Raw genomic sequence first — 43,839 nt, 5'->3', positions numbered from 1 at the left:
CCCGATGCGCCCGATAGCCGCGTGTGCAATGGGTAGTGGTAGAAGGCACACGCGTTAGTCAGGTCACACCGGAATCACCCGGCACTCCCCGCGCAATGGTTTACGGCTTATACGTGATCGCCTCGGCGAGCCCTGCGCTTTTGCCACCGTCATCCGCAGCACCTCGAGCTGCGAACTTGACACCAGCCTTTGGGGTGTCAGGACCACACGATTTCGCCGTCCGCTTCAGACGCCCTGGTCGGGAGCGCCATCCACGTCCACCGCATCCCCGTCCCGCATCGGTGACCTTGCGCAATGCCCCTCTGAGTGGGACGGGATGGCTATGGATATAACCCGGCTTTCATTTCTGAGAAACAGAATTATTTTTGATTCGAGGGCTTGACACGACTTCCGATAAACCGAAGTGATTTGCCCGTCGGGTCGTCACACACCGTCACATTTACCTCGTCGCACGGATCAGCCGATCTGGCGCGTCTTGCGGCAACCACGACAAAAACCCGTAATAGCCCGGAGATACTTTTGGGGATCAGCCGGTAAAACGACCGTCAGATCACAGGACAAGTGTATCGAACATGGCGGTCATCTCATTTCTACTGGCGCTCCTGCTCGGCGGCACCGCGTTCCTGTTCAAGCAGGCCGCTTCGCAGATTGCCGTCGGCACATCCTGGGCCGGCGAGGTCTGCTCGACCTCGCAGATGTTCTGTCACCATCCGGAATAACTCGCCTATGCCGGCTTCGGACTGATGACGGTCGCGATCGGGACCAAGCTCGGCGAGTTGGGGCGCTAGAGCGGCGCGCCCTCACGCCTTCTTCAGAAACTCCGTGCGCAGCACCAGGCCCTTGACCTTGTCGGTGCGGCCTTCGATCTCGTCGGCATTGTCGGTGAGGTGAATGCCCCTGATCATGGTGCCGCGCTTCAGCACCGTCGATGAGCCCTTCAACTTGAGGTCCTTGATCAGCGTGACGCTGTCGCCCTCGGCAAGCAGTGCGCCGTTTGAGTCGCGTACCTTGATGTCCATGTGGTGATGTCCCTGGTGCTTGAGATGGTGAGTGCTGTCTTTCTTCCTTCTCCCCTTGTGGGAGAAGGTGGCGCTGACGAAGTCAGCGCCGGATGAGGGGTATCTATCTGCGGAGACAGACCCCTCACCCGTCCGCGATGCTTCGCTTCGCGGCCACCCAAGAGCGAGCTTCGCTCGTCTCGGCTCCCACAAGGGGAGAGGGAAGGAAGAAAGGGGCCGTGCCCGATTCGTACTATCCCAGTTCGATCTCTTCGGTGATCTCGTGCGTCAGGCTGACGCCGCCGATGGTCAGCACCATCTTCGCCGGCAGCTTTTCATTGCCCTTGAGGCGGCCGGCCGCGACCGCTTCGCGCACCGCTTTCTCGATCTCGCGCTGCGAGGTGATGCCGACCTTCTTGAGAAAGCCGCGAAGGCTCGAGTTGAACTTGTCTTCGTTCATGATGGTCTCCCTGATTTACGGCCGTGTCGGATTGTTGAGCATGTATTCGCCGAGATTGCGCTGCCGCTTGTCGGCGCGCGAATTGGCGTTGGCGCGCTGGACGTCGCGGTCCTTGCGGCAATTGACATAGTCCGGCGAGCCGGCGGCATGGCTGCGGGCGCAGAACGCGTCGTCGTCCCCTGAGGTGTCGACCATGGTCGGCTGTCCGCGCTCGAGGCAGCCCGCGAGCAGGGGCGCGAGGAGCAGGAGTGCCAGAAGCGTTCGTGGGGAGTTAGGGCGCATTTTTCGATCCATTGTCCCATTTCGTCATTGCCGGGCTTGACCCGGCAATCCATCGAAAACAAGGCGTTTTTTGAAGAATGATGGATGCCCGGGTCAAGCCCGGGCATGACGAGTAGTGGTGTCATTCCGGGATGGTCCGAAGGACCAGACCCGGAATCTGAAGATTCCGGGTTCGCGCTGCGCGCGCCCCGGAATGACAGTGCTGCAATCACACCCTGCCCTTCAGCGCGCCCTCGATCTCCTCCAGCACCTTGGGATCCTCGATGGTGGCGGGCATCGACCATTGGTCGCCGTCGGCGATCTTCTTGATGGTGCCGCGCAGAATCTTGCCGGAGCGGGTCTTCGGCAGCCTTCCAACCGTGATCGCGAGCTTGAACGCCGCGACCGGGCCGAGCTTTTCACGGACCAGCGCCACGATTTCCTTTTCGATCTCGGCATGGCTGCGCGTCACGCCGGCCTTCAGCACCAGGAAGCCGCAGGGCACCTCGCCCTTGATGGCGTCCTTGATGCCGAGCACCGCGCATTCGGCGACGTCGGGATGCGCGGCGAGAATCTCCTCCATGCCGCCGGTCGAGAGCCGGTGGCCGGCGACGTTGATGATGTCGTCGGTGCGGCCCATCACGAAGACGTAGCCGTCTTCATCCATGTAGCCGGCGTCGGAGGTTTTGTAGTAGCCGGGGAATTCGTTGAAATAGGCTTCCTTGCAGCGCTCGTCCTGCTCCCACAGGGTCGGCAGGCAGCCCGGCGGCATCGGCAGCTTGATCACGATCGAGCCCATGGTGCCTGATGGCAACGGCTTCGAGGCTTCGTCGACCACCTCGACCTGATAGCCCGGCATCGGCACCGTCGGCGAGCCGTGCTTGACCGGCAGCATCCCGAGGCCGACCGGATTGCCGGCAATGCACCAGCCGGTTTCGGTCTGCCACCAGTGGTCGATGACAGGCACCTTCAACTGCTGCTCGGCCCATTCCACCGTCGGCGGATCGGCGCGCTCGCCGGCCAGAAACAGCGTGCGGAATTTCGAAAGGTCGTATTGCCGGATGAACTTGCCGTCCGGGTCCTCCTTCCTGATGGCGCGGAACGCGGTCGGCGCGGTGAACAACGCCACCGCCTTGTGCTCGCTGATGACGCGCCAGAACGCGCCGGCATCCGGCGTGCCGATCGGCTTGCCCTCATACCTGATCGAGGTCGCGCCATGCAGCAGCGGGCCGTAGATGATGTAGCTGTGGCCGACCACCCAGCCGATATCCGAGCCGCACCACCAGACCTCGCCCGGCTTGACGCCATAGAGGTTGAACATCGACCATTTCAGCGCGACCAGATGCCCGCCATTGTCGCGCACCACGCCCTTGGGTTTGCCCGTCGTGCCGGAGGTATAGAGAACATAGAGCGGATCGGTCGCCAGAACCGGCACGCATTCCGCGGACTTCTTCGCGGCGATGGCTTTGGCTCGCAGCTCGGCCCAGTCGTGATCGCGGCCGGCAACGAGATTGCATCCGTGCTGCGGCCGCTGCAGGATGATGCAGGTCTCAGGCTTCACGCTGGAGAGCTTTATCGCTTCGTCCAGCAGCGGCTTGTACTGCACGATGCGGCCGGGCTCGAGCCCGCAACTCGCCGAGAAGATCAGTTTCGGCTTGGCGTCCTCGATCCGGGTGGCGAGTTCTTTCGCGGCAAAGCCGCCGAACACCACGGAATGCACCGCGCCGATCCGCGCGCAGGCCAGCATTGCCACCATGGCTTCCGGCACCATCGGCATATAGAGGATGACGCGGTCGCCCTTGGTCACCCCGAAATCCTGCATGATGGCGGCCAGCGTCTTCACCTCATGCAGCATCTCGGCATAGGTGAATTTGGTGATGGCGCTCGTTCCCGAAGAACCTTTTTCCAAAGAACTTGCCAGCGGCGAATCGTGGATCAGCGCCAGCTGATCGGCGCGTCCGTCAGCGACATGGCGATCGAGCGCGTTGTAGCAGGTGTTGACCAAGGCGCCGGCGAACCAGCGGCCGTAAAGCCCCATGGCAGGGTCGAACACCTTCTTCGCCGGCTCGATCCAGTCGATCTCGCGCGCCGCCTCGCCCCAAAACCCCTCGGGATCCCGAAGCGAGCGGGCATGGGCCTCGTGGTAGCGGCTGGTGGTCTGGATGTTCATGGCGTCGCTCCCGTCTTCACGTCATGCCCGGGCTTGTCCCGGGCATCCACGTCTTTTCTGCCGTTCGGCCAGGCAGACGTGGATGGCCGGGACAAGCCCGGCCATGACAAGGATCAATTTCAACCGAATTTTCTTGGGCGCATTGTCACGGGATGACCCGACAATTCAAGGCGAAAACGCTGCGAGATTGCATTAACCGGCGCGCGTCGGGGCGACGGGCCTAGTATCCGTCGACCCCCACTATCTCCTGCAGCCGTTCCTTCATCGCCTTGCGCAGATCGTAACCCGGCTTTCCAAAGCTGGCATTGCGGCGGGCGATGAACTGGTCCTGCCTGCGCTGGAGGGCACGGACCGCGCGCGGGCCGACCTTGGCGGCGTCGCGCATCACCAGGGCATGCACGCCATCGATCTCGCGGTCGAGATCGGCCAGTTCCGGGCTGGCGCAGATTGCCTTCTCCACCGGACGTTTGGCGGTGGCGCAGTTGAAGCTCGGCTTGTTGGCGACCGCTATCAGCACGCCCAGGCGCTCCAGTTCCTGCGCCAGCGATCTGTAATTGGCTTTGGCTGCCGCATGGTCCGGGTTCAGCTTGATCGCGGAAGCGAAATCGGCCAGCGCGCGGCGCCGGTCGCCCTTCTTGCGCCAGAGTTCGCCCTTGAGATTGAAGATATCCGCAAGCCCCGGGTCGAGCCACAGCGCCGCGTCGTAATCGCTGATCGCGTTGTCGACCATGTCCTTGCGCTCATGAGCACCGCCGCGCGCGACCAGCGCCTTGATGCGGTCCGGCTTCAACGTTCGGGCGCTGTCGATCAGCACGCCGCAGGCGGCGATGATCCTGTCGGCGTCGTTGGCGGTCGCGGCCGCGACGCACGGCGCGGGATCCACGTCCGGATCGGTGGACGGCCTGGCCCCGGTGGCGAAGGCGCCCTGGAGCGACGCCGCCGCCAGCACAACAGCAACGGCCGCGTTGCGGATCAGGACGGCAGGACGAAGTCGCATCGATCTACCCGGCAAAGAGCCTTCAATATGGGAGAGAGCAGCGTCCGGCAAGTGCCGCGCAAACCGGACTGCGGGGGGATTGCGTTCCGGTCGGCATCCGGCTGCGCAGGCCCGCCGCGGCAATTTCTTTGAACCATTTTCCGATCCAGGAGACTCATCTATTCGCATTTTGGAGATTGAATTCCCCCATGACGACTTTAACCGGCGACCCGCGCACTCGTGTGAGCGCGACCTCCCACCCGCAATATTTCTACTTCTATATGGCGCTGTCCTGCGTCGCCGTCGCCTTTCTCGGCTTCGCACCGACCTATTTCGTGCCGATGGCCGCGGGAAAATTTCCGCCGGTGCCGGTGGTGCATTTTCACGGCCTGCTGTTCTTCGCCTGGACGCTGTATTTCGCGTTCCAGAGCTGGCTCGCCGCCTCCGGCCAGGTGATGCGGCACCGGACCATCGGCATGATCGGCGTGTCGCTGGCGACCGCGATGACGATCTCCGGCTTCCTGGTGGCGGTCAACGCGATGCAGCGCTCCGCCGCCATCGGCATGACCGGTGAAGGCATCGCGTTCGCGATCGTGCCGCTCAGCGGCGTGCTGTTTTTCGCCGTCGTGTTTACGCTGGCGATCGCCTATGTGAGGCGACGGGAGATCCACAAGCGCCTGATGCTGCTGGCCAGCATCTCGCTGCTCGACGCCGCAGTGGCGCGCTGGTTCATGACGTTCCTGGCGCCTCCGGGACCTCCCGGCCCGCCGCCGGTGCCGGTCACCATCCCGCCGGCTTTCGTCGCCTATCTGCTGCTGGTGGCCGCGATCGTCCACGACTGGCGCGCCAACGGGCGTCCGCATCCGGTCTATGTCTATGGCGGCGTCGCGCTGATCGCCGTGAAACTCCTGAACTGGCCGATCAGCACCACGGCGGCATGGCATTCGCTGGCGGGCGGAATCCTGGCGATGGCGCAGTAGCATCGTCGTCCCTGGAACGCAGGGACCCATAACCACAGGACGTCGTGGTTACGGGTGGTGTATCTGCCAGTTTTCTCAAACGAGACGCCACGGCGTATGGGTCCCTGCGTTCGCAGGGACGACGAGAGAGTTGTTGCCGCGCCTAATTCCCCGCCTTCACGGTAATCCCGCCATCGACGATCAATTCCAGACCGGTGACGTATTTCGATTCGTCGGAGGCGAGGAACAGCGCGGCGTTGGCGACGTCCCAGGCGTCGCCCATGTGCCCCATCGGCACCTGGGCGTCGCGCGCGCGCCACATCGCCTCGACGTCGCCGCCGGCATAGCTCGAGGCGAGGCCGGCGGAATGCTCGACCATCGGCGTCTTCATCAGGCCGGGCAGGATGGCGTTGACCCGGATATGCTTCGGGGCGAATTCGACCGCGGTGGTCTTGGTCATCTGGTTCATCGCGGCCTTGGAGGTGCCGTAGCTGACATAGGAAATGCCGAGATGGCGGATCGAGGCGATCGAGGAAATGTTGATGATCGAGCCGCCGCCCTGCTTCTCCATCACCGGGATGACATGCTTCATGGCGAGGAAGGCGCTTTTCAGGTTGACGTTGAAGACATGATCCCAGCTTGCCTCCGGCACGCTCACCACGCTGCCCATCTCGGCGATGCCGACATTGTTGTCGAGCACGTCGATGCGGCCAAAGGTTTTCAGGCAGGCCGCCACCATCGCCTCGACATCTTCCGATCGCGACGCGTCGGCGGTGAACGCCGCCGCCCTGCCGCCCTCTGACGTGATGATATCGACGGTCTCCTGCGCGGCCTTGCCGTTGCGGTCGACGCAGAACACCTGCGCGCCCTCGCGTGCAAAGGTCACCGCGGTCGCCTTGCCGTTGCCCCAGCCCGGCCCGATCGAACCGGCGCCGACCACCATCGCTGTCTTGCCCTTGAGCCGTTCCATCGACTTTCTCTCCCTTTTGTCAATCGTTGCGACCCTTGTAGCCCGGAAGGAGCCCGCGGGTCACGCCGTCGGCGTGCCCCGCGGCGTAATCCGGGAGGGCGCGAGAAGAGTCCGGAAATTCAGCCGGAAACCCTTGCAACGGTTGCCGAAAACCGGGATCAATGCGCCGCAATCGAGGGCGCGGCCAGGCAGGCCAGGCCGTGTTGAAAGCGTTTCGGGGGAAGCATGGCCGCAGACAAACCAACGCATGACAAGCCAGAACCGGGCAAATCATCGCCCAATGACGACGTCGTCGCCATTTCCGATGAGGCGCTGCAGCGGGCCGAGGCTTTCATCGAGGCCGATGAGGGCGCGGCCAACCGGCTGATGGGCTGGTGGGGACGGGTCTCGACCACCCTTGCCGTGACCATGAGCCTGTTCCATCTCTACGCGGCTTACGCGATCGTTCCGACCCAGGAACTGCGCTACACCCACGTCGCCTTCACCCTGGTTCTGAGCTTCCTGCTGTTTCCGCTGGCGACCCGGTTTCGCAACCGGGTGCGCTGGTGGGACGTGGTGCCCGGCCTGTTCGCGGTGGCGACCATCGTCTATGCGCTGTGGGGCGGCGAGGACTTTACCGACCGCGCCACCTCGCCCGAACGCATGGACGTCATCGTCGGCGTCGTGTTCATCATCCTGCTGCTGGAAGCGACCCGCCGCACCACCGGACTGATCATGCCGGTGGTCGCGGTGATGTTCATCGCCTATGCGATGCTCGGTCCGCATCTGCCGGCGCCGTGGACCCATCGCGGCTACGAATTGCCACGGCTGGTCGGCCACCTCTTCATCACGCTGGAAGGCATTTTCGGCGTCGCGGTCGACGTCTCGGCGACCCTGATCATCCTGTTCACGATCTACGGCGCATTCCTGCAGCAATCCGGCGCCGGCAAATTCTTCATCGATTTCTCGCTGGCGCTGATGGGCGGCAAGCCGAACAGCGCCGGGCGCACCGTGGTGCTGTCGTCGTTCCTGCTCGGCGGCCCCTCCGGATCGGGCGTCGCCACCACCGTGATGATCGGCACCGTCGCCTATCCGATGCTGGGCAAGGCGGGCTTCGAGAAGAATGCCGCCGGCGGATTGCTGGCGGCCGGCGGGCTCGGGGCGATCCTGTCGCCGCCGGTGCTGGGGGCCGCGGCGTTCCTGATCGCCGAGTTCCTCAAGATCAGCTATCTCGACGTGATCTGGATGGCGACGATTCCGACCTGTCTTTATTATCTGTCGCTCCTGATCATGGTCGAACTCGACGCCAAGAAATACGGCGCCAGGGATGTCGACTTCACGCCGGAAATGTCGCTCGGCCAGATGACGAAGCGTTACGGCTTTCACTTCATCTCGCTGCTTGCCGTCGTGGCGTTCATGGTGATCGGCTACTCGCCGGCGCTGTCGGTGTTCTACGCCACCGCCGTCACCTTCGCGCTGAGCTTCCTGCGCAGGGAGACGGCACTGGTGCCGAAAAAGCTGGTGAAGGCACTGGCCGACGGCTCGATCGGCGCCTTGAACGCCGCGACCACCTGCGCCTGCGCCGGCATCGTCGTCGGTGTCGTGACCCTGACCGGCCTCGGGCTCAAATTCTCCTCGATCGTGATCGCCTACGCCGGCGGCAGCCTGTTGCTGACCGCGATCTATACCGCGCTGATCGTCTGGATCATCGGTCTCGCGGTGCCGGTGACCGCGTCCTACATCATCTGCGCGGTGATCGCCGCACCCGCGCTGATCAAGCTGGGCGTGCCGGATTACGCCGCCCACATGTTCATCTTCTATTACGCCGTGCTGTCGGAAGTTTCGCCGCCGACCGCGCTGTCGCCGTTCGCCGCCGCCGCCATCACCGGCGGCGATCCCTACAAGACCACGCTGCAGTCGTGGAAATACACCCTGCCGGCGTTCCTGGTTCCATTCGTGTTCGTGCTCGACCCGCAGGGCGTCGGCCTGCTGCTCTCGATCCCGAAGGGCGGATCGTGGGTCGACATCGTCGAGATCACAATCAAGACAACGCTCGGGCTGGTGGCGCTCGCCGCGGTTGCGCAGAACTGGGCGCTGCGACAAAATAAGCCGATCGAGGGCGTCCTGCTTCTGCTATCGGGACTGCTGCTGGTGTTCCCCAGTCTGATCGAGGCGATCGTCGAGCGGGTCATCGGACGCGACATCAGCTATACTTTCGTGCCGGGCCTGATCATCGGCCTCGGCGTGCTGCTGTGGCAGGCCAGAACACCGACAACGAAACGACCGGCCGTACCAATTTAATCAGGGAGTGAACTTAATGACGACCAAGACCAAAAAGACCGCGGCGATGCTGGCGATTACCCTCACGGCGGGGCTCGCGCTCGCCGGAATGGTTCACGCCCAGCAGAAGACCATGTCGATCGGCACCGGCGGCACCGGCGGCGTCTATTATCCGCTCGGCGGCGCCGTCGCCAACGTGCTGTCGAAGAACCTGCCCAACGTGCAGGCCACCGCCGAAGTCACCGGCGGATCGGTCGACAATCTCAAGCTGATCGCCTCGGGTCAGAGCGAGATGGCATTCACCATGGCCGACGCCGCGCTCGATGCGCTGCAGGGCAAGGACAAGTTCACCAGCGGCAAGGTGCCGCTGCAGGCCCTGCTGGTGGTCTATCCGAACCGCATGCATGTCGTCACCGTCGAGGGCACCGGCATCGAGAAGATGTCCGACCTCAAGGGCAAGCGCGTCTCCACGGGATCGCCGGGCAGCGCCACCGAAGTGATGGCGTTTCGCGTCATCGAGGCCGCCGGCCTCGACAAGGACAAGGACATGAAGCGCGAGCGGCTCGGCGTCGCCGAATCCGTCAATGCGGTGAAGGACCGCAAGATCGACGCGTTCTTCTGGGTCGGCGGCATCCCCACCGCCGCCGTGACCGATCTGGCGGCAACGCCCGGCATGAAGATGAAGCTGATCGACCACAGCGACACGGCCGAGAAGATGAACGCCAAATACGGCAAGCTCTACACCGCCAGCAAGATCAAGGCCGGCTCGTATCCGGGGGTCGACAAGGACAACGCCATCACCGAAGTCTGGAACCTGATCGTGACCGGCAGCAAGATGAGCAATGACGACGCCTATGCGATCGTCAAGACGCTGGTGGAGAAGAAGGCCGACATCGTCGCCGTGCACAAGGAAGCGCTGAGCTTCTCGCTCGACAACCAGGTGCAGGACCGTTCCCCGATTCCGTTCCATCCCGGCGCGCTGAAGTACTTCAAGGAAAAGGGCATCGGCGGGTAAGCTGCTTTCGCCGGCATTCGTCCAATCCAAACCGCCAAGCGGCGCAACGCGCCGCTTGGCTTTTTTGTGGCCCTCCCTCAAGAGCTCCCGCTCGTCATGCCCGCTTGCTTTTGGGCTTCATGGAGGACTATACTCAATCTTAGCGTGTAGTTACCTGGAAGGAGACAAGACTTTGTGTCGTCCAGCGCACGTAACCGATACCTGAGTTTTGCGGCCATGAACGGCGCGCGGAAGACCCGCAAATCGGTGCCTATCTCCGAGGCGGTTGTAGTGAACACGCGTGAAGTGAACGTCACCGTCGAGGGCCTGGATCCCGGCGCGATCGCGGGTTCGTTCGCAGTCCACCTCGCCAAGAACGACCGGCGTATAGCGTCGCGCTTCTTCTTCCAGGCTTCGGACGGCGCGGATGCCGCTCAACCTCGCCCGCCGCCTCAACTTGTGCAGTTCGACTTCGTTCTGCCCATCGATGTCGTGGCAGACGGCAAGCTAACCGTGGAGATCGAGCCCACTGGATCGCCCCTGCCTGGACAACGCCCTCTGCTGGAACGGATGGGGCACCCCAAACTGAGCGTCTACCTCATGCTTGAATCCGATTGATCCCCAATCGATTGATCCCAAGGAGGCCATGATGTCTGTCACACCGACCTACCCTGTAGCGCATCCGACCTGGTACGACACGATCCGCCTGATGTTCACCCAAACGGACATCGCGCATATGCGCAGCCAGGAACTGGACTTGACCAGTTACGAGCAGGTCCTGGCTGCCTCCGGCAACATCTACGGCCAGGTCGCGGCCCACAACATGCCGCCCGGCGATCCATGGACGCCGGACATGGTCCAGACCTTTCTCAACTGGTTGACCGACGGCTGTCCGAAAGGCACCCCGACATCCGATCAGGTTTACGCGATGCGGGCTATGTTGGCCAATAAGCCCGCGGCGGCGCGGATCAGGAAGGACGTGAACAGCCTGAGCGCCGCCGAGCTCGCTACCCTGAAAACGGCGTTCGAGGGGATTCTGGCCAGGGACCCTTCCGACCCGAACAGCTATTTCGCGCAGGCGGGCATCCACTGGCTGCCGGACCGGTTCTGCCAGCATCACGTCCCTGCCTACAATCCGTGGCACAGAGCCTACCTGCTCGGCTTCGAAAATGCGCTGCGCTCCGTTCCCGGGTGCGAGAACGTCACCCTTCCGTACTGGGACATCACGACACCGTTTCCGGACCTGCTCAAATCCGCTCCGTACGCCAGCTACACGCTCCCGCAGGACGTCGGCGGCGGATTCAACAAGGGCTACGTCACCCAGCGGTTTTCCTACCCCGAGATCGCGGCCAATCTGCTGCAATACGACGTGACAGCCGATGTCAATCGGGCCATGGCCCAGACGGATTGGGAGGATTTTCACGGTTACTGGTCCGGCGCTCCGTACAACACGATCATCGCGGCCCATGATGGCGGCCACGGTTCGATCGGGCCTACGATGGCCAACCAGGCGGTTGCTTCCTTCGATCCGGCGTTCTGGTTCTTTCACTCCAATTGGGACCGGTTGTGGTGGGAGTGGCAAAAGAAGGTACAGGGCACGGACCTGAATGGATTGCTCTCGACCATCAACAAGACAACGGATCTGCTCAGCTATCAGATCTTTACCGTCCCGCCACTGGAGGCGCTGGCGCCGTTCACGACGGGGCCGCTCGGACTGAACACAGTGAAGACGATCGATTCAATCGCTCTCGGCGTCGACTACGCCCCGTCTGCCGCGCCGTCGAAGCCGATCGCTTTCGCGCTCAAGACCAGCCGCGCGGTGTCGGTCGACCGCAAGGTCTCCCTCGACGCGCAACACGCCATGGTGTCGGTCACCGGCATCAACCGCATCAAGATACCAGGCAGTTTCGCGGTCCACCTCATGAAGGATGGAAAGACAATTGCCTCCCGCTTCATGTTTCAGCCGGATGACGTGGACAAGTGTGAAACATGCGTCAAGAACGCCATGGCACATTTCGACTTCGACCTGCCTCTCGCCGAGGTGACCGGAGGCAAGCTGAGTGTCGCGGTTGAACCCGTGAACAAGTCAATCGTCGGGGCGCGCTTCCCCTCCAGGCTGATGGGGAGTCCGATGATCGACGTTCACATCCCGTTACAGACCGATTGATTTTCAATCATGGACCATGCCCGGTGCGTGCGGCACCGGGCATTTCGATGTCAGTCATCGCCACGGCAGCGGGTCTCGGAACGCGGACGAACGGCGCGAAGCATGCCGCTCCCGCGGTGGCGATCGCGGCTGCCTGCGATCACTCGAACTTCATGTCCAGGCATTTCGAGACGTCGGAGCCGAGGCCGGAAGAAATGATGATGCAGCCGCGGACTTTGCGCGCGGTGTTGTCGCTGGCCCACACCGCGTAGCCGCCGGTGCCGAAGAACGAATTGGTGTTCGGCGGCTCGGTCTCGGTGGCGTCGAACGAATAGTTGGAGTCGGTCTCGAAGATGCGGGGCTTCTTGACGCAGCCGCCGTCGCTCTGCACGTTGATCACTTCCTTGTTGTCCCGTGTCAGCGCCAGGGTGACCTGGCAGCGGAAATACTCCGAGGTCTTGACGTTGAAGATATAGGCGTAGGACTTGCAGGTCGCGGTATTGAGCTTGCCCGGGCTGAGGCCGCGGCTGCAGGCAATTCGCTGGTTGTTGCTGAGCTTGAAATCTTCGGCTTGCGCCACGGGAACCAGCGTCGCGAGCGACAGCGCGGCGCCGAGACAAATCTTCATCGCGTGGTTCATCCGAATCATCCCTATGAGCTTTCTTCCAGAAATACTGATTTAGACCGAAACCGGAACATAGTCGCGAAGTCGGAAGCGGGAAATCACAAAGTCTTATGTAAAGTCCCTTATGCAAACTCCCCGGAGAGCCTGATGCGGCGAACAGGCACGTTGACGGAATAATGACGTTCGTGGTTTGTTCAAAGGATCGAGATCGGTTTCTTCGGACCGGTCGCTGGGAGATGCAGGATGACGAGAACTTCGACCAAACCCCTTTTGATGGCAGCCGCCCTTGCCGTGGCCGCGGCGCTTGCCGCGCCGGCGACATCGGCATTTGCGCAAGCCCCCGCGCCGACGCCCTGGGAGCTGAAGTCCGACATGGGCTACGGCTATGGCAAGGACGGCAAGACCTTCTCCTACAAGATGGGCACCAACAATGCCGGCCAGCTGCTGAAAGGCGCCAAGAAGGTGCCGAAGGGCACGCTGTTCTTCATCGGCGAGAACGGCCAGCTCTATATGCGCACCGGCCCCTATCTCGAGGGCGACGGCAAGTTCATGTTCGGGCCGGGTTGATTGATAGCCCCACCGCCCGTCGTCCCGGCCTCCGCGCCGGGACCCATACTCCGCGGCGGCAGTCATTGAAGAAGGTCTCTAACGCCGTGCCCGAACGATGGGATACGGCGTATGGGTCCCGGCGCGGAGGCCGGGACGACGATGTATCAAGCAATCCATCAGAACGCGCCGGCCAATTCCCTGGCGCCCGGCAGGTTGCTGTTGACATTCATCCGCTCGTCGGTGATCGCCAACAGCTTCGCCACCGTGTTGTGGCGGATCGCGACCGGGTTGCGTTCGTAGCCGCCGCGCTGGAAGAAATTCGCCGTCGGCACCCGTTCGCGCATCGCCTGCGGCATCGTCACCATGTCGAGGCCCGTGGAGTCGCCGGTCAGGTTCATCATCTCGAGTTCGGCGGCGCTGAGCGGTTTCGTGTAGCCCTTGGCGCGCGCAAACAGCACCGAGGTCAGCAGCTTGTGGGTCTGGAGCAGCGGGCCGATGTCGATGTCCAGCACGAGGGCGTGGACGCCCCAGCCCTGCGGCGTGTTGGCGAGTTTTTCGTGCTCCGACCATTGCACCGGCACCGAACGCGTGAACGCCACCATCCGCTTCAGGATCGCCAGTTTGTGATCCATCGCCTTGCGCGCCGGCCCTGACAGCCCGGCGGCCTTTTCCGTCAACGCCTTGACGATGTCATGCCCCTGTTCGGCGAGCAGCGAGACGCTGTTGGTGGTGAGCAACTGGTTGTAGCCGACCGCGGTGGAGATCGCGCGCGAGCCCGGGCGCGAGGCGCTCAAGCCGGATTGCATGTCGTGATTGCCGTTGCCGCCGGTCTCGAACGCATAGACTCGCACGATCTGCTCGCGCGTCAGCCCCGACGCCAGCGCCGTGCGGCCATAGGCGCGCTTGAACTCGACCTCTCTGGCGGGCCGTTGCGGCGTGAACTGGAAATGCGTAGCGGCAGCCTTCAGGAAGTCGGCGACGACGGGAAGCGGCTTGCGCTCGGGGGGCTTGTCGCCGGGCTCCGGATCCACCGGCCGCTTCGGCCCGTCATACAGCGGCGGCTGGGTCAGGACATAATCGTCTGATGTGATGGCCTGGCGCTCGCGCCGCTTGGCGTTGCGGCCGCGCCGTTTTTCGGCAATCGATGTCCAATAAGGTTCGGCTTTCTGATCGAACGCCGCCCGCGCCGCCTGATATTCCCTGAGCTTGCGGCGATATTCCGCAATCGCCTGCGGCGACGCCACCTGCGCCATCGCTTCCGCAGTGGCCGGCGGCAGCACCGCGGCATCGATGGCCGCCGCCGGCGGCGCCATCAGCAACAGCGCGAGCGCAGGGAACCCAAAACAAAAACGAATCGCTGAGGTGCACATTCGACCTGTTTAGCAAGAAGGCCGTCGAAGTCAGCCACCAAAGAAGGGACGCTTCTCCCCTCCCCCCGCAACGCGGCGGGGTCCGAGGCGAGCGAAGCTCGCTCTCGAGGTCGGGGGTGGGGGGTCTATCGGCGAGTAACATTGCCAGCGAGTTTGCGGAGACGCTCCCCACCCCCGACCCCTCCCCGCCACGCGCAAGTGCGCGCGGAGGGAGGGGAGAAGAAAAAGCGCTCGCGGCCGCTTGCCTCACTCCTGCTCGACGCCGCTGGCCTTGACGAGGCCGGCCCATTTCTTTTCGTCCTTGTCGATGAAGGCGGCATAGTCTTCCGGCGTGCCCGGGGTGATCTCGGTGCCATCCAGCGCCAGTTGCTTCCTGACCTCGTCGGAGGCCAGCGCGTCGCGCAGCGCCTTGTTGAGCCTGTCGATGACCGGCCGCGGCGTGCCGGCCGGCGCCGCCAGGCCGTAATACAGCGAGGCGTCGAATCCGGACAAGCCGGACTCGGCGATCGTCGGCACCTCAGGCAACAGGCTGGAGCGCGTCGCGCTGGTCACCGCGAGCGCCCGCAGCTTGCCCGCCGCGACATTGCTGTGCGAGGCCGGGATCGGCGCGAACGCCATCGGGATATGCCCGCCCAGCAGATCGGTCAGCGCAGGACCGGTGCCCTTGTAGGGGATATGCACCAGCGTGATGCCGGCGGCGCGGGCGAAATATTCGCCGGTGATGTGGCTGGCGGTGCCGGCGCCGGCCGAGCCGAAATTGACCTTGCCGGGATTGGCTTTGGCATAGGCGACCAGCTCGGCCACGGTCCTGGCCGGAAACTGGGGATTGACCACCAGCGAATTCGGCGCATTGCCGATCAGACCGATCGGCGCGAAATCCTTGCGCGGATCGTAGCCGACATTCCTGTAGAGCGACGGGCCGATCGCCAGCGTGCCGGTATAGCCGAGCAGCAGCGTGTAACCGTCGGGATCGCTCTTCGCCACCGCCCTGGTGCCGATGGTGCCGCCGGCGCCGGGACGGTTGTCGACGATGATCTTTTCGCCGAGCAGCTCGCTCATCTTGTCGGCCACGCCGCGGCCGACGATCGTGGTCGAGCCGCCGGGCGTGAACGGAATCACCAGCGTAATGGGGCGGTTCGGGAAGGTTTGCGCGTGGGCCGCGGCGAAGCCGATGCCGAATACGGCCGCGGTTGCGAGTAGTGCGTTCCAGATGCGCATTTGGCGCCTCCCCTTGTTGTTGGGCGCATGGTTGTCGAAAGAGCAGTGGTCTGCAACCGCCTCCCGGAAAAAACTGTCATCGCCCGGCTTGACCGGGCGACCCAGTACGCCGCGCTCTCCCGATCCACCTCAAACGCCTCTGGAATACTAGGTCGCCCGGTCAAGCCGGGCGATGACAGCGGTGTTTGTTTCATTCATCAGGGTCGGCTACTCGCCCTATTTCCACGCAAACACCGGCTGTTCCAGTTCGGCGACGCGGGTGTCGCGGCCGGCGAGCACTTCGCGGAACTGGTAGATCAGCGCCGCGGTCGGGGCGTGGATGAATTGTCCGGCGTGGCGAAAGCGGATCACGCGCCGTGTGCTTTCGGGAATCGTGGTGAAGGAGAAGGCGTCGGCATCCTCGATGGTGTCGAGCGCGATGCGATGCACCGAGGCGACCTCGTCGGGGTTGGGCGACAACGCCGTGCTGCTGCCCGCCCACAACACGACAGGCGTGATCAGATAGCCGGACCGGGTGGGATAGTCATCGAGCAGGCCCAGCACCTCGCCCTCGCCGAGCTCGAGGCCGAGCTCCTCGTGCAGTTCGCGAAGTGCTGCCTGCGCCGGCGTCTCGCCCTCGTCGCAGCGACCGCCCGGCAGCGCCCATTGGTTGCTGTGGGCGCGCAGGCCCGAGGCGCGCAGGGTCAACAGCAATGCGGTGCCGCCGGCCGCCTCGGCCTCGGTGAGCGCGACGGCGACGGCGGCCCGCTTCAGCGCGGGCACGGGTTCGCTTTCCGGCAGCCGCGCGAACGCCGCGCAGCGCGCCGCGATATTCCGCCGTGTGGCATGGTCGAACGGCCTGGTCATCCCGCTTGACTACAACACGCCCGCGTTTGATGAAATGCCCTCAAAACATGGATGCCCCGCAGGGGACGGACAGGACGACATGACTGACAAGGCCGCCGCAAAGCTCAAATCAGACGGCTGGACCGTGGTCGAAACGTCAGGCTTTCTGCATCTGATCGGGCCACTGTGGCACCGCCTGGTCGACGGCGAGCACGAATATGCGCTGGTCGCGCAGGACAAGCACCACAACCGCCGCGGCCTGGTGCAGGGCGGCGTGCTGATGACCTTCGCGGACCGCACCTGCGGCATGACCGCCCGCTACGTCTCGGGCAAGCCGACGCTGGCGACGGTGCAGTTCGACACCCATTTCGTCGAGGCCGGCAAGATCGGCGAGACCCTGGTCTCGAAGCCGCATGTGGTGCGCACCACCCGCAGCCTGATCTTCATCACCACCGAGGTGACTGTCGACAAACGCTGTATCGCCATGGCCAGCGGCGTGTTTAAGATCTTGAAGAACGAGACTTGAGGGCTGCCCGTCATTGCGAGCGCAGCGAAGCAATCCAGCTTTCTTTTTGCTGAGGCATGGATTGCTTCGCGGAGCTCGCAATGACGTTGCAACAGCGAGGAAATGCCCATGCAATACCGCCCCCTCGGCCGCAGCGGCCTGAAGATTTCGCCGATCTGCCTCGGCACCATGATGTTCGGCGGGCCGACCGACGAAGCCGCGTCGAACCGGATCGTCGCCAAGGCGCGCGAGGCCGGGGTCAATTTCATCGATAGCGCGGATGCCTATAATGGCGGCAATTCCGAGCAAGTGGTCGGGCGCGCCATTTCAAACTCCAGGCACAGCTGGGTGCTCGCGACCAAGCTCGCCAATTCGATGGGCAACGATCCCAATCGCGGCGGGCTGTCGCGGCGCTGGGTGCTGCAGGCGGCGGAAGAAAGCCTGAAGCGGCTCGGCACCGACTACATCGACATCTATTACCTGCACAAGGAAGACCATTCGACGCCGCTGCAGGAGACCGTGCGCGCGATGGGCGAACTGATGAGCCAGGGCAAGGTGCGCTATTTCGGCGTCTCGAATTACCGGGCCTGGCGGGTCGCCGAGATCTGCAATATCTGCGACGATCTCGGCATCGCCCGCCCCGTGGTCAGCCAGCCCTATTACAACGCCATGAACCGGATGCCCGAGGTCGAGCATTTCCCGGCCTGCCATTATTACGGCCTCGGCATCGTGCCCTACAGCCCGCTGGCGCGCGGCGTGCTGACCGGCAAATACGCCCCCGATGCCGCGCCCGACAAGGACAGCCGCGCCGGGCGCAACGACAAGCGCATGATGCAGACCGAATGGCGGCCGGAATCGCTGAAACTGGCGCAGCAGATCAAGGAGCATGCCGAGGCCCGCGGCATCACCGCCGGGCAGTTCGCGGTGTCATGGGTGCTGAATTCCTCCTTCGTGTCCGGCGTGATCGCAGGCCCCCGCACCGAAGAGCAGTGGGACGATTATCTCAAGGCGCTGGACTATCGCTTTACCGCCGAGGACGAGGCGCTGATCGACCGTCTCGTGACACCAGGCCACCCCTCGACGCCGGGGTTCAACGATCCGGCCTATCCGATCGAGGGACGGCGGGCGCGCACGGCGGGGTAGCGCTGAGCGGCGAACTGCGCCGAAAATCCTACAATTACCCCTTGCCGGCAAGCAAAGGTTGCGGAATCAATACCCTGCATCATTGCAGGAGCGGACCATGTATCTCAGGGCAATCGGCGCCATTGTGCTGCTGATACTGTCGGCTTCATCGGTCACGGCGCGTGGGCCCTACGGCTCCGTCAAGATCGGCAACTGGAGCGGCGGCGCGTTCACCAACGACCAGACCGGCGCGTTCACCGGATGCGTCGCATCGGCGCCCTACAAGAGCGGCATCACCGTCTTCGTGATGGTGAGCTCCAACGTCACCTGGAATCTCGGTTTTTTGCACAACGGCTGGTCACTCAAGCCGGGCAGCACATTTCCCATCGTTCTCACCTTCGATGGCCGCTCGCCGTTCAACGTCGACGGCAGGGTCATTTCCGCCCATTCGGTCAGCATCGACATGCCCGACACCTCCGATCTGATCAAGCAGTTCAGGGCATCGACGACCATGAGCGCCTTCGCCCAGGGCAATCTGTTCCAGTTCAATCTCGACAAGACCGGCATTTTGCTGCCGGCGCTGATCAACTGCGTCGTGACCGTGAACCGCGACGGCATCGCCGGTGCAAGGGACTTCGTCCTGCCGCAGCGAGCGCCGGCCGTGGCCGCGCGCGGCGGGGCCCCGCCGCAAACCGGCAGCAGCCTGACGCCAGCCTCGGGACCGTCCACGCCCGAGCTTCAGCTCGAGGCTATGGAGTTTGCGTCCAACTTCATCCTGAAAGCTTCGCTCAATAACCCGCGGGTACTCAGCCGGGCGGAAACGCCGCCCACGCTGGTCAACAACGGCGCAGCCTGGCGATCGGACGACGCGATCGGCTTTGTCAGAATCATTCCGGCGCAGGGCGGCCTGAAGGGTCTGGACGTCGCCTCTGCGATCGTCGGTAACGATGCCAAGGACTGCAAAGGAAAGTTCGCCTCAGCCCGCAACAGCGAACTGGTCGACAGCGAGGTCGTATTCAGGGGCATGTCGTCGTGCGAAGATTCCGAACGCGCCAGCATTTCGCAGTATTTCATACTGCCCCGCAAGAAGGGCGGCTTTGTCCTGTTCTCGGTGGTTTCGAATTTGCGGGTGGAAGAAACCAGAAACCCGCTGCGCGAGGAAAAGAACAAGGATTTCAGGAAAGCCGCGCTGGTCGCGGTAGGCCCGTAACACCGGGCCGCCTCGCCTGAGGGCGCATGGGTGCCCCGGTCGTGAACGCGCGAGGCAGAGCCGTGCCGGGATCGACGAGCGCACCGCCGCCCGAGCAGAAAGTCATGGCTATTCGAGCCTGAAAGGCGCACGGTCATCCCGGTTCGCCTCTAGCCGGATGCAGGGCTGTGTTCCGAGGCTGCGAACCGACGATTTGCAACAAAAGCCGGCGAAAGCGCGCGAAAGCGGTTCAGTTCGTACTGGATCGCGCGAGACGCGCGCGATCGGCAAGGAAAACCCCTCCCCCGCGCCCGGCGATCTCCGCCAGCGCTTCATGGTCAAGGAAGCCACATGCAGATTCTTTCCGCACGTCACGTCAAACCCGAAGAGTCGGCGCGTCTCGGCGTCGTTTCGGGCTGGTACTCGACCAAGGTGAGCGGAACCTTCGTCACCGGCCCCCACACCACCCGGGAAGATTGCCTTTCGAAGATCCTCGAACTCAATCCGCCGCCGGTGAAGAAGAAGTTCCCGATCCCCGGCTGACGGAACGTTCGATTCAGGAGTATTCGACATGGCGCTGACCACGGGCCAGTTTCAGGACTACGATTTCAACCGGATGGTCGTACGCTTCACCATGAAGAACGACGAGGTCAGCGTGGCCTGCGCCATCTCGACCGACGCCATGGATGCGCTGGAAGGCTCCTCCCGGACGCCTCCGGAAAAGCGCGAGCAGCAGTTCTTGCGGCTGCTCGACCGGATCGAAACGCGTGCGGCGCAAAAATTCAGCGCCGTCGAACTGGAGGGCAATCCTCCCGGCGTGATCCTGCGCGCGATCGATTTCCGCTGACCGCAGACTAAAGTTCTATTCGACCGGAATAAATCCGAAGCTAGGTTGTCAACGTCTTTGGCGGGGGCGCGTCGAAGCGTCGCAACGCCCTGAACTTTGTTGCCAAAACCCTGCGCAAGCCTTTGTGTCGCTGCCAATAAATAAGGGTGCGATCTCCAGGGGGGATCGGCTCAAAACGGGGAGAGAACGTATGACGACATCCAAGAAGGACACCACTTCCAGCCGTCGCCGCTTTCTGAAAACGGCCGCCGTGGGAGCCGCCGCGACGGTTGCGGCGCCGGGCATCGTGAGCGCGCAAGGCGCGACCACCATGCGCTTTCAGAGCACCTGGCCGGCCAAGGATATTTTCCACGAATACGCCCTCGACTACGCCAAGAAGGTCAATGACATGACCGGCGGCGACCTCAAGATCGACGTGCTTCCGGCCGGCGCCGTGGTTCCGGCCTTCGGCCTGCTCGAGGCGGTCTCCAAGGGGACGCTGGACGGCGGCCACGGCGTGCTGGTCTATCACTACGGCAAGCAGAACGCGCTGGCGCTGTGGGGCTCTGGACCCGGCTATGCGATGGACGCCAACATGCTGCTCGCCTGGCACAAATATGGCGGCGGCAAGCAATTGCTCGAGAAGCTCTATGCCTCGATCGGCGCCAACGTGGTCTCGTTCCCGTATGGGCCGATGCCGACCCAGCCGCTCGGCTGGTTCAAGAAACCTGTCACCAAAGTGGACGACATGAAGGGCGTCAAGTTCCGCACCGTCGGCATCTCGATCGACGTGTTCACCGGCATGGGTGCCGCGGTGAACGCATTGCCCGGCGGTGAAATCGTCGCCGCACTGGACCGTGGCCTGCTCGATGCCGCCGAATTCAACAACGCCTCGTCGGACCGCATTCTCGGCTTCCCGGACGTTTCCAAGGTCTGCATGCTGCAGAGCTATCACCAGAACGCCGAGCAGTTCGAGATCATGTTCAACAAGGACAAGTACAACGCGCTGCCGGCGAAGATCCGGGCGATCCTCGACAACGCCGCCGAAGCGGCCGGACAGGACATGGCCTGGAAGGCGATCGACCGCTACTCGAAAGACTACGCCGAGATGCAGACCAAGGATAACGTCAAGTTCTACAAGACCCCCGACTCGATCCTGCAGGCACAGCTCGATATCTACGATCAGGTCGTCGAGAAGAAGTCGGCGGAAAATCCGCTGTTCAAGGAAATCGTCGCCTCCCAGCTGGCGTTCGCCAAGCGCGCCACCCAGTGGGAGCAGGATACCGTGGTGAACCGCCGCATGGCGTATAATCACTACTTCGGCCCCAACGCCAAGAAGAAGACCTGAGCCGACAGAATCCGACCACAGACCCCGCCCGGGATGGCAATCCCGGGCGGGGTCTTGTATCTTCGGCCCATCATCGCCTGCGAATTCAAGACGTGAGCGCGATCGCGCGCGGCGCCGGATTTCAGGTCTGCCGATACGCTCGATCTCGTCCGGATCATCCTTCTACCGAACAGTCCAGGTTCCATGAACAGTGACCGTTTTCTGCACACCATCGACGGCATCAGCACGATTGCCGGCAAGGCGGCCGCCTGGCTGGTGATGGGGCTGATGGTTCTCGTCTGCGCCGAGGTTTTCAAGCGCTACATCCTCAACATGCCGACCGCCTGGATCTTCGACGCGTCGAACATGCTGTACGGCGCGGCGTTCATGCTCGGCGGCGCCTACACGCTGGCGCAGAACGCCCACGTCCGCGGCGACTTTCTCTATTCCTCGATGCGGCCGCGCACCCAGGCCGGCCTCGACCTCGTGCTCTACATCGTGTTTTTCCTGCCCGGGATCGCGGCGCTGGCCTATGCGGGCTGGGATTACGCCGCGCTCTCATGGCGCATCAACGAGCATTCCAATGTGACCGCGGACGGGCCGCCGGTCTATCATTTCAAGGCGATGATCCCGCTGGCCGGCATCCTGCTGTTGCTGCAGGGGTCTGCTGAAATCGCGCGCTGCGTCATTTGCCTGAAGACCGGCGTGTGGCCGAGCCGCCTCAAGGACGTCAGCGAAATCGACGTGGTCGAGGAACAGCTGGCGCTGAGCGAGCATGTCGATGACGAAACGCGCCGAAACGCCATCGAGCATGCGCAGGGGATCGAGGAGAGCGCACGCCAGCGCGGCATGGGCGGAGACCTGCTGAAATGAGCGATCCCGCACTCGGGCTCCTGATGCTCGGCCTCATCGTCGTCGTCATCATCATGGGCTTCCCCACCGCGTTCACGCTGATGGGCCTGGGCATGTTCTTCGGCTTCTTCGCCTATTACCGCGCCGGCGAATCCTGGGCCGACAATCACATCTTCGACCTGATGGTCCAGCGCACCTATGGCGCGATGACCAATGACGTCCTGATCTCCATCCCGTTGTTCGTCCTGATGGGCTACGTGATGGAGCGCGGCGCGCTCGTGGACAAGATGTTCTACGCGATCCAGCTGGCGTTCCGGCGGGTGCCGGCGGCGCTCGCGGTCGCCTCGTTGATCGTCTGCACCTTCTGGGGCATCGCCTCCGGCCTGGTCGGCGCCGTGGTGGTGCTGATGGGCGTCATCGCCTTCAACCCGATGCTGAAGGCCGGCTATGACGTGAAACTCGCCTCCGGCGTCATCACGGCCGGCGGCACGCTCGGCATCCTGATCCCGCCCTCGGTGATGATCATCGTCTATGCCGCGGTCGCCGGGCAGTCGGTGGTGAAGCTCTACGCCGCGGCGATGTTCCCGAGCTTCTTCCTGGCGTTCCTCTATCTCGTCTACATCATCGGCTGGGCGCTGATTAACCCGAAGATCGCACCCAAACTGCCGGAGAGCGAAACCCGGGTGCCGATCCGGCCCTGGGTCGCGGAATTCAGGAATCTGTATTCGCGCAAGATGCTGCCGGCGTTCCTGGCCGCGGCCGTCGCCCCCTCGAAGGCCCTGGCCATCACGGTGGATGGCGCGCGGCTCGGCTACTCGGAGATCCTCAGGAGCCTGTCGTTCGTGCTGGTGCCGCTGGTGCTGACGCTCGGCACCTTGTGGAGCATCTGGTGGTACGTCGTGATTCACCAGCAGCCGGACGCGCCGACCGCCATCGAGCGCGTCGAGGCCCCGGTGCCGCTCGGACAATCGGCGCCAGCCAGCGCGCCGGTCGAGGAAAAGCTCGAGGAGCTCGGCAGTTCCGCGCAACAGTCCGGCCCCGCCAGGAAGGCCGCGCCGGAAGTGCTGCAGCGGATGGGCAATCTGCAGAGCGAAACCGTGGCCGCGCCGTCGGAGTCCGGTCCGCCGGAAGGCTTCTATCTGTACTTCGCGTTCACGGCGGCCGTGCTGCTGCTGTTGCTGTTCTATTATTACTGGATCATGGAGGCCGAGCAGTTCGAGGTGCTGCGGCTGTTGATCACCTCGGTGATGCCATTGGGCATCCTGACCGTGGTGGTGCTCGCCGTGATCCTGTTCGGAATCACGACCGCCACGGAATCGGCGGCGGTCGGCGCCGCCGGCGCCTTTCTGCTCGCCTTCCACGCCCGGACGCTGAACTGGAAGAAGACCAAGGAGGCGGTGTTCCTCACGCTCAAGACCACGTCGATGGTGTGCTGGCTGTTCGTCGGCTCGGCGCTGTTTTCGGCGGTGTTCGCCATTCTCGGCGGCCAGGCGCTGCTGGAGAGCTGGGTGCTGTCGCTCAATCTGACGACGGTCCAGTTCATGATCCTGTCGCAGGCGATCATCTTCGTGCTGGGCTGGCCGCTGGAATGGACCGAGATCATCGTGATCTTCGTGCCGATCTTCCTGCCGATGCTGAAGCACTTCAGCGTCGATCCGATCCTGTGGGGCGTGCTGGTGTTCGTCAACCTGCAGGCCGCGTTCCTGTCGCCGCCGGTGGCGATGTCGGCGTTCTACCTGAAAGGCGTGGCGCCGAAGCACGTCACGCTGAACCAGATTTTCGCCGGCATGATGCCCTACATGTTCATCGTGATCATCTGCATGGTCATCATGTATATGTGGCCGGGCATGACGCTGTGGCTGCCGCGGTATCTGTACGGCGGTTGAGGCGGGCCGGTTCCGGATCGCGGGGCCGGTTCCGGCGCCGAACGGCTGCCGGTTGCGGGGATTTTCTTCAGGCGCTGGCGGTTTGCAGGTGCGGCTGTTGCTGTTGCTCGGTCGCCAGCCACGAGCATAGCGCGGCGGGCACGGCACCGACCAGCCCGAACAGCCAGAAGGCGGGTCCCTGTGTGAATTCCATCGGACCTGCGATCACCAGCGGCCCGTAGCTGATGGCGTAGGCGAACGTCGCTGTGAGCCCGGCCCGATAGGATACGTTGGCTTCCTCCATCACGAAGTCATACGTCGCGGCCAGCAGCGCCGGGATCACTCCGATCAGATAGACCGTCGGCAACAAGGCCACCTGACGAAGGTTGAAGGTGGACGGGCTTCCCCCGGCCCAGTTTGCGAGCTGCAGCAGGACCCAGAACGCGGTGGCGAAGCTCAGCGGCGGTGCGACAAGGGTGAAGACCAGAATGCGTTTCATGACCGTGGGCTCCCGTTGCTGTCGTCTGCGTTTCGGTTCGCAAACGTCATGCAGCGTTGGTACCGCCGTCACGCCCTCCGTTATGTGACGCGCCTCACACAGCAACGGCGCGAGGGCGATATCCGTCCAATCAGATCGAACCGGGAAGGGTTGGGAAGCGACGCGATCAGACGCATCCAGCGTCGTCCCGGGCTGCAAATCGCTGCGACGCTGAGGCGTGGCGCTGCTGAAGCCGTTGTGTGATCCCTCGCATACACCGTGAACTTCGTCCTGCTTTCCCGAGGCCTGCGATGAACTTGCGCTGCACTGCGCTGCGACCAACCAGCCTTGACCTCGCAGCAACGGAAAGCAGAAAACATGTACCGCATTCGTCTCTCACGCGCCTCGCTCGCAGCTCTTGCGATCGCGGCGCTGGCATCCGGCAGCACGCTCCTCGCTTCCGACACGGCACAGGCCGGCCGCATCGATCCCGGCTTCAACCGGGGTCCTCCCCGCATCGATCCGGGCTTCGGCAACGGACCCACGCGCATCGACCCGGGCTTCAATAGAAATTATACCGGCCCGAAATATACCGTGGGCTCCAACTGTTATTGGTACCAAAGGCCAGGCCCGCGTTATCGGCCGGGAACCGAAATCACAATGAAGGCTTGCAACTGATCCGTTCTATCGCGCATCCTGATCGGCAGAACCGGCTCCGCATTGCGGCGCCGGTTCTTGCCGTTGGCGCATCGACGCGGCGATATCCGCCACCGTTGAGAATTCGGCACGGCACTGAAGCCGCTGTGTGATCCATCGCATGCAGCGCGATCGCCGTCCCGCTTTGCCAACGCGCGCGACGAACCGGCCTGCTCTGCGTTGCGACCAATCAACCCGACATCGCAACAGCAGAAAGCAGAACTCATGTACCGCATTCGTCTCTCACGCGCCTTGCTCGCAGCCCTCGCGGTTGCGGCGCTGGCGTCCGGCAGCACGCTCGTCACGTCAGGCGTTGCCGAAGCCGCCGCCAGGATCGACCCCGGCTTCGGCCGAGGCCCTCCCCGCATCGATCCGGGCTTCGGTAACGGGCCCACCCGTGTCGATCCGGGCTTCAACAGGAACAGCGGCCCGCAATACACCGTCAAGAAACTCAGCATTACCGGCCTGTATCGCGGCTGCCACTGGATCGACCGGCCGGGCGTGCCCCAGCCGAAGCATCCCGGGCCGGGGATGGGGCAGAACAGCGGCAAGGTGAAAGTCTGCTACTGAGCGCGCTGGTCTTCCCGCACGCTCCCCTGAAAACGCCGGCTCCGGATTCGCGGAGCCGGTCCTTGCCTGGCGCTGCGCGTCTGCCGAACGCGGACCCCGGTACGCCCCGGGTGTCGAAATTAACCAATTCTTAGAGCTAATCATGCCGATCATGATCCTTCGCAAACACCCAGGAGATCTCCTGACAATGCTCAAGGACGGCACGTATGCGGCGTGGTTCAAGACCCCGCTCGGCCAGGGCACCGGCATCGTCCATGTCGCACACGGGAAACTCTGGGGTCGCGACGGCGTCATGACCTACGACGGCACTTGCGAAGTGGATGAAAATCGATTTACCGCGACCGTCACGACAAAAAGGCATACCGAAGGACTGCCAACGGTCTTCGGCGACGATCAGGAACTCGAGGTGAAGCTCGAGGGAACGTGCGCCGGCAGAGTGGCCACGTATGTAGCAACGACGGAACAGTTTCCGGGCGTGATCCTCGAGGGAATACTCCTCTTCAGCGAGCAGCAACAGCCGCGCGCGGCACAGGCGAGCGAGCCGATCCCGAAATTCTCCCCTGCCAAACTCCCGAAACTGCCGAAGCGCTCCCGCTAGTCAGGCTCCGCCGCGGCGAAATTCACCCGGCGAGTCCTGGTCCAGCCAGCGCTTGCCTGCGATAAAGCGGCGCATGGCGTCCTGCGCTTCGCGCTAACGTCCCAACTCGTCGGCAGCCTGCATCTCATGCCGATATCCGTCGGGCAAGCGCATGGCGTGACGCGCGCCGCCGAGCTACGGGCAAAGCAGTTTCGAAACCGCAACAATTTGAATCATCTGTGAGGCAATTGGGGTCAGTTATTTTCACGTGCAGCCGTTAACAGACGCTCTGTCACCCTTCTGTCTACCCACCTCACCGCGGAAATGTCCGAGACCCATGACCATGACAGTGTTATCTTCCCTGATCAGCGAAATTCAGACCACTGCGGTATCCGGGCCCACGAAGCGGCAGCTGAGGGCGCTCACGCGCATCACCGACCTGTTCGTCGCCGGGTCCGGCCGTCATTCGAAAAAGCAGATCGAGCTGTTCGACGAGGTTTTCAAAACCCTCGTTGCCGCGATCGAGCTGGAAACCCGGATCAAGCTCGCACGCCGTCTTGCAACCGCCCCGGACGCGCCGGCGACGCTGGTTCGGGCGCTTGCCTTCGACGACGCCATCGCCGTGGCGGCTCCGGTTCTCAGCCAGTCGGAAGCGCTCAGCGACTCCGACCTGATTGCCAACGCCAGTACCCAGGGCCAGGATCATCTTCAGGCCATCGCGCATCGTCGAACGATCAGCGAAGCGATCACCGAAATCCTCATCGCGCGCGGCGAGCCCGAAATCGTCCGCACGGTCGCCGACAACGCCGGCGCCCGCTTTTCGGATGGCAGCTTTCGCGAGCTGGTCGCTCGCGCCGTCGACGATGCGCAGCTCGCGCTGCGGGTCGGAATGCGCAACGACATTCCCCGGCATCACTTCCTGAAGCTTCTCGAGACGGCCTCGGCTTCGGTCTGCGCCAGGATACGCGCAAATCCGAGATTTGCCGATGCGGTGAAGGATGCGGTAACCGAGGTGATCGACGACATCAATCTGGAGCTTCGCAACAAGTCGCGGGATCACGCCAAGGCAAAGTGGCGGGTGAAGCAACTGCAGAACTGGCACGACCTCGGCGAGGGCAGCGTTCACAAGGCCGCGCGCGCGCAAAACTTCGAACAGGCGGCCATGGCCCTGTCGGTTCTCGCCCGCTGCCCGATCGAGACCGCCGAACGGGCGATCCTCAATGACAACCCCGGCGTGGTGCAAGTCATCGCCAAGGCCGCCGGCTGCTCCTGGGCCACGGTCAAGGCGCTGTTGCAGATGCGGGCGGCGGACCGCAGGATGTCCGAAAAGGATATTGCCGAGGCGCGCGAGGACTTCGAGCGGCTGGAGACCCGGACGGCAAAACGCGTACTCGAATTCCATCGCAAGCGCCGCAACCTGCATGGTGTGGCGAGCCCGCTTGTGGTGCCGGGGGCAGCGGCGGCGGTGATGGGATAGATTTCAAGACATCATTAGAAACTCTCCAAACACGATGTGATCGAGGTCGAGTCGTCGATGATCGAAGCATTCTAATTCGTATCGGTCGCATTTGCGTTGCGGTCACCATAGCGCCTATCTAAAGAGCGTTGCAGATCGCTGGCGATCGAAGTTTGCCGACAAGACACAGGCAAACAATCCGGAGTGCGAGTCAGCAGGAGCGCTGATTCACCGGGCCAAAAAGTATGAGCCGGATTCGGAAGCGGAGCGCGGATCTTCGATCCATGATCGTTGCAGGCCGAGCGTAGAACTATTGCACGTTGGGCAGCGTGCTGTTGATGGGGGACTTTCTGGAATGCGACGCGCTGGTGGGGTTGGGATGGTAGGCCGCTTTGGTACGGCACTGCTGGGTGGAGTGGCGTTTCTGGCGTGGTTCGGATCGCCCGCTCAATCGCAAACGCCGCAAAGCGGCGCCTCCCTTCCACCCGTTACCGTCGATGCTCCGACCCAACAGTCGGCTCGCCGTGCGCCGACCAAGCGAAATGCCGCCCGGGTCCGATCAACTTCACGACGCATCACGGCGCCTGGCGCACAAACCGAAACCGTCGCGGTGCAATCGCAGCCGGGTGTCGTGCCCGCCTTTGCAGGCGGCCAGGTCGCTCGGGGCGGACGGCTGGGAATGCTCGGAAACACTCCCACGATGAGGTCACCGTTCAATGTGGCGAGCTACACGGACAAGTTCATCCGGGATCAGCAGGCGGCGACGGGTGCGGATGCCTTGATCCTGGATCCTTCGGTGCGCAGCTCCCACCCAACGGGCGGTCTGCTCGATTCCTTTAACATTCGCGGCTTCCCGATCAACGAAGGCAACAACGGCGAGTTTGCGTTCGAGGGTCTTTACGGGATCGCACCGAGCTACCGCATCTTCACGGAATACGTCGAGCGCCTCGAAGTGCTCAAGGGTCCCTCAGCCGCGCTATCGGGCATCGCGCCCAATGGCGGCGTCGGCGGCGTCATCAATGTTGTGCCGAAACGTGCGGGAGAGGACTTGACCCGCTTCACCGCGGGTTACGGTTCGAACGCGCGGTTCGGCGGTCACTTGGACGTCGCGAGGCGCTACGGCGACCGCAAGGAATGGGGCGTGCGCGCCAACGGCAGCCTGCGCGGCGGCGAAACGCCCATTGACCGGCAATCCGAAACGACGGGTGTCGGATCGCTGGCTCTCGACTACCAGGGCGAGCGGTTCAGGTCCTGGCTCTACCTCATCGCCCAGACCGATCGGTTCGATGCTCCGATGCGTCCCTTCCTCGTGGCGCCCGGCCTGCAAGTGCCCAAGGCGCCGGATGGCCGGTTGAACGTGACACAACCCTGGGAATGGTCGCGCATCAGCGATCAGTCTGTGTTGTGGCGCAACGAATACGATGTCAGCGATCAGGTTACATTGTTCGCCGACGTCGGTGGATCGAAGACCGATGTCGAACGCTTCTTCGGACTCCCGACGATCACCAATGCCCTCGGCAACACCACCTCGACGCCGGGATTCTTCGGGCTCGGCATCGATCGGCACACCTATGATGGCGGCGTCCGCGCCCGGTTCGATACTGGGTTCGTTCGTCATGCCGTCACCTTCCAGGGTTCAGTCTATCACGACGAACTTTTCCGGCGGACCACCAACGGCACCGCGGTGACGTCGAACATCTACAGTCCGACGATCGCGCCAACTCAGTTTGCAAACGAGATTCCCGGACGCCCCCGACTCTCGGAAAGTAATCTCACGGCGCTCTCGATTGCCGACACCTTGTCCGTACTCGACGAGCGCGTCCTGTTGACGTTGGGCGTCCGGCGCCAGGGCGTCGAGGTGAACAACTATCTCTCCAATGTCGGAACGCTGACGAACTCCTCCGACAAGAGCGCGACTACTCCCGTGGTCGGTCTTGTCGTCCGGCCGTGGGACAACGTCTCTCTCTATGCCAACTACATCGAGGGATTGAGCAAGGGCGACGTGGCGCCGAACAACGCTTCCAACTTCGGCGAAGTGCTCCCGCCCTACATCGCCAGGCAGTACGAGGCCGGCATCAAGGTGGACTTTGGCAAGTTCGCCACCACCTTCAGCGCCTTCGAAATATCGAAGCCGAGTGGCGAACTGTTGGCCGGGCGGTTCGGGGCGACCGCCGAAACCCAGGTACGCGGCCTCGAGTTCAACGTCTTCGGCGAACTCATGCCCGATGTTCGTGTCCTCGGAGGCGTTTCGCTGCTGGATGGCACCCTGACGAAGACCGCCATTGCGGCGAACGTGGGCAATACGCCAATTGGCGTTCCGAACGTCCAGGCCAATATTGGAGTCGAGTGGGACCTCCCGTGGGTGCGAGGGCTCACTTTGAACGGGGCAGTCATCTACACCGGCAGGCAATTCGTCGATGCAGCGAACAAGCAGCCGATTCCGGATTGGACGCGGCTCGATCTCGGCGCCCGCTACACGACGGCGATCAACGGCAAGAAGACGATCTTCCGCGCGAACGTTCAGAACGTAACCGGTGAGAGCTACTGGTCCAGCGTGGCTTCATTCGGAACGTTCTTCCTGGGAGCACCGCGCACCTATCTCCTGTCGATGAGCATCGACATGTAGTCGCTGCTCCAGCAGTTTGATGAGGAAATTGCGGTGACAGTGCACTTAATGAGGCGGAATGTTTAGTGCGCTGTCACCGTAATTCCGTGCTGGTATTCCTTGGATTGGCAACGTCTCCGAGAAGCAAGCCGGCATGAGAGGTAGCGACGTGGACGAGCGTTCGCGCATGGCAAAAATCTTCCGCCGATACATCCCGGCGAAATGAACCCTTGAGGTCGATGCCTCTTGCAACCGCGTCGCCGATCGTCCGTCCGCCCATCGCCAGGACATTCGCGTCATTATGCTGGCGGCACAGCCGCGCGGCTCGCCGATGGCTTCTCATCGAGATACGAAAGCCTTGCAATACGTATCTCAACGAGATACGTATTGCTCATGATCAGGAGCTTCAAGGGGAGGTTTGCCGAACCGATCCTTCAGGGCCGCATGGTCCCGAAAGGTTTCCCGGCAAATCTCGCCAAGGTGGCTCGCCGGAAACTGATTATGGTGGACGCTGCCACCTTTCTCGAGGCCTTGAAGTCGCCTCCCGGAAACCGCCTTGAAGCTCTCAAGGGCGATTTGGCGGGTAAGCACTCGATCCGCATCAACGATCAATGGCGCGTCGTTTTCAGATGGAGCGATACAGGTCCCGAAGACGTGGAGATAATTGACTATCACTAGCCAAAACCGGCCGATTATGGCCACCGATGAGGCGTTTGCACATGGCAAAGAAACTTCCGCCGGTTCATCCCGGTGAAATCCTGCGGGAAGAATTTCTCGTTCCGCTCAAGCTGACACCCTACGCGGTCGCCGCCGCGCTGAACGTGCCGCGCACCCGGATCGAACGCATCGCGCGCGAGGAAAAGCCCGTTACCGCCGACACCGCGCTGCGGCTCGGCAAATTCTTCAAGACCGGCGCCGCGTTCTGGATGAACATCCAGGCGCGCTTCGATCTCGAAACCGCCGAAGACGTGCTCGCGCCGCAGATCAGGAAGATCACCTCGTACAAGGCGGCGTGAGAGCGGTGTTTCAGGAGTTCTGGAGTCAGTGGGCCCAATCAGGGGGAATGTTTAGTGCACTGTCACCGCAACTGGCATGACCTCGGCGAAGGAAGCGTTCACAAGGCCGAGCGCGCAAGACTTCGAACAGGCGGCAATGGCCCTGTCGGTGCTCGCCCGCTGCCCGATCGAGACCGCCGAACGGGCGATCCTCAATGAAAACCCCGGCGTGGTGCAAGTCATCGCCAAGGCCGGTTTTCAAACGCGCGATTTGCGCCCTTCTCGGTCTCATCCGCCTCGACCTCTTTAGCGGAATTACGATGACGGTGCACTCACTTGGTCACGTCTGATACCTGTGCTTTTCCCTAATCTGCGCCAATGAATTCGGCCGTGCCAGGTTGCGCGCGTCCGATGGCCGCCAGCAGTTTCGGTAGCAGCGGCTGCAAATCGGCAAGCCGATTGGACGTCGCGGCAAGCACGATCACCGCGAGCGGGTACGAGCCCAGGTTCTGTTGAAAAGACGGGTTCCGATCCACCGTAACAAAAATATCGAATTCGGCTGCGGCGAGCGCCAGCAATTCTCCGTTCTTGATGGTCGTCCAGCCCATCTGGCGGGCGGTCTTGACGCTATGTCCGGGGATATCGCGGGCGAGCCGCCAATCGACGCATTCGTCGATCAGAATCCTCACGAGGCTGCGTCAACCACTCGCGCCCTGGCCTCCTCCAGGAACGCGATAACCTGCTCCCGCGTCACCGACGGAAACCCTTCGAGGAAATCGTCAATCGACTCGCCGGCTTCGAGATAGTCGAGCAAGGTCTGCACCGGAACTCTCGTCCCGTGAAATACGGCGGAGCCGCCCATGATGTCAGGGCTGCGTGAGATGATCGGCTGTTTCATGACTTAAGATTACACCTCGGCTCGGGCGACGCGCAACGAAACGCAGCGTCGTCGAAGGAGGAGACAACCAGTCGTTCCAAAATGGTGCCCGGGGGCGGGATCGAACCACCGACACTGCGATTTTCAGTCGCATGCTCTACCAACTGAGCTACCCGGGCACTGCCCGGCAATGGCCCGGGAGCGCCGGTTTATAGTCAGGCCGGGGGGCTGTGTCCACCCGCCTTCGCCTTCGGCTACGGCGTGGCGGGCCCGGCTTCGCCTGTGCCGTCAAATGGCTGGAAAACAACGTAAATTGACGATTTCACCGGCATCGCTGACGGGGTGAATGCCGGGCGGCTGGCGTCCGTCATCCCCATGTCGGCAAACGACATCCTATCTGTGCATGGGGTTGTTTTCGATATTTTGCTAATCGGCCTCTTCGTCGGCCTCCGGCCGGCCTGGAACCACGTAGGAGCCCGACAGCCAGCGGTTCAGGTCGACGTCGCGGCAGCGCTCGGAGCAGAACGGTTTGGAGGCCTCATGGGCCGGCTTGCCGCAGATCGGGCACTTCTTTGCTGCCCCCGGGCCGGGAGCGCCCGGTTTGGGCGGCTCAGCTGGCATTGATCCAGCCGAAGCGGATCGGAAAACCCTCGCCGCCGAGCAGGGTGACCGTCTCGTAGAGCGGCAGGCCGACGATATTGGTGTAGGAGCCGACCATCTTGACCACGAACGAGCCGGCGATGCCCTGCACGGCGTAGCCGCCGGCCTTGCCGCGCCATTCGCCGGAGCCGATATAGGCTTGGATATCGTCCTCGCTGAGGCGCTTGAAGCGCACCCTGGTCTCGATCAGGCGCTGGCGGAAGGCCTGCTTCGGCGTCACCAGGCAGATCGCGGTGTAGACCCGGTGGTTGCGCCCGGACAGCAGCCGCAGGCATTGCGAGGCCTCGTCGACCAAATTGGCCTTGGGCAGGATGCGGCGGCCGACCGCGACCACGGTATCGGCGGCGAGGATGAAGGCGCCGCGCAATTCGTCGTCGAGCTGCACCGATTTGAGCGCGGCGTCGGCCTTGGCGCGGGCCAGCCGGTTGGCGCAGGCGCGCGGCAGCTCACCCCGCTTCGGGGTCTCGTCGACATCGGCCGGACGCAGCGCATCGGGCTCGATGCCGGCCTGGTTGAGCAGGCTGAGCCGACGCGGCGAACCGGAGGCGAGAACGAATTTGGGGCGGCCTAGCATGCGGGGATTCGTCGGCGGGAGGGCGGGGCGAAATTTGCGCGGAACCTATCGGAAGGGGCTGGGGGAGACAACCACGCTCGGTGTGCCCCCTCTCCCGCTCTTGCGGGGGAGGGCTGGGGTGGGGGCTGTCTCGGCTTCGGAACTCGCGGAGAGAGCCCCCACCCGCCTCGCTGGCGCTCGGCACCCTCCCCCGCAAGTGCGGGAGAGGGAAGAACTCACCCGCTCGCCGCACCGACCTTGGAAAACCGCTTGCGGATCCGCAGCAGCAGGGTGTCGCAGACCTCGCGGTAGGCCTGCAGCTTCTGCTCGCGATTGCCTTCGGCGCCGGTGGGATCGTGGGTCGGCCAATATTCGACGTCGGCCGCCACTGTGCGGGTCAGTTCCAGCGCCTTGTGGTGCGCTTCGGGCGACAGCGTGATGATGAGGTCGAAATTCAGCCCTTCCCAGTCGTCGAGTTCCTCGAAGGTGGTCGGCTTGTGTTCCGATATGTCCTGGCCCAGTTCCGCCATCACCGCGACCGCGAACGGATCGAGCTCGCCCTTGCGGACGCCGGCGGATTTGACGTAGAGCGCGTGGGGAAACATCTGCTGCAGCAGACTTGCGGCCATCGGCGAGCGCACGCTGTTGAGACCGCACGCGAACAGCACGGCCTGCGGGGTGCGCGCGCGCGGCGTCTCCATGGGAGACTAACCCTTCCAGTGCAGAACGGTGATCAGCGTAAACAGCCGGCGGGCGGTTTCGAAATCGAGCCGCACCTTGCCCTTCAGCCGTTCCTGCAGGGTGCGCGAGCCCTCGTCGTGAATGCCGCGGCGGCCCATGTCGATGGCCTCGATCTTGTCCGGGGTGGCGGTACGGATCGCCTGGTAATAGCTGTCGCAGATCATGAAATAGTCCTTCACGATCCGCCGGAACGGCGTCAGCGACAACAGATGCGCCACCACGGGCGTGCCGTCCTCGCGGCGGATGTCGAACATCAGCCGGTTGCCGGTGATGCCGATATGCAGGGTGAACGGCCCGTTGTCGGCGCCCTCGGGCGCGAACAGGTTTTTCTCCACCAGATCGTAGATCGCGATCGCCCGCTCGTGCTCGATATCCGGGCCGGAACGCCCGATCGATTCCTCGTCGAGCGTTACCGCCACGATGCGATTGTCGGAATCCTCGTCTGGCGGGGGCTGGGTCATGACAGGTTGAGGCGCAGTCCCACTGAGCGCGCATGGGCATCGAGGCCTTCGGCCTTGCCCAGCGTCATTGCCGCCGGTCCCAGCTCCCGCAACTGGTCCGGCCCGCATTTCAGGATCGACGTTCGCTTCATGAAGTCAAGTACGCCGAGGCCGGAGGAGAACCGCGCCGATCGCGCGGTCGGCAGCACGTGGTTGGAACCGCCGACATAGTCGCCGATCGCCTCGGGGGTGTGGGGGCCCAGAAATATCGCGCCGGCATTGCGGATTTGCGCCGACAGCGCCTCCGGATCCCGCGTCATGATCTCCAGATGCTCGGCGGCGATGGCGTTGGCCAGCGGCACGGCCTCGGCCAGGTTCTTGACCAAGATGATAGCGCCGAACGCGTCCCACGAGGCCCGCGCGATCCCGGCGCGCGGCAGCGTCGCCAGCTGCGATTGCACCGCGCGCTCGACGTCGTCAGCCAAAGCGGCGCTGTCGGTGATCAGGATCGACTGCGCGTTGACGTCGTGCTCGGCCTGCGCCAGCAGGTCGGCCGCGATCCAGCCGGCATTGCCGGTGTCGTCCGCGATCACCAGCACCTCGGAGGGACCGGCGATCATGTCGATGCCGACCTTGCCGAACACCTGCCGCTTGGCGGCGGCGACATAGGCGTTGCCGGGGCCGACGATCTTGGCCACCGGCGCGATGGTCGCGGTACCCCAGGCCAGCGCCGCCACCGCCTGCGCGCCGCCGACGCGGTAGATTTCGCAGACGCCGCCGAGATGGGCCGCCGCCAGCACCAGCGGATTGAGCTTGCCGTCCGGCGACGGCACCACCATCACCACGCGCGGCACGCCGGCGACTTTCGCCGGCACCGCGTTCATCAGCACCGAGGACGGATAGGCGGCGGTGCCGCCCGGCACATAGAGCCCGACCGCGTCGATCGCGCTCCAGCGCCAGCCGAGTTCGACGCCGAGCGCGTCGGTGAAGCGCTCGTCCTTCGGCAGCTGCCGCTGGTGAAACACCTCGATGCGGTCGCGGGCGAAGGCCAGCGCGTCGAGCGTTTTGGCGTCGCAGGCCTTCACCGCAGCGTCGATTTCGCCTGGGGTCACCTGCAGGCCGCCGGCATCGAGCTCGAGCCGGTCGAACTTGCGCGTCGCCTCGATCAACGCGGCGTCGCCGCGCGCGGCCACATCGTCGACGATGGCGCGGGTGGCGGCCTCGATATCGGCCGATACCTCGCGCTTGGCGCCGAGAAAACCCTGGAATTGGCGGGCAAAATCGGCGCTGCTATGGTCGAGACGAACGGGCATGGCGGCTTTCTGGCGTTACACTGCTCAATGGCGCGGTGGTAAACCGCCGTCAACCCTTAGCCCGGATCTTCGTCATTCCGGGATGGTGCGCCAGCACCAGACCCGGAATCTCGAGATTCCGGGTTCGCTCGCTTCGCTCTCGCCCCGGAATGACGATTTGCGTCAAGCCCCCAGCCCCGATTCCGCCCCCTCGCCGGGATCGCCGGCTCCGAGATCGTCGTCGCCGAGGTCGGTCAGCTGGCATTCGAGGCATTCGACGTCGAGCCGCAGCGCCCCGCCATGGGCGAACAGCAGGAGCGCACTGCCGCCGGGGGCTTCCCCGGGATGAAACTCGATTCCCACGAGCTCGAGGGCTTTTGGCGGCGTCTCCAGATCGATATTGCGCGACTTGCACGACAGCACCCGGTCGAATCGCAGCGCCGCGATCAGGCGGCGCGGCGCGGATTCCCCCGCCAGCGTCTGTTCCCAGTCCAGCCGGAGCATGCCGACCACCAGCCGCTTTTCGCCCTGCCGCCAGACGATATCCGACGTCCGCACCCGGGCATCCTGCACATGCGCCGAGATCACCGCGAGATCGTCGGCGTCGAGCGCGACCAGTTTGAGCTCGGCGTTCACCGCTGGCGCCTTTTCGTTTGCGCGTATTCCTTTCGCAAAACCGGTCCCCACTCTTGCGGAATACGCGTCTATCCGCTGATACGTTCGATGGTGGCGCCGCAGGCCGACAATTTGTCCTCGAGCCGCTCGAAGCCGCGGTCGAGATGGTAGACCCGGTTGACCATGGTCTCGCCCTCGGCGGCGAGGCCGGCGATCACCAGCGACACCGAGGCGCGCAGGTCGGTGGCCATCACAGGCGCGCCGCGCAATCCGGCGATGCCGTCGATGGTGGCGGTTTCGCCGTCGAGGCTGATCCGCGCGCCGAACCGCGCCAGCTCCTGCACATGCATGAAGCGGTTTTCGAAAATCGTCTCGGTGATATGCGAGGCGCCTCCGGCGCAGGCCATCAGCGCCATCAGCTGGGCCTGCAGGTCGGTGGGAAAGCCCGGAAACGGCGCGGTCGATACCGTCACCGGATTGAGGCCGGCGCCGTTTCTGATAACGCGGATGCCTTTGTCGTCGACCGTTATCTCTGCGCCTGCCTGGGTCAGCACGTCGAGCGCCGATTGCAGCAGTTCCGGTCGCGCGCCGGCCAGCAGCACATCGCCGCCGGTCATCGTCACCGCCATCGCATAGGTGCCGGTCTCGATCCGGTCCGGCAGCACGGTGTGCCGCGCGCCGTGCAGTTTGGCCACGCCCTCGATCACGATGCGGGGCGTGCCGGCGCCGGAGACCCGCGCGCCCATCTTGTTGAGGCAGTCGGCGACGTCCTGGATTTCAGGCTCGCAGGCCGCATTGGTGATCACGGTGGTGCCCTGGGCCAGGGTCGCCGCCATCAGCGCGACATGGGTGCCGCTCACGGTGACCTTGGGAAAGTCGATCGCGGCGCCCTTCAGGCCGCCGGGGGCCTTGGCGATCACATAGCCGCCGTCGATGGTGATGCTGGCGCCGAGTTTCTCCAGCGCCATGATCAACAGATCGACCGGCCTTGTGCCGATGGCGCAGCCGCCGGGCAACGACACCCTGGCCTCGTGCATCCGCGCCAGCAGCGGCGCGATCACCCAGAAGCTGGCGCGCATCTTCGACACCAGTTCGTAGGGCGCTGTCGTGTCGATGATGTTGGCCGCCGAAATGTGCAGGGTCTGGCCCTGATATTCGTGATCGCCGGGCCGCTTGCCGGCCGACATGATATCGACGCCGTGATTGCCGAGAATGCGCTGCAAATTCACGACGTCGGCCAGCCGCGGCACGTTGTCGAGGATCAGCGTCTCCTCGCTGAGCAGCCCCGCGATCATCAATGGCAGTGCGGCATTCTTCGCGCCCGAAATCGGAATCGTGCCATTGAGCTTGCTGCCGCCGACGATGCGAATGCGATCCATGCCAAATCCTGCTTGCTATGCACAAAGTATAGGGCGAAGGGCCCCCGGATGGCAAAAGCTTTGAAATTTGCGGCTATTTGATGGGGTGGCAGGCGTCCCGGGTCATGCGCGTCTGCTAAAATACGTCGTCCCGGCCCCCGAGCCGGGACCCATAAGCGGCTTAACGTGAGGTCACGGCGTATGGGTCCCGGATCAGCGTTCGCTGCGCTCACTTGTCCGGGACGACGGTTAAATCGCGTTGATATCCTCGCTCTCCAGGACCGGCCTCGGAAATCCGTCGCGCGCGACCTTGATCATGGCGCGGCCGAGTTTTTCGGACGTCGTCATGGTGCCCGGCATGGCTCGGACGAGGTATGATAACAGCGGCGCGGACACCGCGTAGACCGCGTTGATCCAGCCGGTCTTCGACCGCACGCCGTGCAGCGGCTGGATGCCGTTGGGACGGAACATGTAGGCGGCCCTGAACGGCAGCTTGAGCAGATCGTTCTCGGTCTTGCCCTTGACCCGCGCCCACCTCAGGCTGCCTTGCTCGGTGGAGTCGGTGCCGCGGCCGGTGACATAGATGAACACCATGCCCGGATTGAGCTTTGCCAGCGTCCTCGCCGCGGCCATGGTGACGTCGTAGGTCAGATGCCGGTAGCGTTCGGCATCCATGCCGAGCGAGGACACGCCGAGACAGAAGAAACAGGCGTCATAGCCTGACAGTTCGGATTCGATCGCCGAGAAATCCGTGAAATCGCCGTGAACGATTTCGCGGAGTTTTGCGTGTTGCTGGCCGGTCGGGCTGCGCCCGACCGCGAGCACGCTTGTCACGCCGGCATCGATCAGGCATTCCCGCAGCACGCCCTGCCCAACCATGCCGGTGGCGCCGAACAGGATGGCTTTCATGCCCGGGCGAACTCCGTTCATCCTTTGATGAATTCCAGCAGGTCGGCGTTGATGGTGGCCGCTTCCGTGGTGGGCATGCCGTGCGGAAAGCCCTTGTAGGTCTTCAGCGTGCCGTTCTTCAGCAGCTTGGCCGACAATGGCGCGGAGTCGGCATAGGGAACGATCTGATCGTCGTCGCCATGCATCACCAGTACGGGCACGGTGATCTTCTTCAGGTCTTCGGTGAAGTCGGTCTGCGAGAAGGCGACGATGCCGTCGTAATGCGCCTTGGCGCCGCCCATCATACCCTGGCGCCACCAGTTCTGGATGATGGCTTCCGAGGGTTTGGCGCCCGGCCGGTTGTAGCCATAGAACGGCCCCGCCGGCAGATCGCGATAGAAATTCGAACGATTGGCGAGCAGCGCCGCCTGCAGTCCGTCGAACACCTCCCTGGGCAGGCCGCCGGGATTGGCCGGCGTCTTCATCATCAGCGGCGGCACCGCGCTGATGATGGCCGCCTTCGCCACCCGGCTCTCGCCGTGCCGCGCGATGTAGTGCACCACTTCGCCGCCGCCGGTGGAGTGGCCGATATGAACGGCGCTCTTGAGATCGAGATGCGCGGTCAGGGCCGCGAGGTCGTCGGCATAATGATCCATGTCATGGCCATCGCCGGTCTGGCTGGAGCGGCCGTGGCCGCGACGGTCATGGGCGACGACGCGAAAACCGTTGTTCAGGAAGAACAGCATCTGCGTGTCCCAGTCGTCGGATGACAGCGGCCAGCCGTGGCTGAATACGATGGGCTGACCGGTGCCCCAGTCCTTGTAGAAGATTTCGGTGCCGTCTTTGGTGGTGATGGTGGGCATGGGGACTCCTGTCAGAACTGTTTTGGCAACTCAATCATACCTAGGCTCTCTCCGCGTCATTGCGAGGAGCACTTGCGACGAAGCAATCCATATCTCCGCGCAAAGAAAGCAAGAGTGGATTGCTTCGCTTCGCTCGCAATGACGGTGATGGCAATCAGCCATACACCGGCACCGGCCGATACCGCCTGAGCGCGCCGATGATGACGACGACGAAGAACACCAGCACGATGCCCTGGGCGACGGCGAACGGCGGCTCGGCCGGCGGCACGCTCGGCGCCAGCGCATGCAGCGCCGGGACCTTCAGGAAGCTCTGGACCACCAGCACGAACACATTGAGATAAAGCGAGATCAGCGCGGTCAGCACATAGATCCAGCGCCACGCGCCGGAAAGTCTTTGGCCATACAGCGCGAAACAGGCGACCGCCAGCAGCCCGAGCGAGAGAAAGCCGAACAGGTGGGAGGGGAGAAACTTTGCGGACACCAATGGCGGAATCACGAAACCCGTGGCGCTGGTCAAAATCGTGGTCGCCAGGAAGATCGCGGTCAGCCCCGGCATCCGGTTGGAGCCGAGCATCCCGAACATGACGATAATGCCGGCCACGATGCCGATCAGGCTGATGACGACGTGCACAGTGACAAACGTGGACAAACTCATTCCCAGGATCATGATGCTCTTCCCCTTGATATGACCAACCTCATGCTACGGCTCCCGGCTGGAACTTGCCATTCACGCATCCGTGCACCCGTCATGCAATTCGTGCGCCGGATGGCGCTGCGTCGCGCGCGACTCTTGTCGAAGCTCTAGCGATTCAGAAATTCCACCAGCTTCGGGATCACCTCGGCGGGCGCTTCCTCCATCAGCCAGTGTCCCTTGCCCTTGACGAGGATGCCCTCGACGTTACTTGCCACCATCTTGCCCTGCTCGATCAGGAACGGGCCGCCGGCCTTTTCGCCGGACAAAACCAGCAGCGGCATCGTCAGTTTCGTCCTGGCGAACCCGGCGAAATCCTCGGCGTCTTTCGGAAATGCCCGGAAAACTTCCATGCCCGCCTTCATGTTGCCGGGCCTGGCATATTCGCCGGCATAGAACTTGCGATCCGCCTCGGAGACGGATTTGGCGGGATCGGCGGCGAAGTCGTTCCAGAAGTGATCGAGATAGGTTCGCTCCCTTCCGGTGACCAGCGCCAGCGGCGTCTTGCCGTAGAAGTGGAAATGCCAGAGATCGCGCAGCAGGAATACGTTATTCCATTCGCCGACTCCGGGCAGGAACGCTTCCATCAGCACCAGACGGTCGACCTCGGCGGGGTATTGCGCCGCATAGGCATAGGCGACCATCAGCCCGATATCGTGGCCGACCAGGCGAATGCGATCGTATTTGAGATTTTTGACCAGCGCATGAATATCCCGCGCCATCGCCGCCTTGGTGTAACCATCCGCGGGCGCCGCGGACTGACCGAAACCGCGCAAGTCGGGCGCGATCACGGTGTGCCTGTCGGCGAGCCTGGCGATCAGCGGCCGCCACATATGGCTGGTCTCGGCAAAGCCGTGCAACAGCACGACGGGATCGCCCCTGCCGGCGACGAGATAATGCAGATTGACGCCGTTGACCTCGGCGAATTTGCTCTGCGGGCCTTGCGCCAGGGCCGGACCGGGAGCGAGCAATGCGACCGAGAGAGCCATCGATATGGCGAGGACTACGGCACGACCAATTTTCAGCGCGCATTGCATGCGAGATTTCCTCATTCTTCGTTAAAACAGATATCAGTAATAGCGCGGTATCGGCCCGTTATGTGGAGTCTTTCGGCCAGACAGGTCGAACATCACTTCGTCGACGTAGCACCAGCCCCAGCCCTCCGGCGGATCATAGCCCTCGATGACAGGATGCCCGGTGGCATGAAAATGCGCGGTCGCGTGCTTGTTGGGCGAATCGTCACAGCAGCCGACATGGCCGCAGCTGCGGCAGATCCGCAAATGCAGCCATCGGCTGCCGCTCTCCAGGCATTCCTCGCAGCCGAGCGCGCTGGGCGTGACGTTCTGGATGCCGGCGATATGGCTGCAGCCTTTTGACATTTTTATCTGCCCTCCGTTGTCCCTGGGTAGCCACACATTCTGGCCTCATCCTCTTATGTCCCATGTCAAGAGTAGAGGCATGACGAAGGGTTTCTCCGTGAATTGCGGAGAAGAATGAGTGGGGATGTGATCGTGCAAAGGTGGAAGCAGAACCCAGAGACGTCGGTCAACAAGCTCTTATTCGCGGGTTCACGCATGTCCGTAGGTTCGTCTGGGGCTGTCCCGCTCTGAGGTCGGACGTCGATCTTGCGATCGGTCACACAGGATGATCGGGAATTCCCCTTGCCGCGGCTCCGCTCCCGCCTTTGCACGAGATTTGTCAGTTCGCCGGACCACTGCCCCGGCGAGGCTCCCTGGTTAGTTAGCGCTCCGCCTTGACGGCATGGCTCCCCTTGCCAAGCCTCTTAAGCCGAGGCTGCCGCGACGCGTGCGGCCCGAGCGACGGCCCAGATGAAGCCGGCGAGCTCGCGGGCGATCGCGACGATGGCGATGGTCTTGAGCTTGCCTTTTCTGATCAGGGTACGATAGCGCCGGTACAGCCGGCACTGCGCCTTCCAGGCAATCTCGCGGACTTCTGGTGGTGCCGCATCGACCTTCGGCTGCTTGGCTTGCCCGACCCGCGGGGGATGCTGATAGCTCCACGAGCACTCCACCAGCATGCGCCGGGCCCGCCGGTTACCGGCTTTGGTGATCGCTCCGCGCTTGATGCTGTCGCCGGTGGAATTCTCCGAAGGCACGAGCCCGAGATAGGCCATCAACTCGGTCGGCGTTCGGAACCGCGAGAGGTCACCGATCTCGGCCAGCAGCGTCGTAGCCGAGACCAGATCGATGCCGCGCATGGCCATCAATGCGGTGACCACCGGCGCCAGTGACCATTCCGGAACCATCGCGGCAATGGCCTGCTCCAGGCGAGTGAGGCGCTCCTGCGCCTGACGCATCGCCAGCATCATCTCCTCCAGCACAAGGCGCTGTTGTGGATGCTCGAGCTTCTGGCTCGCGATCCAGTTCATATGCGCCTTGCTCCAGGTCTTCCTGCCCTCTGGATAAGGCCTTCCCTGCCGCAATAGAAAGGCCGAGACATGCTGGCGCTTGGTGCGCAAATCAAGCATCGCCGTCTCGCGCGCCCGCGTCAGATCCCGCATCGCCTCGTGACCTCCGTCCGGCACCCAGACCGCGGTCAGTTCGTCGGCGCGCAGCAGCTTCGCCAGCATCAGCGCGTCACGCCGGTTGGTCTTCACCTTGTCGCCTGGCCGCTTTGGAATCAGCGAGGGCGCCACCACCACGCATTCGAAGCCGAGGCCCGTGATCTGCCGGTGCAGTCCGTAGCCGGTCGGGCCTGCCTCGTAGCAGAACGTCAGCTGCCTGTACTTGGCGGAAAGCTTCCGAACCAACTTCGCCGTGGCGGCCGGCGTGTTCTCGATCTCCCCAAAGAACCGAACTTCACCACCCCGGCCAGCCTCCGCAATTGCAACCGCATTACGCAACTTCGACGTATCGAAACCCACGAAAGCATCGCTATAATCACCCATGACTCGCCCTCCTTGCGTGAGGCTCTGCCCGGCCTATCCGGGTAACCCTCGCACTCGCATCGAGGGTGAGTCGCCTCCGGTCCGCAAAGGGACATACGGTCTGAGGAGGC

General features: G+C 63.4%; 50 protein-coding genes and 1 tRNA gene. 23 read left to right on the top strand and 28 right to left on the bottom strand.

Translation table 11 applies throughout. The features are described 5' to 3' along the window. Nucleotides 1-572: 572 nt before the first annotated feature. On the top strand, nucleotides 573-719 hold the full coding sequence (locus Q7U29_RS23030) for a hypothetical protein (RefSeq protein ID WP_304745131.1): 147 nt from the start codon (nucleotides 573-575) through the stop codon (nucleotides 717-719). Between the two features lie 81 nt (nucleotides 720-800). Here Q7U29_RS23030 and Q7U29_RS23025 read toward each other — a convergent pair whose 3' ends face one another. The 5 genes from Q7U29_RS23025 to Q7U29_RS23005 form a co-directional block, all read right to left on the bottom strand. Further along, nucleotides 801-1,019, bottom strand: a complete 219-nt coding sequence (locus Q7U29_RS23025) for an alkylphosphonate utilization protein (RefSeq protein ID WP_304745129.1) — start codon at nucleotides 1,017-1,019, stop codon at nucleotides 801-803. A gap of 232 nt (nucleotides 1,020-1,251) precedes the next feature. Beyond that, nucleotides 1,252-1,458, bottom strand: coding sequence for a DUF6494 family protein (locus Q7U29_RS23020; protein ID WP_304745127.1), 207 nt, complete (start codon nucleotides 1,456-1,458; stop codon nucleotides 1,252-1,254). 15 nt (nucleotides 1,459-1,473) lie between these two features. Further along, nucleotides 1,474-1,752: a hypothetical protein gene (locus Q7U29_RS23015; RefSeq protein WP_304745125.1), complete on the bottom strand. Its 279-nt coding sequence runs from the start codon at nucleotides 1,750-1,752 to the stop codon at nucleotides 1,474-1,476. Between the two features lie 196 nt (nucleotides 1,753-1,948). Beyond that, entirely contained in the window at nucleotides 1,949-3,889 is a 1,941-nt protein-coding gene (locus tag Q7U29_RS23010) for a propionyl-CoA synthetase (RefSeq protein WP_304745123.1), read from the bottom strand. Nucleotides 3,890-4,109: 220 nt separating this feature from the next. Beyond that, nucleotides 4,110-4,886 carry a hypothetical protein gene (locus Q7U29_RS23005; protein ID WP_304745121.1) on the bottom strand — a complete coding sequence of 259 codons (777 nt, stop codon included), beginning with the start codon at nucleotides 4,884-4,886 and terminating at the stop codon, nucleotides 4,110-4,112. Nucleotides 4,887-5,074: 188 nt separating this feature from the next. Between Q7U29_RS23005 and Q7U29_RS23000 the strand changes: the two genes are divergently transcribed. Continuing rightward, nucleotides 5,075-5,845, top strand: coding sequence for a hypothetical protein (locus Q7U29_RS23000; RefSeq protein ID WP_304745120.1), 771 nt, complete (start codon nucleotides 5,075-5,077; stop codon nucleotides 5,843-5,845). Nucleotides 5,846-5,987: 142 nt separating this feature from the next. Here Q7U29_RS23000 and Q7U29_RS22995 read toward each other — a convergent pair whose 3' ends face one another. After that, a complete protein-coding gene (locus Q7U29_RS22995; protein WP_304745118.1) occupies nucleotides 5,988-6,794 on the bottom strand; it encodes an SDR family NAD(P)-dependent oxidoreductase in 807 nt (268 codons plus the stop codon). Between the two features lie 225 nt (nucleotides 6,795-7,019). On the opposite strand from Q7U29_RS22995, the gene Q7U29_RS22990 reads away from it, so the two are divergent. From Q7U29_RS22990 to Q7U29_RS22975, 4 genes are all read left to right on the top strand, one after another. Continuing rightward, complete coding sequence (locus tag Q7U29_RS22990; RefSeq protein ID WP_304745116.1) at nucleotides 7,020-9,074, top strand: TRAP transporter fused permease subunit; 2,055 nt, start codon at nucleotides 7,020-7,022, stop codon at nucleotides 9,072-9,074. A 16-nt stretch (nucleotides 9,075-9,090) separates the two neighbouring features. Further along, nucleotides 9,091-10,068, top strand: a complete 978-nt coding sequence (locus Q7U29_RS22985; RefSeq protein WP_304745114.1) for a TAXI family TRAP transporter solute-binding subunit — start codon at nucleotides 9,091-9,093, stop codon at nucleotides 10,066-10,068. A gap of 174 nt (nucleotides 10,069-10,242) precedes the next feature. Further along, nucleotides 10,243-10,665 (top strand): hypothetical protein, encoded by a 423-nt coding sequence (locus Q7U29_RS22980; RefSeq protein ID WP_304745112.1) that lies wholly within the window; start codon nucleotides 10,243-10,245, stop codon nucleotides 10,663-10,665. Between the two features lie 31 nt (nucleotides 10,666-10,696). Continuing rightward, complete coding sequence (locus Q7U29_RS22975) at nucleotides 10,697-12,214, top strand: tyrosinase family protein (protein ID WP_304745111.1); 1,518 nt, start codon at nucleotides 10,697-10,699, stop codon at nucleotides 12,212-12,214. A 139-nt stretch (nucleotides 12,215-12,353) separates the two neighbouring features. Here Q7U29_RS22975 and Q7U29_RS22970 read toward each other — a convergent pair whose 3' ends face one another. Continuing rightward, a complete protein-coding gene (locus tag Q7U29_RS22970) occupies nucleotides 12,354-12,833 on the bottom strand; it encodes a hypothetical protein (RefSeq protein WP_304745109.1) in 480 nt (159 codons plus the stop codon). Nucleotides 12,834-13,061: 228 nt separating this feature from the next. Between Q7U29_RS22970 and Q7U29_RS22965 the strand changes: the two genes are divergently transcribed. Beyond that, complete coding sequence (locus Q7U29_RS22965; RefSeq protein ID WP_304745108.1) at nucleotides 13,062-13,385, top strand: hypothetical protein; 324 nt, start codon at nucleotides 13,062-13,064, stop codon at nucleotides 13,383-13,385. A gap of 158 nt (nucleotides 13,386-13,543) precedes the next feature. Here Q7U29_RS22965 and Q7U29_RS22960 read toward each other — a convergent pair whose 3' ends face one another. The 3 genes from Q7U29_RS22960 to Q7U29_RS22950 form a co-directional block, all read right to left on the bottom strand. After that, nucleotides 13,544-14,680, bottom strand: coding sequence for a hypothetical protein (locus tag Q7U29_RS22960; RefSeq protein ID WP_304745106.1), 1,137 nt, complete (start codon nucleotides 14,678-14,680; stop codon nucleotides 13,544-13,546). 303 nt (nucleotides 14,681-14,983) lie between these two features. Next, entirely contained in the window at nucleotides 14,984-15,955 is a 972-nt protein-coding gene (locus tag Q7U29_RS22955; protein WP_304745104.1) for a tripartite tricarboxylate transporter substrate binding protein, read from the bottom strand. Nucleotides 15,956-16,171: 216 nt separating this feature from the next. After that, complete coding sequence (locus tag Q7U29_RS22950; RefSeq protein ID WP_304745102.1) at nucleotides 16,172-16,801, bottom strand: CoA pyrophosphatase; 630 nt, start codon at nucleotides 16,799-16,801, stop codon at nucleotides 16,172-16,174. Nucleotides 16,802-16,880: 79 nt separating this feature from the next. Between Q7U29_RS22950 and Q7U29_RS22945 the strand changes: the two genes are divergently transcribed. The 8 genes from Q7U29_RS22945 to Q7U29_RS22910 all read left to right on the top strand — a co-directional run bounded on the left by Q7U29_RS22945 (nucleotide 16,881) and on the right by Q7U29_RS22910 (nucleotide 24,487). Further along, nucleotides 16,881-17,306, top strand: coding sequence for a PaaI family thioesterase (locus tag Q7U29_RS22945; protein ID WP_304745101.1), 426 nt, complete (start codon nucleotides 16,881-16,883; stop codon nucleotides 17,304-17,306). A gap of 108 nt (nucleotides 17,307-17,414) precedes the next feature. Then, the gene (locus Q7U29_RS22940) at nucleotides 17,415-18,428 is read left to right on the top strand and encodes an aldo/keto reductase (RefSeq protein ID WP_304745099.1); all 1,014 of its coding nucleotides are present in this window, start codon (nucleotides 17,415-17,417) and stop codon (nucleotides 18,426-18,428) included. A gap of 97 nt (nucleotides 18,429-18,525) precedes the next feature. Beyond that, nucleotides 18,526-19,617 (top strand): hypothetical protein, encoded by a 1,092-nt coding sequence (locus tag Q7U29_RS22935; protein WP_304745097.1) that lies wholly within the window; start codon nucleotides 18,526-18,528, stop codon nucleotides 19,615-19,617. 330 nt (nucleotides 19,618-19,947) lie between these two features. After that, nucleotides 19,948-20,139, top strand: coding sequence for a hypothetical protein (locus tag Q7U29_RS22930; RefSeq protein ID WP_304745095.1), 192 nt, complete (start codon nucleotides 19,948-19,950; stop codon nucleotides 20,137-20,139). Nucleotides 20,140-20,167: 28 nt separating this feature from the next. Beyond that, nucleotides 20,168-20,443 (top strand): DUF1488 family protein, encoded by a 276-nt coding sequence (locus Q7U29_RS22925; RefSeq protein WP_304745093.1) that lies wholly within the window; start codon nucleotides 20,168-20,170, stop codon nucleotides 20,441-20,443. A gap of 190 nt (nucleotides 20,444-20,633) precedes the next feature. After that, nucleotides 20,634-21,770 (top strand): TRAP transporter substrate-binding protein, encoded by a 1,137-nt coding sequence (locus tag Q7U29_RS22920; protein WP_304745091.1) that lies wholly within the window; start codon nucleotides 20,634-20,636, stop codon nucleotides 21,768-21,770. Between the two features lie 183 nt (nucleotides 21,771-21,953). Then, the gene (locus Q7U29_RS22915) at nucleotides 21,954-22,622 is read left to right on the top strand and encodes a TRAP transporter small permease subunit (RefSeq protein ID WP_304745089.1); all 669 of its coding nucleotides are present in this window, start codon (nucleotides 21,954-21,956) and stop codon (nucleotides 22,620-22,622) included. Then, nucleotides 22,619-24,487 (top strand): TRAP transporter large permease subunit, encoded by a 1,869-nt coding sequence (locus Q7U29_RS22910; protein ID WP_304745087.1) that lies wholly within the window; start codon nucleotides 22,619-22,621, stop codon nucleotides 24,485-24,487. Before Q7U29_RS22915 ends, Q7U29_RS22910 begins: the two co-directional genes overlap by 4 nt. A 67-nt stretch (nucleotides 24,488-24,554) precedes the next feature. On the opposite strand, the gene Q7U29_RS22905 is transcribed toward Q7U29_RS22910, so the two are convergent. Beyond that, complete coding sequence (locus tag Q7U29_RS22905) at nucleotides 24,555-24,965, bottom strand: DUF5413 family protein (RefSeq protein WP_304745085.1); 411 nt, start codon at nucleotides 24,963-24,965, stop codon at nucleotides 24,555-24,557. Nucleotides 24,966-25,322: 357 nt separating this feature from the next. Here Q7U29_RS22905 and Q7U29_RS22900 point away from each other — a divergent pair, with 357 nt between their 5' ends. The 5 genes from Q7U29_RS22900 to Q7U29_RS22880 all read left to right on the top strand — a co-directional run bounded on the left by Q7U29_RS22900 (nucleotide 25,323) and on the right by Q7U29_RS22880 (nucleotide 30,869). After that, on the top strand, nucleotides 25,323-25,622 hold the full coding sequence (locus Q7U29_RS22900) for a hypothetical protein (RefSeq protein ID WP_304745083.1): 300 nt from the start codon (nucleotides 25,323-25,325) through the stop codon (nucleotides 25,620-25,622). Between the two features lie 243 nt (nucleotides 25,623-25,865). Continuing rightward, entirely contained in the window at nucleotides 25,866-26,210 is a 345-nt protein-coding gene (locus Q7U29_RS22895) for a hypothetical protein (protein ID WP_304745081.1), read from the top strand. Between the two features lie 187 nt (nucleotides 26,211-26,397). Then, entirely contained in the window at nucleotides 26,398-26,808 is a 411-nt protein-coding gene (locus tag Q7U29_RS22890; RefSeq protein WP_304745135.1) for a hypothetical protein, read from the top strand. A gap of 316 nt (nucleotides 26,809-27,124) precedes the next feature. Beyond that, entirely contained in the window at nucleotides 27,125-28,264 is a 1,140-nt protein-coding gene (locus Q7U29_RS22885) for a DUF2336 domain-containing protein (protein WP_304745080.1), read from the top strand. Nucleotides 28,265-28,943: 679 nt separating this feature from the next. Next, nucleotides 28,944-30,869, top strand: a complete 1,926-nt coding sequence (locus Q7U29_RS22880) for a TonB-dependent siderophore receptor (protein WP_304745078.1) — start codon at nucleotides 28,944-28,946, stop codon at nucleotides 30,867-30,869. 73 nt (nucleotides 30,870-30,942) lie between these two features. On the opposite strand, the gene Q7U29_RS27735 is transcribed toward Q7U29_RS22880, so the two are convergent. Next, on the bottom strand, nucleotides 30,943-31,212 hold the full coding sequence (locus Q7U29_RS27735; protein ID WP_370691812.1) for an RpiB/LacA/LacB family sugar-phosphate isomerase: 270 nt from the start codon (nucleotides 31,210-31,212) through the stop codon (nucleotides 30,943-30,945). Between the two features lie 29 nt (nucleotides 31,213-31,241). Between Q7U29_RS27735 and Q7U29_RS22875 the strand changes: the two genes are divergently transcribed. The 3 genes from Q7U29_RS22875 (at nucleotide 31,242) to Q7U29_RS22865 (ending at nucleotide 32,153) form a co-directional block, all read left to right on the top strand. Next, entirely contained in the window at nucleotides 31,242-31,526 is a 285-nt protein-coding gene (locus Q7U29_RS22875) for a type II toxin-antitoxin system RelE/ParE family toxin (RefSeq protein ID WP_304745076.1), read from the top strand. Between the two features lie 41 nt (nucleotides 31,527-31,567). Beyond that, on the top strand, nucleotides 31,568-31,864 hold the full coding sequence (locus Q7U29_RS22870) for a HigA family addiction module antitoxin (protein WP_304745075.1): 297 nt from the start codon (nucleotides 31,568-31,570) through the stop codon (nucleotides 31,862-31,864). Between the two features lie 76 nt (nucleotides 31,865-31,940). Then, a complete protein-coding gene (locus Q7U29_RS22865; RefSeq protein ID WP_304745073.1) occupies nucleotides 31,941-32,153 on the top strand; it encodes a hypothetical protein in 213 nt (70 codons plus the stop codon). A 55-nt stretch (nucleotides 32,154-32,208) separates the two neighbouring features. Here Q7U29_RS22865 and Q7U29_RS22860 read toward each other — a convergent pair whose 3' ends face one another. From Q7U29_RS22860 to Q7U29_RS22785, 16 genes are all read right to left on the bottom strand, one after another. Further along, nucleotides 32,209-32,532: a DUF5615 family PIN-like protein gene (locus tag Q7U29_RS22860; protein WP_304745071.1), complete on the bottom strand. Its 324-nt coding sequence runs from the start codon at nucleotides 32,530-32,532 to the stop codon at nucleotides 32,209-32,211. After that, nucleotides 32,529-32,741, bottom strand: coding sequence for a DUF433 domain-containing protein (locus tag Q7U29_RS22855; RefSeq protein ID WP_304745069.1), 213 nt, complete (start codon nucleotides 32,739-32,741; stop codon nucleotides 32,529-32,531). The genes Q7U29_RS22860 and Q7U29_RS22855 overlap by 4 nt, the downstream gene beginning before the upstream one ends. Nucleotides 32,742-32,823: 82 nt before the next feature. After that, nucleotides 32,824-32,899, bottom strand: a tRNA-Phe gene (locus tag Q7U29_RS22850). Nucleotides 32,900-33,146: 247 nt separating this feature from the next. Then, nucleotides 33,147-33,341: a DNA gyrase inhibitor YacG gene (yacG, locus tag Q7U29_RS22845; protein ID WP_304745067.1), complete on the bottom strand. Its 195-nt coding sequence runs from the start codon at nucleotides 33,339-33,341 to the stop codon at nucleotides 33,147-33,149. Beyond that, nucleotides 33,331-33,954 (bottom strand): Maf-like protein, encoded by a 624-nt coding sequence (locus Q7U29_RS22840; protein WP_304745066.1) that lies wholly within the window; start codon nucleotides 33,952-33,954, stop codon nucleotides 33,331-33,333. The genes yacG and Q7U29_RS22840 overlap by 11 nt, the downstream gene beginning before the upstream one ends. Before the next feature lie 215 nt (nucleotides 33,955-34,169). Next, nucleotides 34,170-34,634 carry a low molecular weight phosphatase family protein gene (locus Q7U29_RS22835; protein ID WP_304745064.1) on the bottom strand — a complete coding sequence of 155 codons (465 nt, stop codon included), beginning with the start codon at nucleotides 34,632-34,634 and terminating at the stop codon, nucleotides 34,170-34,172. A 6-nt stretch (nucleotides 34,635-34,640) separates the two neighbouring features. Then, nucleotides 34,641-35,135 carry a UPF0262 family protein gene (locus Q7U29_RS22830; protein WP_304745062.1) on the bottom strand — a complete coding sequence of 165 codons (495 nt, stop codon included), beginning with the start codon at nucleotides 35,133-35,135 and terminating at the stop codon, nucleotides 34,641-34,643. Then, a complete protein-coding gene (hisD, locus tag Q7U29_RS22825; RefSeq protein WP_304745060.1) occupies nucleotides 35,132-36,427 on the bottom strand; it encodes a histidinol dehydrogenase in 1,296 nt (431 codons plus the stop codon). The genes Q7U29_RS22830 and hisD overlap by 4 nt, the downstream gene beginning before the upstream one ends. Nucleotides 36,428-36,589: 162 nt before the next feature. Continuing rightward, nucleotides 36,590-37,042: a DUF2948 family protein gene (locus Q7U29_RS22820; RefSeq protein ID WP_304745058.1), complete on the bottom strand. Its 453-nt coding sequence runs from the start codon at nucleotides 37,040-37,042 to the stop codon at nucleotides 36,590-36,592. Between the two features lie 68 nt (nucleotides 37,043-37,110). Then, nucleotides 37,111-38,400, bottom strand: coding sequence for a UDP-N-acetylglucosamine 1-carboxyvinyltransferase (murA, locus tag Q7U29_RS22815; RefSeq protein ID WP_304745056.1), 1,290 nt, complete (start codon nucleotides 38,398-38,400; stop codon nucleotides 37,111-37,113). Between the two features lie 228 nt (nucleotides 38,401-38,628). Beyond that, nucleotides 38,629-39,288 carry an NAD(P)H-binding protein gene (locus Q7U29_RS22810; protein WP_304745133.1) on the bottom strand — a complete coding sequence of 220 codons (660 nt, stop codon included), beginning with the start codon at nucleotides 39,286-39,288 and terminating at the stop codon, nucleotides 38,629-38,631. 17 nt (nucleotides 39,289-39,305) lie between these two features. Next, nucleotides 39,306-40,130, bottom strand: coding sequence for an alpha/beta fold hydrolase (locus Q7U29_RS22805; RefSeq protein ID WP_304745054.1), 825 nt, complete (start codon nucleotides 40,128-40,130; stop codon nucleotides 39,306-39,308). A gap of 154 nt (nucleotides 40,131-40,284) precedes the next feature. Beyond that, entirely contained in the window at nucleotides 40,285-40,797 is a 513-nt protein-coding gene (locus tag Q7U29_RS22800) for a hypothetical protein (RefSeq protein ID WP_304745052.1), read from the bottom strand. 134 nt (nucleotides 40,798-40,931) lie between these two features. After that, nucleotides 40,932-41,810 carry an alpha/beta fold hydrolase gene (locus Q7U29_RS22795; RefSeq protein WP_304745050.1) on the bottom strand — a complete coding sequence of 293 codons (879 nt, stop codon included), beginning with the start codon at nucleotides 41,808-41,810 and terminating at the stop codon, nucleotides 40,932-40,934. Nucleotides 41,811-41,891: 81 nt separating this feature from the next. Further along, nucleotides 41,892-42,200 carry a UBP-type zinc finger domain-containing protein gene (locus tag Q7U29_RS22790; RefSeq protein ID WP_304745048.1) on the bottom strand — a complete coding sequence of 103 codons (309 nt, stop codon included), beginning with the start codon at nucleotides 42,198-42,200 and terminating at the stop codon, nucleotides 41,892-41,894. Nucleotides 42,201-42,604: 404 nt separating this feature from the next. After that, complete coding sequence (locus Q7U29_RS22785) at nucleotides 42,605-43,729, bottom strand: IS110 family transposase (RefSeq protein WP_304745046.1); 1,125 nt, start codon at nucleotides 43,727-43,729, stop codon at nucleotides 42,605-42,607. Between the last annotated feature and the right edge of the window lie 110 nt (nucleotides 43,730-43,839).

This window comes from Bradyrhizobium sp., assembly GCF_030654605.1.
In the GTDB taxonomy this organism is placed as follows: Bacteria; Pseudomonadota; Alphaproteobacteria; order Rhizobiales; family Xanthobacteraceae; genus Bradyrhizobium.
This window is presented reverse-complemented; position numbering and strand designations above follow the sequence as displayed.

What these genes read in the sequence shown, in the direction of transcription:
- Q7U29_RS22880 (WP_304745078.1), top strand. Translation starts at nt 28,944, where the DNA reads ATGAGGTCACCGTTCAATGTGGCGAGCTACACGGACAAGTTCATCCGG.
- Q7U29_RS23010 (WP_304745123.1), bottom strand. Translation starts at nt 3,889, where the DNA reads ATGAACATCCAGACCACCAGCCGCTACCACGAGGCCCATGCCCGCTCG.
- murA (WP_304745056.1), bottom strand. Translation starts at nt 38,400, where the DNA reads ATGGATCGCATTCGCATCGTCGGCGGCAGCAAGCTCAATGGCACGATT.
- yacG (WP_304745067.1), bottom strand. Translation starts at nt 33,341, where the DNA reads ATGCCAGCTGAGCCGCCCAAACCGGGCGCTCCCGGCCCGGGGGCAGCA.
- Q7U29_RS22970 (WP_304745109.1), bottom strand. Translation starts at nt 12,833, where the DNA reads ATGAACCACGCGATGAAGATTTGTCTCGGCGCCGCGCTGTCGCTCGCG.
- Q7U29_RS22895 (WP_304745081.1), top strand. Translation starts at nt 25,866, where the DNA reads ATGTACCGCATTCGTCTCTCACGCGCCTTGCTCGCAGCCCTCGCGGTT.
- Q7U29_RS22890 (WP_304745135.1), top strand. Translation starts at nt 26,398, where the DNA reads ATGCTCAAGGACGGCACGTATGCGGCGTGGTTCAAGACCCCGCTCGGC.
- Q7U29_RS23005 (WP_304745121.1), bottom strand. Translation starts at nt 4,886, where the DNA reads ATGCGACTTCGTCCTGCCGTCCTGATCCGCAACGCGGCCGTTGCTGTT.
- Q7U29_RS22985 (WP_304745114.1), top strand. Translation starts at nt 9,091, where the DNA reads ATGACGACCAAGACCAAAAAGACCGCGGCGATGCTGGCGATTACCCTC.
- Q7U29_RS22840 (WP_304745066.1), bottom strand. Translation starts at nt 33,954, where the DNA reads ATGCTAGGCCGCCCCAAATTCGTTCTCGCCTCCGGTTCGCCGCGTCGG.
- Q7U29_RS22900 (WP_304745083.1), top strand. Translation starts at nt 25,323, where the DNA reads ATGTACCGCATTCGTCTCTCACGCGCCTCGCTCGCAGCTCTTGCGATC.
- Q7U29_RS22865 (WP_304745073.1), top strand. Translation starts at nt 31,941, where the DNA reads ATGACCTCGGCGAAGGAAGCGTTCACAAGGCCGAGCGCGCAAGACTTC.
- Q7U29_RS22795 (WP_304745050.1), bottom strand. Translation starts at nt 41,810, where the DNA reads ATGGCTCTCTCGGTCGCATTGCTCGCTCCCGGTCCGGCCCTGGCGCAA.
- Q7U29_RS22950 (WP_304745102.1), bottom strand. Translation starts at nt 16,801, where the DNA reads ATGACCAGGCCGTTCGACCATGCCACACGGCGGAATATCGCGGCGCGC.
- Q7U29_RS23015 (WP_304745125.1), bottom strand. Translation starts at nt 1,752, where the DNA reads ATGGATCGAAAAATGCGCCCTAACTCCCCACGAACGCTTCTGGCACTC.
- Q7U29_RS22940 (WP_304745099.1), top strand. Translation starts at nt 17,415, where the DNA reads ATGCAATACCGCCCCCTCGGCCGCAGCGGCCTGAAGATTTCGCCGATC.
- Q7U29_RS22945 (WP_304745101.1), top strand. Translation starts at nt 16,881, where the DNA reads ATGACTGACAAGGCCGCCGCAAAGCTCAAATCAGACGGCTGGACCGTG.
- Q7U29_RS23020 (WP_304745127.1), bottom strand. Translation starts at nt 1,458, where the DNA reads ATGAACGAAGACAAGTTCAACTCGAGCCTTCGCGGCTTTCTCAAGAAG.
- Q7U29_RS22935 (WP_304745097.1), top strand. Translation starts at nt 18,526, where the DNA reads ATGTATCTCAGGGCAATCGGCGCCATTGTGCTGCTGATACTGTCGGCT.
- Q7U29_RS22905 (WP_304745085.1), bottom strand. Translation starts at nt 24,965, where the DNA reads ATGAAACGCATTCTGGTCTTCACCCTTGTCGCACCGCCGCTGAGCTTC.
- Q7U29_RS22885 (WP_304745080.1), top strand. Translation starts at nt 27,125, where the DNA reads ATGACCATGACAGTGTTATCTTCCCTGATCAGCGAAATTCAGACCACT.
- Q7U29_RS22800 (WP_304745052.1), bottom strand. Translation starts at nt 40,797, where the DNA reads ATGATCCTGGGAATGAGTTTGTCCACGTTTGTCACTGTGCACGTCGTC.
- Q7U29_RS22785 (WP_304745046.1), bottom strand. Translation starts at nt 43,729, where the DNA reads ATGGGTGATTATAGCGATGCTTTCGTGGGTTTCGATACGTCGAAGTTG.
- Q7U29_RS22965 (WP_304745108.1), top strand. Translation starts at nt 13,062, where the DNA reads ATGACGAGAACTTCGACCAAACCCCTTTTGATGGCAGCCGCCCTTGCC.
- Q7U29_RS22995 (WP_304745118.1), bottom strand. Translation starts at nt 6,794, where the DNA reads ATGGAACGGCTCAAGGGCAAGACAGCGATGGTGGTCGGCGCCGGTTCG.
- hisD (WP_304745060.1), bottom strand. Translation starts at nt 36,427, where the DNA reads ATGCCCGTTCGTCTCGACCATAGCAGCGCCGATTTTGCCCGCCAATTC.
- Q7U29_RS22830 (WP_304745062.1), bottom strand. Translation starts at nt 35,135, where the DNA reads ATGACCCAGCCCCCGCCAGACGAGGATTCCGACAATCGCATCGTGGCG.
- Q7U29_RS22975 (WP_304745111.1), top strand. Translation starts at nt 10,697, where the DNA reads ATGTCTGTCACACCGACCTACCCTGTAGCGCATCCGACCTGGTACGAC.
- Q7U29_RS22835 (WP_304745064.1), bottom strand. Translation starts at nt 34,634, where the DNA reads ATGGAGACGCCGCGCGCGCGCACCCCGCAGGCCGTGCTGTTCGCGTGC.
- Q7U29_RS22990 (WP_304745116.1), top strand. Translation starts at nt 7,020, where the DNA reads ATGGCCGCAGACAAACCAACGCATGACAAGCCAGAACCGGGCAAATCA.
- Q7U29_RS22955 (WP_304745104.1), bottom strand. Translation starts at nt 15,955, where the DNA reads ATGCGCATCTGGAACGCACTACTCGCAACCGCGGCCGTATTCGGCATC.
- Q7U29_RS22805 (WP_304745054.1), bottom strand. Translation starts at nt 40,130, where the DNA reads ATGCCCACCATCACCACCAAAGACGGCACCGAAATCTTCTACAAGGAC.
- Q7U29_RS22810 (WP_304745133.1), bottom strand. Translation starts at nt 39,288, where the DNA reads ATGAAAGCCATCCTGTTCGGCGCCACCGGCATGGTTGGGCAGGGCGTG.
- Q7U29_RS22925 (WP_304745093.1), top strand. Translation starts at nt 20,168, where the DNA reads ATGGCGCTGACCACGGGCCAGTTTCAGGACTACGATTTCAACCGGATG.
- Q7U29_RS22920 (WP_304745091.1), top strand. Translation starts at nt 20,634, where the DNA reads ATGACGACATCCAAGAAGGACACCACTTCCAGCCGTCGCCGCTTTCTG.
- Q7U29_RS22875 (WP_304745076.1), top strand. Translation starts at nt 31,242, where the DNA reads ATGATCAGGAGCTTCAAGGGGAGGTTTGCCGAACCGATCCTTCAGGGC.
- Q7U29_RS22855 (WP_304745069.1), bottom strand. Translation starts at nt 32,741, where the DNA reads ATGAAACAGCCGATCATCTCACGCAGCCCTGACATCATGGGCGGCTCC.
- Q7U29_RS22870 (WP_304745075.1), top strand. Translation starts at nt 31,568, where the DNA reads ATGGCAAAGAAACTTCCGCCGGTTCATCCCGGTGAAATCCTGCGGGAA.
- Q7U29_RS22930 (WP_304745095.1), top strand. Translation starts at nt 19,948, where the DNA reads ATGCAGATTCTTTCCGCACGTCACGTCAAACCCGAAGAGTCGGCGCGT.
- Q7U29_RS23025 (WP_304745129.1), bottom strand. Translation starts at nt 1,019, where the DNA reads ATGGACATCAAGGTACGCGACTCAAACGGCGCACTGCTTGCCGAGGGC.
- Q7U29_RS22915 (WP_304745089.1), top strand. Translation starts at nt 21,954, where the DNA reads ATGAACAGTGACCGTTTTCTGCACACCATCGACGGCATCAGCACGATT.
- Q7U29_RS23000 (WP_304745120.1), top strand. Translation starts at nt 5,075, where the DNA reads ATGACGACTTTAACCGGCGACCCGCGCACTCGTGTGAGCGCGACCTCC.
- Q7U29_RS22790 (WP_304745048.1), bottom strand. Translation starts at nt 42,200, where the DNA reads ATGTCAAAAGGCTGCAGCCATATCGCCGGCATCCAGAACGTCACGCCC.
- Q7U29_RS23030 (WP_304745131.1), top strand. Translation starts at nt 573, where the DNA reads ATGGCGGTCATCTCATTTCTACTGGCGCTCCTGCTCGGCGGCACCGCG.
- Q7U29_RS22910 (WP_304745087.1), top strand. Translation starts at nt 22,619, where the DNA reads ATGAGCGATCCCGCACTCGGGCTCCTGATGCTCGGCCTCATCGTCGTC.
- Q7U29_RS22960 (WP_304745106.1), bottom strand. Translation starts at nt 14,680, where the DNA reads ATGGCGCCGCCGGCGGCGGCCATCGATGCCGCGGTGCTGCCGCCGGCC.